This is a genomic window from Gordonia sp. Z-3 (assembly GCF_036233855.1).
GTDB lineage: Bacteria > Actinomycetota > Actinomycetes > Mycobacteriales > Mycobacteriaceae > Gordonia > Gordonia tangerina.
In genome coordinates this window covers 113481-171151 of sequence record NZ_JAZARS010000009.1, presented here as the reverse complement: position 1 = coordinate 171151, position 57671 = coordinate 113481, and the positions used below count along the sequence as shown (strand labels likewise).

Annotated in this window: 51 protein-coding genes (2 of these 51 cut by a window edge); 22 read left to right on the top strand and 29 right to left on the bottom strand. The window is 66.7% G+C overall.

The window, feature by feature from the left end:
* Together VX037_RS12725 and VX037_RS12720 are read right to left on the bottom strand one after the other, a co-directional pair.
* Positions 1 to 780, bottom strand: partial view of an NAD(P)/FAD-dependent oxidoreductase gene (locus VX037_RS12725; RefSeq protein ID WP_328714522.1) — the 5' portion only. It extends 750 nt beyond the left edge of the window; the window shows 780 of its 1530 coding nt (coding positions 1–780); its start codon is at positions 778 to 780; its stop codon lies beyond the left edge, outside the window.
* Positions 781 to 921: 141 nt separating this feature from the next.
* The gene (locus tag VX037_RS12720) at positions 922 to 1560 is read right to left on the bottom strand and encodes a GNAT family N-acetyltransferase (protein ID WP_287017097.1); all 639 of its coding nucleotides are present in this window, start codon (positions 1558 to 1560) and stop codon (positions 922 to 924) included.
* A gap of 150 nt (positions 1561 to 1710) precedes the next feature.
* Here VX037_RS12720 and VX037_RS12715 point away from each other — a divergent pair, with 150 nt between their 5' ends.
* The 4 genes from VX037_RS12715 (at position 1711) to recD (ending at position 10909) form a co-directional block, all read left to right on the top strand.
* Positions 1711 to 2139 (top strand): acyl-CoA thioesterase, encoded by a 429-nt coding sequence (locus VX037_RS12715; RefSeq protein WP_328714521.1) that lies wholly within the window; start codon positions 1711 to 1713, stop codon positions 2137 to 2139.
* Between the two features lie 85 nt (positions 2140 to 2224).
* A complete protein-coding gene (gene recC / locus VX037_RS12710; protein WP_328714520.1) occupies positions 2225 to 5623 on the top strand; it encodes an exodeoxyribonuclease V subunit gamma in 3399 nt (1132 codons plus the stop codon).
* Between the two features lies 1 nt (position 5624).
* Positions 5625 to 8993, top strand: a complete 3369-nt coding sequence (locus VX037_RS12705) for a UvrD-helicase domain-containing protein (protein WP_442903665.1) — start codon at positions 5625 to 5627, stop codon at positions 8991 to 8993.
* Positions 8990 to 10909, top strand: coding sequence for an exodeoxyribonuclease V subunit alpha (gene recD / locus VX037_RS12700; protein WP_287017094.1), 1920 nt, complete (start codon positions 8990 to 8992; stop codon positions 10907 to 10909). The genes VX037_RS12705 and recD overlap by 4 nt, the downstream gene beginning before the upstream one ends.
* Positions 10910 to 10950: 41 nt before the next feature.
* Here the strand turns inward: recD and VX037_RS12695 are convergent, their stop codons facing one another.
* Positions 10951 to 11706 carry a PIG-L family deacetylase gene (locus VX037_RS12695; protein ID WP_235724205.1) on the bottom strand — a complete coding sequence of 252 codons (756 nt, stop codon included), beginning with the start codon at positions 11704 to 11706 and terminating at the stop codon, positions 10951 to 10953.
* 150 nt (positions 11707 to 11856) lie between these two features.
* Here VX037_RS12695 and htpG point away from each other — a divergent pair, with 150 nt between their 5' ends.
* Positions 11857 to 13845 carry a molecular chaperone HtpG gene (htpG, locus tag VX037_RS12690; protein ID WP_328714518.1) on the top strand — a complete coding sequence of 663 codons (1989 nt, stop codon included), beginning with the start codon at positions 11857 to 11859 and terminating at the stop codon, positions 13843 to 13845.
* A 23-nt stretch (positions 13846 to 13868) separates the two neighbouring features.
* Here htpG and VX037_RS12685 read toward each other — a convergent pair whose 3' ends face one another.
* Positions 13869 to 14789 (bottom strand): N-acetylglucosamine kinase, encoded by a 921-nt coding sequence (locus VX037_RS12685; RefSeq protein WP_328714517.1) that lies wholly within the window; start codon positions 14787 to 14789, stop codon positions 13869 to 13871.
* Between the two features lie 75 nt (positions 14790 to 14864).
* Positions 14865 to 15305 carry a hypothetical protein gene (locus VX037_RS12680; RefSeq protein WP_235724202.1) on the bottom strand — a complete coding sequence of 147 codons (441 nt, stop codon included), beginning with the start codon at positions 15303 to 15305 and terminating at the stop codon, positions 14865 to 14867.
* Positions 15306 to 15437: 132 nt separating this feature from the next.
* Between VX037_RS12680 and VX037_RS12675 the strand changes: the two genes are divergently transcribed.
* A complete protein-coding gene (locus VX037_RS12675; protein ID WP_235724201.1) occupies positions 15438 to 15917 on the top strand; it encodes a nitroreductase family deazaflavin-dependent oxidoreductase in 480 nt (159 codons plus the stop codon).
* A gap of 22 nt (positions 15918 to 15939) precedes the next feature.
* Here the strand turns inward: VX037_RS12675 and VX037_RS12670 are convergent, their stop codons facing one another.
* Positions 15940 to 16770: a crotonase/enoyl-CoA hydratase family protein gene (locus VX037_RS12670; protein WP_328714515.1), complete on the bottom strand. Its 831-nt coding sequence runs from the start codon at positions 16768 to 16770 to the stop codon at positions 15940 to 15942.
* A 778-nt stretch (positions 16771 to 17548) separates the two neighbouring features.
* On the opposite strand from VX037_RS12670, the gene VX037_RS12665 reads away from it, so the two are divergent.
* The gene (locus VX037_RS12665; RefSeq protein ID WP_328714513.1) at positions 17549 to 19549 is read left to right on the top strand and encodes an HNH endonuclease signature motif containing protein; all 2001 of its coding nucleotides are present in this window, start codon (positions 17549 to 17551) and stop codon (positions 19547 to 19549) included.
* A gap of 25 nt (positions 19550 to 19574) precedes the next feature.
* Here the strand turns inward: VX037_RS12665 and VX037_RS12660 are convergent, their stop codons facing one another.
* Both VX037_RS12660 and VX037_RS12655 read right to left on the bottom strand, forming a co-directional pair.
* Positions 19575 to 20138 carry a dihydrofolate reductase family protein gene (locus tag VX037_RS12660; protein WP_328714511.1) on the bottom strand — a complete coding sequence of 188 codons (564 nt, stop codon included), beginning with the start codon at positions 20136 to 20138 and terminating at the stop codon, positions 19575 to 19577.
* Positions 20135 to 21076, bottom strand: a complete 942-nt coding sequence (locus tag VX037_RS12655; RefSeq protein ID WP_235724197.1) for a helix-turn-helix domain-containing protein — start codon at positions 21074 to 21076, stop codon at positions 20135 to 20137. The genes VX037_RS12660 and VX037_RS12655 overlap by 4 nt, the downstream gene beginning before the upstream one ends.
* Before the next feature lie 132 nt (positions 21077 to 21208).
* Between VX037_RS12655 and VX037_RS12650 the strand changes: the two genes are divergently transcribed.
* Together VX037_RS12650 and VX037_RS12645 are read left to right on the top strand one after the other, a co-directional pair.
* A complete protein-coding gene (locus tag VX037_RS12650; RefSeq protein ID WP_328714509.1) occupies positions 21209 to 23089 on the top strand; it encodes an N-acyl-D-amino-acid deacylase family protein in 1881 nt (626 codons plus the stop codon).
* Entirely contained in the window at positions 23086 to 23535 is a 450-nt protein-coding gene (locus VX037_RS12645) for a nuclear transport factor 2 family protein (RefSeq protein WP_328714508.1), read from the top strand. Before VX037_RS12650 ends, VX037_RS12645 begins: the two co-directional genes overlap by 4 nt.
* Before the next feature lie 3 nt (positions 23536 to 23538).
* On the opposite strand, the gene VX037_RS12640 is transcribed toward VX037_RS12645, so the two are convergent.
* The 6 genes from VX037_RS12640 to VX037_RS12615 form a co-directional block, all read right to left on the bottom strand.
* Positions 23539 to 25254, bottom strand: a complete 1716-nt coding sequence (locus tag VX037_RS12640; RefSeq protein WP_442903664.1) for an alpha/beta hydrolase — start codon at positions 25252 to 25254, stop codon at positions 23539 to 23541.
* A gap of 77 nt (positions 25255 to 25331) precedes the next feature.
* Entirely contained in the window at positions 25332 to 26435 is a 1104-nt protein-coding gene (locus VX037_RS12635) for an ABC transporter ATP-binding protein (protein WP_328714507.1), read from the bottom strand.
* A 44-nt stretch (positions 26436 to 26479) separates the two neighbouring features.
* Positions 26480 to 27355 carry a carbohydrate ABC transporter permease gene (locus VX037_RS12630; protein ID WP_328714506.1) on the bottom strand — a complete coding sequence of 292 codons (876 nt, stop codon included), beginning with the start codon at positions 27353 to 27355 and terminating at the stop codon, positions 26480 to 26482.
* Positions 27355 to 28311, bottom strand: coding sequence for a carbohydrate ABC transporter permease (locus VX037_RS12625; RefSeq protein WP_266061421.1), 957 nt, complete (start codon positions 28309 to 28311; stop codon positions 27355 to 27357). Before VX037_RS12625 ends, VX037_RS12630 begins: the two co-directional genes overlap by 1 nt.
* Positions 28312 to 28314: 3 nt before the next feature.
* Positions 28315 to 29652: an ABC transporter substrate-binding protein gene (locus VX037_RS12620; RefSeq protein WP_328714505.1), complete on the bottom strand. Its 1338-nt coding sequence runs from the start codon at positions 29650 to 29652 to the stop codon at positions 28315 to 28317.
* 50 nt (positions 29653 to 29702) lie between these two features.
* Complete coding sequence (locus tag VX037_RS12615; RefSeq protein ID WP_328714504.1) at positions 29703 to 30692, bottom strand: sugar-binding transcriptional regulator; 990 nt, start codon at positions 30690 to 30692, stop codon at positions 29703 to 29705.
* A 123-nt stretch (positions 30693 to 30815) separates the two neighbouring features.
* Between VX037_RS12615 and VX037_RS12610 the strand changes: the two genes are divergently transcribed.
* From VX037_RS12610 to VX037_RS12600, 3 genes are read left to right on the top strand one after another with little or no spacing between them, the layout of a single operon-like run.
* Positions 30816 to 31919, top strand: a complete 1104-nt coding sequence (locus tag VX037_RS12610; protein ID WP_328714609.1) for an NAD(P)-dependent alcohol dehydrogenase — start codon at positions 30816 to 30818, stop codon at positions 31917 to 31919.
* Positions 31916 to 33400 carry a mannitol dehydrogenase family protein gene (locus tag VX037_RS12605; RefSeq protein ID WP_442903663.1) on the top strand — a complete coding sequence of 495 codons (1485 nt, stop codon included), beginning with the start codon at positions 31916 to 31918 and terminating at the stop codon, positions 33398 to 33400. The genes VX037_RS12610 and VX037_RS12605 overlap by 4 nt, the downstream gene beginning before the upstream one ends.
* Positions 33397 to 34788 carry an FGGY family carbohydrate kinase gene (locus tag VX037_RS12600; RefSeq protein ID WP_328714503.1) on the top strand — a complete coding sequence of 464 codons (1392 nt, stop codon included), beginning with the start codon at positions 33397 to 33399 and terminating at the stop codon, positions 34786 to 34788. The genes VX037_RS12605 and VX037_RS12600 overlap by 4 nt, the downstream gene beginning before the upstream one ends.
* A 4-nt stretch (positions 34789 to 34792) precedes the next feature.
* On the opposite strand, the gene VX037_RS12595 is transcribed toward VX037_RS12600, so the two are convergent.
* Positions 34793 to 35887 (bottom strand): NAD(P)H-dependent amine dehydrogenase family protein, encoded by a 1095-nt coding sequence (locus tag VX037_RS12595; protein WP_328714502.1) that lies wholly within the window; start codon positions 35885 to 35887, stop codon positions 34793 to 34795.
* Between the two features lie 126 nt (positions 35888 to 36013).
* Here VX037_RS12595 and VX037_RS12590 point away from each other — a divergent pair, with 126 nt between their 5' ends.
* From VX037_RS12590 to VX037_RS12565, 6 genes are all read left to right on the top strand, one after another.
* On the top strand, positions 36014 to 36748 hold the full coding sequence (locus VX037_RS12590; protein WP_328714501.1) for a glucose 1-dehydrogenase: 735 nt from the start codon (positions 36014 to 36016) through the stop codon (positions 36746 to 36748).
* A 118-nt stretch (positions 36749 to 36866) separates the two neighbouring features.
* Positions 36867 to 37943, top strand: a complete 1077-nt coding sequence (locus VX037_RS12585) for an ABC transporter permease (RefSeq protein WP_328714500.1) — start codon at positions 36867 to 36869, stop codon at positions 37941 to 37943.
* Positions 37940 to 38764, top strand: coding sequence for an ABC transporter ATP-binding protein (locus VX037_RS12580; protein ID WP_328714498.1), 825 nt, complete (start codon positions 37940 to 37942; stop codon positions 38762 to 38764). The genes VX037_RS12585 and VX037_RS12580 overlap by 4 nt, the downstream gene beginning before the upstream one ends.
* Positions 38761 to 39624, top strand: coding sequence for an ABC transporter ATP-binding protein (locus tag VX037_RS12575; RefSeq protein ID WP_328714497.1), 864 nt, complete (start codon positions 38761 to 38763; stop codon positions 39622 to 39624). The genes VX037_RS12580 and VX037_RS12575 overlap by 4 nt, the downstream gene beginning before the upstream one ends.
* Complete coding sequence (locus VX037_RS12570) at positions 39621 to 40241, top strand: TetR/AcrR family transcriptional regulator (protein ID WP_266061407.1); 621 nt, start codon at positions 39621 to 39623, stop codon at positions 40239 to 40241. The genes VX037_RS12575 and VX037_RS12570 overlap by 4 nt, the downstream gene beginning before the upstream one ends.
* Before the next feature lie 77 nt (positions 40242 to 40318).
* Positions 40319 to 41029, top strand: a complete 711-nt coding sequence (locus tag VX037_RS12565; protein ID WP_328714495.1) for a CPBP family intramembrane glutamic endopeptidase — start codon at positions 40319 to 40321, stop codon at positions 41027 to 41029.
* Between the two features lie 31 nt (positions 41030 to 41060).
* Here the strand turns inward: VX037_RS12565 and upp are convergent, their stop codons facing one another.
* The 4 genes from upp to VX037_RS12545 form a co-directional block, all read right to left on the bottom strand.
* A complete protein-coding gene (gene upp, locus VX037_RS12560; protein ID WP_266061404.1) occupies positions 41061 to 41690 on the bottom strand; it encodes a uracil phosphoribosyltransferase in 630 nt (209 codons plus the stop codon).
* 15 nt (positions 41691 to 41705) lie between these two features.
* Positions 41706 to 42950 (bottom strand): URC4/urg3 family protein, encoded by a 1245-nt coding sequence (locus tag VX037_RS12555; protein WP_328714494.1) that lies wholly within the window; start codon positions 42948 to 42950, stop codon positions 41706 to 41708.
* Complete coding sequence (locus VX037_RS12550; protein ID WP_328714492.1) at positions 42947 to 44224, bottom strand: GTP cyclohydrolase II; 1278 nt, start codon at positions 44222 to 44224, stop codon at positions 42947 to 42949. Before VX037_RS12550 ends, VX037_RS12555 begins: the two co-directional genes overlap by 4 nt.
* Positions 44225 to 44388: 164 nt before the next feature.
* A complete protein-coding gene (locus tag VX037_RS12545; protein ID WP_266061398.1) occupies positions 44389 to 45000 on the bottom strand; it encodes a class I SAM-dependent DNA methyltransferase in 612 nt (203 codons plus the stop codon).
* Positions 45001 to 45093: 93 nt separating this feature from the next.
* Here VX037_RS12545 and bluB point away from each other — a divergent pair, with 93 nt between their 5' ends.
* Entirely contained in the window at positions 45094 to 45729 is a 636-nt protein-coding gene (gene bluB / locus VX037_RS12540) for a 5,6-dimethylbenzimidazole synthase (RefSeq protein ID WP_287014661.1), read from the top strand.
* A 99-nt stretch (positions 45730 to 45828) separates the two neighbouring features.
* Here bluB and katG read toward each other — a convergent pair whose 3' ends face one another.
* From katG to VX037_RS12510, 6 genes are all read right to left on the bottom strand, one after another.
* Complete coding sequence (gene katG / locus VX037_RS12535; RefSeq protein ID WP_266061397.1) at positions 45829 to 48057, bottom strand: catalase/peroxidase HPI; 2229 nt, start codon at positions 48055 to 48057, stop codon at positions 45829 to 45831.
* A 36-nt stretch (positions 48058 to 48093) separates the two neighbouring features.
* Entirely contained in the window at positions 48094 to 48546 is a 453-nt protein-coding gene (locus VX037_RS12530) for a Fur family transcriptional regulator (RefSeq protein ID WP_277615061.1), read from the bottom strand.
* A gap of 57 nt (positions 48547 to 48603) precedes the next feature.
* The gene (locus tag VX037_RS12525; protein WP_266061394.1) at positions 48604 to 48828 is read right to left on the bottom strand and encodes a dodecin; all 225 of its coding nucleotides are present in this window, start codon (positions 48826 to 48828) and stop codon (positions 48604 to 48606) included.
* An 88-nt stretch (positions 48829 to 48916) separates the two neighbouring features.
* Entirely contained in the window at positions 48917 to 49810 is an 894-nt protein-coding gene (locus VX037_RS12520; protein ID WP_287014642.1) for an MBL fold metallo-hydrolase, read from the bottom strand.
* A gap of 79 nt (positions 49811 to 49889) precedes the next feature.
* Complete coding sequence (locus tag VX037_RS12515; protein WP_442903669.1) at positions 49890 to 50993, bottom strand: beta-mannosidase; 1104 nt, start codon at positions 50991 to 50993, stop codon at positions 49890 to 49892.
* Positions 50994 to 51114: 121 nt separating this feature from the next.
* Entirely contained in the window at positions 51115 to 51975 is an 861-nt protein-coding gene (locus tag VX037_RS12510; protein ID WP_328714489.1) for an MFS transporter, read from the bottom strand.
* Positions 51976 to 51986: 11 nt separating this feature from the next.
* Here VX037_RS12510 and VX037_RS12505 point away from each other — a divergent pair, with 11 nt between their 5' ends.
* Both VX037_RS12505 and VX037_RS12500 read left to right on the top strand, forming a co-directional pair.
* Positions 51987 to 52778, top strand: coding sequence for a GNAT family N-acetyltransferase (locus VX037_RS12505; RefSeq protein ID WP_287014662.1), 792 nt, complete (start codon positions 51987 to 51989; stop codon positions 52776 to 52778).
* Positions 52775 to 53659 carry a hypothetical protein gene (locus VX037_RS12500; RefSeq protein WP_287014645.1) on the top strand — a complete coding sequence of 295 codons (885 nt, stop codon included), beginning with the start codon at positions 52775 to 52777 and terminating at the stop codon, positions 53657 to 53659. Before VX037_RS12505 ends, VX037_RS12500 begins: the two co-directional genes overlap by 4 nt.
* A 25-nt stretch (positions 53660 to 53684) precedes the next feature.
* On the opposite strand, the gene VX037_RS12495 is transcribed toward VX037_RS12500, so the two are convergent.
* A complete protein-coding gene (locus VX037_RS12495; RefSeq protein WP_266061386.1) occupies positions 53685 to 54275 on the bottom strand; it encodes an FKBP-type peptidyl-prolyl cis-trans isomerase in 591 nt (196 codons plus the stop codon).
* Positions 54276 to 54416: 141 nt separating this feature from the next.
* Between VX037_RS12495 and VX037_RS12490 the strand changes: the two genes are divergently transcribed.
* On the top strand, positions 54417 to 54854 hold the full coding sequence (locus VX037_RS12490; RefSeq protein WP_287014646.1) for a VOC family protein: 438 nt from the start codon (positions 54417 to 54419) through the stop codon (positions 54852 to 54854).
* A 26-nt stretch (positions 54855 to 54880) separates the two neighbouring features.
* On the opposite strand, the gene VX037_RS12485 is transcribed toward VX037_RS12490, so the two are convergent.
* The 3 genes from VX037_RS12485 to VX037_RS12475 all read right to left on the bottom strand — a co-directional run.
* Positions 54881 to 55435 (bottom strand): DUF4334 domain-containing protein, encoded by a 555-nt coding sequence (locus VX037_RS12485; protein WP_266061385.1) that lies wholly within the window; start codon positions 55433 to 55435, stop codon positions 54881 to 54883.
* Between the two features lie 67 nt (positions 55436 to 55502).
* Positions 55503 to 57218: a dihydroxy-acid dehydratase gene (ilvD, locus tag VX037_RS12480; protein ID WP_266061384.1), complete on the bottom strand. Its 1716-nt coding sequence runs from the start codon at positions 57216 to 57218 to the stop codon at positions 55503 to 55505.
* Between the two features lie 86 nt (positions 57219 to 57304).
* Positions 57305 to 57671, bottom strand: partial view of a carboxylate-amine ligase gene (locus tag VX037_RS12475; RefSeq protein WP_287014647.1) — the final stretch only. Its footprint extends 764 nt past the window's final position; 367 of the gene's 1131 nt are visible here — the last part of the coding sequence; its start codon lies beyond the right edge, outside the window — the gene reads right to left on this strand; its stop codon occupies positions 57305 to 57307.

The window sequence follows — 57671 nt, the reverse complement described above, 5'->3', positions numbered from 1 at the left end:
GCCGTCCTTCTCCTTGACGACCAGGCCGTCGTAGTCGACGTCGACGACCATCGCGTTGAGCTGTATCTCCACGCCCATCTTGGTGAGGCGTTCGGCCGCCTTGCGACCGAGCTTCTCACCGAACGGTGGGAGCACGGCGGGTGCGGCGTCGAGCAGGATCACGCGGGCTTCGGTCGGGTCGATGTTGCGGAAGGTGCCCTTGAGGGTCTTGTCGCTCATCTCGGCGATCTGACCTGCGAGCTCGACACCGGTCGGTCCGGCGCCCACCACCACGAAGGTGAGCAATTTGGCGCGCTCTTCGGGGTCGTCGGACAACTCGGCCTGCTCGAAGGCACCCAGGATGCGGCCACGCAGTTCGAGGGCGTGGTCGATGGTCTTCATACCCGGTGCGTACTCGGCGAAATGATCGTTACCGAAGTAGGACTGATCGGCGCCTGCCGCGATGATCAGGCTGTCATACGGAGTGACGGTGATGCGTTCGAGCAGCCTCGACGTCACCTTCTTTCCGTCGAGGTCGATGTCGAAGACATCACCGAGCAAGACGGTGACGTTTTTCTGTTTCCGCATGACGACGCGGGTGGCCGGGGCGATCTCGCCCTCGGCGATGATTCCGGTCGCCACCTGGTAGAGCATCGGTTGGAACAGATGGTGGGTGGTCTTGGCGATCAGGGTGACGTCGACGTCTGCCTTGCCCAGACGCTGGGCTGCGAAGAGACCACCGAATCCGGAACCGACGATGACGACATGCGGACGCGTGGTGGTCGGAGTGGGGCTGCTCATCTGAGGAACATCTCCTGTCGGTGGGCTGTTGGGCTGCTGCCGCGCACCACTAACGGTAGTCAATCATCGCCGAAAGATCCGGACGAGGACCCCCGCGATCCGTCCCGCTGCCGGAACTGTCCGATTGTCACCGGTCCGGCGTCAGGCGGTCAGGTCGCCGAACGCGTGGCGGCCCGGCTCTGTGACCAGGCGCTGCGATCGCCCGATCGGCGTCCGAGCGTGACACCAGCTCATCGTGGTGGTCTCCCAATGATTGTGCAGCAGTTCGTATTCCACCTCGCCGGAACCGGAACCGAACAGGATGTCCTCATCGCAGAGGTGGATAGCCGACAGTCGCATGCCGATCTTCTCCATGACGCGCCGGGACGCGATGTTGGCAGCCATTGTGCTGGCGAACACCCGTTCGGTGCCCAGTTCGCGGAACGCCATGTCCAGCAGTGCGTGGGCCGCCTCGGTGGCCAGCCCGCGACCCCACACCTCGCGGGCCAGGCGATAGCTGAGTTCCACCTCGGGGTGGTGACTGTGCCGAGGTGTCCGCAACGCGAACCAGCCGCGGAAGTGCCCGGCGTCGCGGTCCAGCGCGGTCCACATCCCGGTCCGGTGGGCTCGACGCTCGGCCTCGGCGCGGGGCAGCACCCAGCCTTCGATGACCTCCTGAGGGGTCGGCGCACCCCCGCTAACATAACGCATGACCTCGGGATCGCCGTCGAGACGTACCAGGGCATCGACGTCGGACCCGCTGACCGGCCGAAGCCGGAGTCGCGCGGTCTCCAGAATCACGATCTCCCCCTCGCCGAAGTGCTCTGCGGTGAGTGTACGGTTCTCTTTCCGCGAGATGCGGTCATCGCCACCCGTGTGTCGATCCGGAAACGGTGGTCGTCGTTTCGTCGGATCGCAGTCCGTCGGGGGCAGCGGCTAGGGTTCTCGAACGTGGCCGACGAACATCTCGACCTGTCGATCCAGCTGCGTTGGGGCGACATGGACATCAACAATCACATCAACAACGTGCAGTTCGCGCGGATCTTCGAGGAAGCGCGAGTGCGGTCGTTCGCCCGGTGGCTTCCGCACCGGCCCGCCGGCTTCTCCCTGTTGGTGGCACGCCAGGAGATCGTCTTCTCCGCCGTCCTCGACTACTCGGTGGAACCGGTCACGGTCCGCTCCTGCGTCAGTCGGGTCGGCACCACGTCCTTCAACCTCTCGCTGACATTGATCGATCGGGCCGGCATCACCTGTGCCGTCGCCGAGACGACCATGGTGTCGGTGGACCCGCGCACCGGGCGGCCGACACCGCCGCCGGATGAGGTGCGCGAGGTGCTCGAGGCCCATTACGTGGCCGACGCCGGCCTGCCGGTGCGGTGACGGGCCACGGCACGAGCAGCACATCGAACGACGCGGAGAACGAGTCGCGCGACGTCAGCCGACGACGCACAGGAGGCGCCAGCACATGTTCCATCTCCATCGGGCGGAACGGACCGATGCTCTGGCCGATGCACTGGCACACCTGCTGCTGACGCCGCTGCCCGATCCGATGACCACCGAAATCGTCTCGGTGCCCGCGCCGGGCGTGGAACGTTGGCTACAACAGCGGCTGGCTACCCGGCTGGGCACGACGCGTGGGCACGACGGCGTGGCCGCCAACCTGGACTTCACCTCGCCCGCACGCCTGACCGATCGCGTGTTGGAGTGCGCCGAGCGTCGTGCCGACGGTGCGGACGCCACCGGTGTATCGGCAGGCCGCCGCTGGTGGCCCGGTGCGATGACCTGGCCGGTGTTGCGGGTGTTGGACGAATTGATCGACGATCCACGCCTGGCCGTGCTGGCGCGTCATGTTGGCGCCGGCGCCGGGGCAGACGATCACCGGCGCGGTCGCCGCTATGCCACCGCCCGCCAGATCGCCGAGCTCTTCGACTCCTACGGCCGTCAGCGACCGGCGATGCTTGCCGCGTGGGCCGATGGCTCCGACACCGATGGCGCAGGCGCCCCCGTACCCGACGACCTGGCCTGGCAGCCGGACTTCTGGCGCGCGGTCCGACGTGAGATCGGTCATCCGCACCCGGCAGAAGAACTCGCCGAGCGTTGCGCGGTCGTGCGCGAGAACCCGCACGCGATCGACCTTCCCGAGCGGCTGTCGGTGTTCGGCCCGACCCGTGTCACCGAATCACTGCTCGACGTGCTGTCGGCGGTGTCGGCGCACCGTGAGGTGCACCTGTTCGTGCCGCATCCGAGTCCGGCGCTGTGGGAGACCCTGGCCGCGGCCGCGCCCACCGGTGCGCGGCGGCGGGCCGACAATCCACCGCCCCGACTCGCGCATCCGCTGCTCGCCGGACTCTCCCGCGACGTCCAGGAGTTGCAGCGCAGAGTGGCGCCGGTGGTCGACCGCGACCACCATCACCCCCCGACGGCTGCCGCGCCGCAGAATTCCGTGCTGGCCGCACTGCAGGCAGGTCTGCGCGCCGACGAACCGAGCGCGTCCGTGCGCGATGCCGACACTTCCGTAGAGGTACACGCGTGCCATGGCGCGGAACGACAGGTCGAGGTGTTGCGCGACCGGTTGCTGCACCTGTTCGCCGCCGACGCCGGCCTGCAGCCGCGCGACGTCTTGATCATGTGTCCCGACGTGGAGGCCTTCGCGCCGTTGGTGCGTGGTGCATTCGGTCAGCCGGGGCTCGGGCATCCGGCTTTCGACCTGCGGGTACGCCTGGCCGATCGGGGCCTGCGGCACACCAACAGCGTGCTCGACGTGGTCGCGGCAGTTGTCGAACTCGCGGCCGGGCGGGTCACCGCCGGTGCCGTACTGGACCTGCTCGGCCGAGAGCCCGTGCGCATGCGCTTCGACCTCACCGACGACGATCTCGAGGTGATCCGGGAATGGTTGGTGGGCAGCAATATCCGCTGGGCGATCGACGATTCGCAGCGGGGGCGGTTCGGGCTCAAGGGCTTCCGACAGGGCACCTTCGAGACCGGGATCGACCGGATTCTGCTCGGCGCGGTCGCGGAGGAGGCCGACAATGAATGGCTCGACACCGCGCTACCGCTCGGTGGCGTCGAGAGCACCGAGATCGACCTGGCCGGACGGTTCGCCGAATTCGTGGACAGATTGTCGACCACACTCGGCGCGCTGAGCGGTACCCAGCCGGCGAACGCATGGACACAGATCCTCGCCGACGCGATCGATGCACTCGTCCTCACCGATGTCGACTCCGAATGGCAACGGGCGCAGGCTCTCCGCTCGATCGCAGGAGTGTTCGAAGAGGGCGAGGTCGCCGCGGGCGGACCGGACGGGGGAGAGGTGGAGCTCCGGTTGGGGGACATCCGCGACCTGATCGCCGGGCTCGTGTCGGCCGCGCCCACCCGGGCCAACTTCCGCACCGGCGAGTTGACCGTGTGTTCCATGGTGCCGATGCGATCGGTACCGCACCGGGTGATCGTGCTCCTCGGGGTCGATGGGGACGCCTTCCCGCGCGCGCTGCGCCACGATGGTGATGACATTGCGGCACGGGCGCCACTGGTGGGCGAACGCAATCCACGCGACGAGGACCGTCAGTTGTTCCTCGATGCGATCTGCGCGGCCGAGGAGCATCTGCTGGTGCTCTACAGCGGCGCAGACCCCGTCTCGGGACAGCGAATTCCACCTGCCGTGGTCGTCAGCGAACTCGTCGACGCGGTGTCGGCGATCACCCGAACGCCTGACAGTTGCGTTCGTCGCCACACCCTGCACGCCTTCGACGCCGACAATTTCGTGCCCGGTGCGATCGCCGGGGTGGCCGAGCCGTTCTCCTATGACACCGCCCTGCTCGCCGGAGCGCGGGCGTCCGGGACCACGCCGGAGCGGCGTTCGATGATCGCCGACGGCCGCCTGGACCCGCCCGACCCCGACGACATCGAACTCGCGTCGCTGGTCAGCTTCCTGACCAATCCGATCGAGGGTTTCGTCCGGCAGCGACTGGGCGCCCGCATCCCGGATGAGGAACGCCCGCACGCCGATCAACTCGACGTCGCCCTCGCGCCGCTGGACCGCTGGGCAATCGGCGACAGATTCCTGGCGCGGATGCTCGCCGGTACCGATCTCGCCGCCTGCCAGGCCGCCGAACTCCGCCGCGGAACGCTGCCGCCGTATGCATTCGGTACCCGCGAGTTGCGCGACATCTCGACCGACGTGGCTGCGGTCTTCGCGGCGGCCGAGTCCGCTCGAGTCGGCACATCGTCGACGGTCGACCTGGTGGTTCCGTTGCCCGACGGCCGGCGCGTATACGGCACGGTCGGCGACATCCATGCGGGCACGGTGATCACGGCCACCTATTCGAAGCTCCGGGCCAAACAGCGGTTGACCGCGTGGATCCGGCTGCTCGCCGTCGCTGCCGCCCGGCAGGCGGTGGGGCGCGGAGACGACGTTCGCGCCGCAGCCGTCATCGCGCGGCGACCGACCCGTTCGGGTGGGGTTGCCCGGTCTCTGCTCACCGCCCCGGAGCACCCGCTCGACGTACTCTGTTCCCTGATCGGGTTGCGCGACCTCGGGCTGCGCCGCGCGCTGCCGCTCCCACTAGACCCGGCCGCGGAGTTTGCCGATCACCATCGCCGTTCGGGGGGCGCCGACCGTGCCCTGCCGGCGGCCCGCCGCGCGTACGACGGCGACTACGGTGCAGGGCGAGATCGCTACCTGCGGATGGTGTTCGGCGGCGACGTCACCCGGCCGGTGGACTTCGAAGACGTGCTCGCGGCGCCGGTACCATCCGAAGATTCCTGGGATGGACCGCAGTTGCCCGCAGACCCCGGCGACACCCTGTTCGGTGCACTGGCCCGCCTGGTGTGGGACCCGCTGCTCGAACACGAGACCCTGACCTGAGATGACCGGACCCGAGATGACCGACACCGACTACCGCCATGGTCCGGGCCGTGTGCCCGTGGCCTTCGACGTGACCGCGCCTCTGCCTGAGGGGACCACCGTCCTCGAGGCCAGCGCCGGCACCGGTAAGACCTACGCGATTGTGGGTCTCGGCGCCCGGTTGATAGCCGAGGGTGTGCCGATCGACAAGCTGTTGCTGGTCACCTTCAGCCGCGCGGCCACCGCCGAGCTGCGCGAGCGGATGCGAGAGCGCGTGGTGGAACTCATTGCTGCGCTGACAAGTCCGGAGGACGGCCCGGATCACGCGGACCCGCTGGTTGGCTACCTGGCCGACGGCGAGGTCGGCGAGGTGGCCCTTCGTCGGGAACGGCTGGTACGTGCGCTGTCGGATTTCGATGCGTCCACCATCGCGACCACACACACCTTCTGCAACCGCATGCTCGATGCCCTGGGCTTCCTTGGTGAACGAGAGATGATCTACGAGATCGTGGAAGACGTCGATGATCTCGTCGACGAAGCCGCGCTCGATCTCTATCTCCGCGGCTACGCCGGCGCCGACCGCCCCGATTTCTCACTCGGGGACGCGACCGAGATCGCCCGGGACGCGATCCGGCAACCGGCCACCGCGCTCGCACCGTCGGAGACCGACCTCGGCGATGCCGATACCCCCGATGCGATGGTCGCGCACCGCCGGGTGCGGTTTGCCGCACGTATCCGCGAGATCGTCGAAGATCGCAAGCGGACCTCGCGTCTGCGCACCTATGACGACTTGCAGATGATCCTGTTTCGGATCGTGACCGATCCCGTCGTGGGGGCGGCGGCATGCAAACGTATCCGCGCGATGTTCGACGCCGTGCTCGTCGACGAGTTCCAGGACACCGACCCCCAACAGTGGGAGATCGTCCACCGCTGTTTTCACGGCAGCCGGAGACTGGTGCTGGTCGGTGATCCCAAACAGTCCATCTACGGTTTTCGCGGTGCCGAGGTGCTCAGCTATCTGCAGGCGGTACGGTCTGCCGATTCCCTACGCGTCCTCGATGTCAACCGACGCTCCGATGGTGCTCTGGTGGACGCCCTTGCCCGCCTGCACGGTGGCGCCGAACTCGGGCACGGTGACATCGTGGTGCACGAGGTCACTGCGGCTCGATCCGGCAGCCGACTGCACGGGGTGCCACCGGTGCGGTTGCGCGCGCTGCCGCGGCGGGATTTCACCGTGCTCAACCGGAGCGGATTCCCCACCGTCGGCGCGGTCCGCGACAAGGTCATCGCCGACGTCGCGGCCGACATCGCCGGACTGCTGGCATCGAAGACGACGATCGAGGCCGACGGGGCGGTGCGGCCGGTGGAGCCCGGTGACATCGCCATCCTGGTGACGCTCAACAAGACCATCGCACCTCTGCAACAACACCTGCAGGCCCATGGCGTCGCGGCGGTGATCGGATCGGGCACCAGCGTGTTCCACACCGCCGCGGCGCGGCAGTGGCTGGCGGTGATCCGGGCGGTCGAACAGCCGGCGCGTACCGATTTGGTGCGCACGGCAGCGATCGGGACCTTGATCGGTTGGGACGTCGACGCCCTCGCCTGCGATGACGGCGCCGGCATCACCGACCTGGCGATGAGTCTGCAGAGCTTCGGGCACGTCTTCGCCGAGGGCGGATTCGCGGCGATGGCACAGCGCCTGATGAGCCGCATGCGGGTGGCCGAACGTGTGCTCGCCGGGCCCGACGGGGAACGCGAGCTGACGGATCTGATCCAGGTGGCCTCACTGTGCAACGTCGAGGTCATGCACAGTGCGTGCGGGCTCAGTGGGCTGGTCGAGTGGCTCGCCGACCGCATCGCCGACACCACCCGCTGGCAACGTCATCAGGATCAGACGCGGCGACTCGACCGCGACACCCAGGCGGTGCAGATCATGACCGTGCACCGCAGCAAGGGTTTGCAGTTCCCGATCGTCTACGTGCCGTTCGCATGGGATGGGGCGCGCAATGCGAATCGGGCCACCTTCACGTTCCACGATGCGCACGCCGAGCGGGCGCTCGATGTGGGCGGGACCGAGGCGCCGGGCCATCGGCAACGGTGGCAGCGACATGAGAGTGAGGCGGCGGGGGAGGAGCTGCGGCTGCTCTATGTTGCCCTGACCCGAGCGCAATCGCAGGTGGTCGCGTGGTGGGCTCCGGCGTATCACACGCGGAACTCCGCACTGCACCGCCTGTTGTTCGGGCGCACAGCGGGATCGTCGGTAGTGCCCGAGAGCTTCGACGTCCCCGACGACGACACCTGTGCGCGAGTGCTGATGGGTTATCGCCTCGACGGTGCCATCAGCGTGGAGGTGGCCGGCCGCGATGGTGACAGTCGCATCGACCCACCGGTGCCGGCGCCACCGCCAACGGGGCTGTCGGCAGCCCGATTCGACCGGACCATCGACCAGAGCTGGCGTCGCACATCGTATTCCGCCATCGTTGCCGGTGCAGGACATGGCCATCCCGCGGTGCTGGAATCGGGCAGCGAGTCCGATGCGGACCTGATCGCCGACGAACCCGCCGAGCCGGGAGAAGCCGTGCAGATAGCCGGTGGACAACCGACCGGCACCCCGTCGTTGATGAACGGCATGCCCTTCGGTGCGGCCTTCGGCACGCTGGTGCACGAGGTGCTCGAGTATGTCGACACCGACATGCCAGACATGGGCGCGCACGTCGCGGACCTGTGTGGACAGGCGATCGCTGCGCGGATGCTCGACGTCGACGTGGAACGTCTCACCGCAGCATTGGTCGGAGTGTTGACCACGCCACTCGGCTTCGGTGACCTGTGGTCGGTCGGACCACGGGATCGCCTCGCCGAGATGGAGTTCGAGTTCCCGCTGGCCGATGGTTCGGCGACCGGCGCGGCGGTGACGACCGCCGCGATCGCCGACCTGATGGACCGGCATCTCGTCGCCGACGATCCGCTGGCCGGATACAGTGCCCAGCTGCGCGCGCTGCCGCCGCAACGCCTGCGCGGGTTCCTGACCGGCAGCATCGACTCGGTGTTGCGCACTCCTGCCGGCCGCTTCGTGATCGTCGACTACAAGACCAACCGCTTGCGGCCCGGTGAACTCAGCGCCGAGGACTTCGATCGCACGTCGATGGCGGCCGAGATGTCGGCGGCCAACTATCCGCTGCAGGCGTTGCTGTATTCGGTTGCGTTGCACAGATACCTGCGATGGAGGTTGCCCGGATACCAGGCGGGCGAGCACCTCGCCCCGGTGCAATATCACTTCGTGCGGGGGATGGTGGGACCGCGCACGCCGCCCGGTTGCGGCGTGTTCGAGTGGGCGGTGCCTCCTTCCCTCGTCGAGGACCTGTCGGGTTTACTGGCGAAAGGCGACAGATGAGCGCAGCCGAGACCGCCGACCGCCCAGCCGACCCGCGGCCGGCTCGCACGGTGAACGATGCGCGATCGTTCGCCGGAGCCGAGGGCGCGTTGGCGACCCTGTGCCGTTCGGGTGTACTCGACGCGGCAGACCTGCACATCACGCAAAGGCTGGCCCGGTTGTGTGGCGAACCGGTGGGCGAGGTGGCCCAGGTTGGAGCGGCCCTGGCCGTTCGTGCGGTGCGATACGGGTCCACATGTCTGGCCGTGTCACGGGTGGCCGAGATCGTCGGTCCCTGGGCCGAAACGGTGTCGCCGGACCTGCCGGCGCCGGAGGAACTGATCCGCGCGCTGACCGACAGCGCGCTGGTGCGTGGCGCCGGGACCGGGCCACTTCGGCCGCTGGTTCTGGCCTCCTCTGCAGATGGCCCACTGCTTTACCTACGCAAGTACTTTCGCCAGGAGCAGCTGATCCGCGAGGCGCTGATGGCGCGAGAGCAGACACGTCCGGATGTCGATCCGGCTGCGGTCACCGAGGCTGTCGATGACGTGTTCGGGCCTGCCGAGGCCGGATCGGTGGACCTTCAGCGAGTGGCCGCGCAGATGGCTGCGGTGAGCTGGACGCTGGTGGTCGCCGGCGGACCGGGCACCGGCAAGACGTACACGGTCGCGCGGATTCTGTCGGTGCTCGATCGGCTGGGCGGCGGTTCGGTCCGGATCGGGCTGTGCGCGCCCACCGGTCGGGCGGCCGCGCAATTGCAGGCGGCGGTGTCGGCGGACGCCGCGGCCCCGGCGTCGGTGCACGCGGTGACCGTGCACTCACTGCTCGGCTGGCGGCCCGGTTCGACCCCCCGCTATGGACGCGGAAACAAGTTGCCCTACGACGTGGTGGTGGTCGACGAGACGTCGATGCTCTCGATGACGGCGATGAGTCGACTTCTGGATGCGGTACGTCCGGACACGCGGGTGATCCTCGTCGGCGATCCGCATCAGCTCGCCTCGGTCGAGGCCGGTGCGGTACTGGCCGACCTCGTCGACCGGGAAGCCGGTATCGCGCCGCTCCCGCTGCCAGAGGGGATCGGATCGGCGGTGCCGGCCGGCCTCGCCGATCGTGACCGGGTGGAACGCGGCGTGGTGACGCTGCAGCGCGGCCATCGGTTCGGCGGGGGGATCGCAGAGGTTGCCGGGGCCATCAACCGTGGAGATGCCGACGCCGTGGTCGCCCTGGTGACCGACCCGGATCTCACCGAGGTCAGCCTGGTGTCGCCGGACGAGTTGGACGGCGTGCGGGCCGACGTGGCGGCCTGGGGAGCAGCGATGTCGAGTGCAGGCGCGCTGGGCGATGCACCAGCCGCGCTGGACGCCCTCGACGCGCACCGGGTGCTGTGTGCTCACCGCGATGGCAGTTGGGGTGTGCAGGGCTGGTCGCGTCGGGTGGTGGACTGGTTGGCCGAGGGTGACACGGACAGCGGGCACGGCCGATCGCCGGCCATGGGGTCGAGCTCACCCGGCGGCGTCTGGGCGGCGTCGCCGACCGCGCACCCGGGCGAGCCGCTGTTGGTGACGGCCAACGATCGGCAGACCGCGACCTTCAACGGTGACAGCGGTGTGGTGATCCGCTCCGGGAACACCCTGGAGGTGGTCTTCCGGCGCGGCACCGAGATCCGGCGCCTGCATCCGACTCGTCTGGCCGATGTGGTGCCGTTGTATGCCATGACGATTCACCGCAGCCAGGGCAGCCAGTTCGACGGGGTCACCGTGGTGCTACCGCCGGAGGGGTCGGAGCTACTGACCCGAGAACTGCTCTACACCGCCGTGACCCGAGCTCGCAGACACGTCCGGATTGTCGGTTCCGCCGACGTGTTGGCCGCGGCCGTGCGCCGCCGGGTCCAGCGTGCAAGTGGGCTGCGTTCGCCGGTCGCGGTCACGACGCCGTAGGAATCCGGGGGAGTCGACAGCTGAACCTGCGCGGCTGGAGATCAGCAGATCTCGATCCCGCCCGGTACCAGATCGCGCCGGATGAAGTTCTCCGAGGCAAGCAGCCGGTCGCGTCGCTCCGGCGGGAGTGCCATCAGCCCCTGGATGGTACGGCTGCGTCGGACCTCGGTGCGGTGTGCCGCGATGGCCGCCGCCTTGCGCTCCCCGTACCGTCCGACATCCAGCGTGAGGTCGATGCCCTCTGGTGGGGTACCGGGCAGGTGGTCGCGACGCACGGAGGCGAACAGGTCGTCGCGCACGTCGTCGACCATCCAATCGGCGATTGTCACGAAGTACACCGATCGGGTCTGCCACGCGTCGCCGGCCGAGCGGTACAGGCGGGGGCTGGCGGCGGCGTCGGCGGCCACCGAGGCCAACCGGTGGGCGTGGATGTGATCGGGATGGCCGTAGATTCCGATGGCGTCGTAGGTGACGATGGCGTCGGGACGCAGCCGCCGGATGTGCTCGACCATCGTGCGCACCGCCGAATCGAAGGGCGCCGCGCAGAATCGCTGCGCTCCCGGAGCAGATTCGGGTACCCGGTCGTCGGCGTACCCCAGCATGATCGGTGGGCCGGGCAACCCGAGTTCGTGCATCGACTCGATCAGTTCGCGATGCCGGTGCGTGCCGTCGGCCCAGGTGCACATGATGAGGTCGGCGGCGCCACCGCGCGCCGTGTGGTGCGCGATCAGGCCACCCGTCCACAACGCTTCGTCGTCGGGGTGCGCGTGCACGAACAGCAGACGAGGAGCTGGCATTCACCGGTCTTTCGATGGTGCGGCGGGGCATCGGCCATCGATACCGCGGTGCGCGTTCGAGCACCGCACAGCGGTCGACCCACCCAGATTAGCCAATGGGGTGGTCGGTAAACTGCGGCTTCGTCAGTGACGGTTGAGCGGAGGTCGATCATGACTGGTCAGACAGAGGTTCGTGAGTTCCAGGCCGAGACGCGGCAGCTGCTGGATCTCATGGTCCACTCGGTGTACTCGAACAAGGACAGCTTTCTTCGGGAGCTGATCTCCAACTCGTCGGATGCGCTGGACAAGCTGCGGTTGGAGTCGCTGCAGGACAAGGAACTCGACGTCGACGCGGGGGACCTGCACATTCAACTCGAGGCAGACCCCGAGGGGCGGACATTGGTGGTCCGCGACAACGGCATCGGCATGTCCCGCGACGATGTCATCAACCTGATCGGTACCGTCGCGCGCTCGGGCACCGCGGAACTGCGGCGCAAATTGGCCGAGGTGAAGGACGCCGCGGCCAGTGAGGAGCTGATCGGTCAGTTCGGCATCGGTTTCTATTCGACCTTCATGGTCGCCGATCGGGTCACCCTGGTGACCCGCCGTGCCGGTGAGGCCACCGGGACCCGCTGGGAATCGACCGGCGACGGCACGTACACGATCGACGATGTCGCCGACGCGCCCCAGGGGACGTCGGTCACCCTGGCGCTCAAACCGGTCGACACCGAGGATCATCTGTACGACTACACCGACGCAGCAAAGCTGCGGGCCTTGGTGAAGCGCTATTCGGACTTCATCGCGTGGCCCATCCGGATGGACGTCGAGAAGCCGGTCGCATCCGACGATTCCGGCGAGTCCGACGAGTCGACGGGCGAACCGCGGACGGACGAACCGAAGACCGAGGTCGTCACCGAAACCATCAACTCGCAGAAGGCGCTGTGGGCCAAATCTGCCGACGAGGTCACCCAGGACGAGTATCACGAGTTCTACCGGCATGTCAGCCATGCCTGGGATGAGCCCCTCGAGGTCATCACGGTCAAGGCCGAGGGCACCTTCGAGTATCAGGCGCTGCTGTTCATCCCGACCCAGGCGCCCTTCGATCTGTTCATGCGGGAGCGATCTTCGGGAATCCACCTGTACGTCAAGCGTGTCTTCATCATGGATGACTGCGAAGAGTTGATGCCGGAGTATCTGCGATTCGTCAAGGGTGTCGTCGACGCCGCGGACCTGTCGCTCAACGTGTCGCGGGAGATCCTGCAGCAGGATCGCCAGATCCGGGCCATCCGCCGACGGCTCACCAAGCGGGTCATCTCCACCGTGGGTGATCTCCGTGACTCGCGTCCGGACGACTACCGGACGTTCTGGGAGAACTTCGGTCGGGTCTGGAAGGAAGGCCTGGTCAACGATTTCGACAATCGCGACGCCATCCTCAAGGCCTCCTCGTTTGCCTCCACCGATTCCGCGGACGGCCTCACCACGCTCGCCGACTACATCGGCCGGATGCCAAGCGGTCAGGACACCATCTACTACATGACCGGCGAGAGCCGACAGCAGATCGAGAACTCCCCACATATCGAGGCGTTTCGCGCCAAGGGCGTCGAGGTGCTGCTGCTGACAGATCCGGTCGACGAGATGTGGGTGACCAGCGGACTCGAGTTCGACGGGAAGTCGTTCACCTCGATCGCCAAGGGAGCGGTAGATCTCGACTCGCTCGATGACACGGAGTCCGACGAGGACAAAGCCGACAAGGAGAAGAAGTCCGAGGAGTTCGCCTCGCTGCTCGAGTGGCTGGCGGAGACATTGGCCGACGACGTGAACGAGGCGCGGTTGTCGTCTCGGCTCACCGATTCGGCCGCCTGCCTGGTGGGCGACACCTTCTCGATGTCACCACAGTTGGAGAAGCTGTACCGCGCATCGGGTCAGGAACTGCCCAAGAGCAAGCGAGCGCTGGAGGTCAACGCCGATCACCCGCTGATCGTCGGCCTCAACAACGCATTCGGCGTCGGCGAGGACCACAGTGCCCTGGTGCCGACGGCGAAGCTGCTCTACGGTATGGCCGTCATCGCCGAGGGTGGCGAGCTGGGCGACCCCGCCGAGTTCGCGAAGCTGTTGGCGGGCAATCTGACCGAGACTCTCCACACCGAGAGTCAGAAGTAGCGAGCCGTCCGCGGCACCTCTCGTCACGCACGGTGGATGTGCGTGACGAGAGGATGGTGTTCTGGCGGCTCCAGTAGCAGCGCGACACCGTCGAGCGTGTCGCCGTAGGGCGCTGCGATGGTGACGTCGGGTGTGGTGGTGCCGATCAGCTCGATGAATCGTGTACGGACCAGGTCGTTGTTGGTCAGGACATTGCCCATCCAGCTCACCCGGGATGACTGCCCGGTCCGGGGATCGCTGCGCCGCAGGGCGGCTCGGACGGAGTCGGCGAGTTCAGCCGCGGCGCGCTGGAGGATGTCGACGGCGACGGTGTCGTCGGTGCGTGCGGCGGCCGACACCTCTCGGGCGAATCCCGCGATGTGGGCGACCCGCTCGGGATCCGCCTGCAGCGCCATGTACAACTCGGGCAGTGGACCGAACGTGGCGTGCGCCGACTGTTCCAGTGGCGTCGGTGCGCCGCGCCCGTCGTAGGCGCGCAAGGCGGCGTCGAGCCCGGCGCGTCCGATCCAGTAGCCGCTGCCCGCGTCGCCGACCAGATGCCCCCAGCCGTCGACGCGTGCGACCCCACCGTCACCGACACCTAGCGTGACCACGCCGGTGCCCGCGGCGATCACCGCGCCCTTCTCGAAACGGTTGGCGGCCAGGTAGGCCGAGACCGAGTCATGCGCCAGCGCGACCGTGTCGGGGCCGACTCCGGCGAGGGCGGCCAGCAATTCGTCCGGACGGGTGGCCTGCGGGGTGAGTCCCGATACGCCCGCCGCCACCGCACCGACGTCGGCACCGGTCGCGGAGATGACATCCCGCGCCACCTCGGCGATCTGTGGAACCACAGGACGATCGGTGTAGATCGGACCGGCGTTGTGTTCGCTCGTGCCATCTCCGAACACTCGGATGCGGGTGCCCGTCTGGCCGCCGTCGATCGCCATCCGTTGCCGGCCGCTCATCGGTCCTCCCATCAGCGCCGAAACTGATCCTCGGGCCTCAACGTACTACGCGAAACGACTCATCGGCGCAGGTGCTCAGGCTGCGGCGTCCTCGGCGATGGTCAGCGCGACGAGATCCGCGTCGTTGGCGCGATGCACCGGCTGCACGGGCACGTCGTGCCGTCGGGCGGCGGCGATCAGCTGGCGCGCCCAGGCGAGATCGTCATCGGAGACACCGTCACGACCCGGGCGGGAGATCAGGAACGCGACCGACTCGGCCTCGAGCGCCTCGATTGCCTCGCCGAGGGTGAATAGGAGCGGATCCACCTCTACCGGTTCAGGTGTCGGTGGCAGGGGCAGCCAATTGAGAACCTTCAACAGACGTCGGTCGGGTCCGACGAAGGCGAACCATAGTCGCGCGCTTCCGAATCCGAGCGGCCCCATCAGAGCGCGCCAGCGTTGGCGCATGTCGTCGGCACCGACGATCGGGTCATGAGCGGTCTCGATGGCGGGGATCGTGCTGTCATCCGTTGTCATGATCAGATCATCGCTGTCTTCCGAACGCAGCCGTGGTTCGTTGTCCACAGGTTGCCGACGCTGTTCATGGCTCGGTTGACTCGTGCCCTCGGATGGCCGAGGATGGTCGGCTCGACCTGGCAGACTGGGCGTATGGGTGTGCTCACGCCGTTGGCGGTGAAAATCGGTTCGATCAGCTGGATGCCGCGCTATCTACCGCAGATCGTGGTGGTGGACAGCGCGCTGCAAAAGCTGACGGGGCAGCGGGTGACCCTGCTGGATGTGGCCGGACTGCCCAACATCACGCTGCGCGTAGCGGGCCGTAAAAGCGGGATTGTTCGGTCGACCCGACTGCTCGCGGTACCGGACGGAGCGGGTGCGTGGTTGATCGCCGGCTCGTACTTCGGCGGACCTGACATGCCCCAATGGGTATTCAATGTGCGTTCGGCCGACACCGTGGAGGTGGGGCATCACGGTACCGTCTCCGCGATGCGGCCACGTGAACTCGACGGTGACGAACGGGTGCGCGCCTGGCGGACATTGGTGAACGTGTGGCCCAACTTCGACCTCTACGTCCAGCGCACGCAACGTCGGATACCGGTGTTCCGGCTGGAGCCGGTCGCAGCCAACTGACCGGCTCCAGCACCGGCACAGTTCAGGCGCCGCGGAAGTCGGGGCGGCGCTTCTCGAAAACTGCGGTGACCGCCTCGGACAGATCCTCACTGGGGAGGAACGCGGAGTTCCATGCGGCGACGTAACGCAGACTGTCCTCGACGCCGGCGCGACGGCTGTGGTCCAGCACCGCCTTGATGCCGTTGACGACGAGCGGGGGATTGGCGGCGATCTCGGCAGCGGTCGCCCGGGCGGTGTCAAGGGCGGCGTCGCGGTCCGGGAGTACTTCGTTGACCAGGCCGATGCGTGCGGCGTGGGCCGCGTCGACATCCTTACCGGTCAGTGCGAGCTCACGAAGGTGGCCGTCACCGATGATCGCCGGCAGGCGGGCGAAGCTACCGACGTCAGCAACCATGGCCACCCGAACCTCGCGGACGCTGAACTTGGCGTCGGCGCTCGCGTACCGCATGTCGACAGCACTGATCAGATCGACTCCGCCGCCGATGCACCAGCCCGCGACTGCCGCGATGACCGGCTTGCGACAGTCGGCGACTGCGCTGATCGCCGCCTGCAGTCGTCGCAGGTTGTCGTGAAACTCGGTGCGCGGCCGCGCTTTCGCACCCTCGGCGAGTACGGGGCCGAGGTCACCACCCATGGCGGCGAGATCCAGCCCGTAGGAGAAATGCGCTCCGGAGCCGGCTAGGACGACCGCACGGACGTCGTCGTCACGGTCGAGCTGCGCAAAGATCTCCGGCAACTCACGCCAGAAATCCGGTCCCATCGCATTGCCCTTGCCTGGCCCGGTGAGTACGACCTCGGCGACGTGGTCGGAAACCGACACCTCGAACGCTTTCCACTGTTGTTGATCGCTCATTCTGAGAAGGCTACCGGGCCGCACCTGCGGCTATGCCGGGTGTCATGGGATCGCTGCGCGCAGTCGGCGAGCGCCTGCCGGCGGAATTCGGTCGTACGCCCGATCCTCGAGGACTTCTCGGTCGATCTCAGATGAGCAGCTGAGCGAAAGCGCGAAGCACACTGCTGCGGGGATGGGGTGGGGTGCGGAATATGCGAAACGCCCACGCCCTGAGAATCAGGTGATGGAGAGCCGCAATGGCATGACGCGCGAGGGCGACGGACCTCGGTGAGGCTGCAGCCCCTGTTCCCTGAGGAGCGTCCGAGATTACGAGGTCGCGTCACGAAGGGTGCTCCCACGCAACCACTCTCACGCAGGACAAGGTGTCACACCCCGCCGCTATCCTGTACCCAACACCTCACCGATCAAGTCCATCCACACCCCTCCCGCAGCACACCAAAGTTGTCAGACCTGACCGATAGTCTGATAGCAGTTCGATTCCCCACCAACGTTTCCCGCCGAAAAGGGAGGAGTCCGGAAATCACTTACCGATCCCTGAGGAGCGATCGAGCTTGCGAGGAATCGTCACGAAGGGTCCACCCACGCAACGACACTCACGCACGAAAAAGTTGTCGGACCCCACCGCTATCCTGAACTCAACACCTCACCGAAAGATCCATCCACACCCCACTTGCAGCGCACCAAAGTTGTCGGACCCGCCCGATAGTCTGATGGCAGTTCGATTTCCCACCAATCCATCCCGACCTCAGAGGCCGTCTTCGCTGGAAAGGAGTGTTTCGTGTTCACGTTCACCGACCGTGCTGCCGACGACGCTCTGCTGGCCTCGAGCAGTCTCGATGAGTTGGCGCAGCATGGTCGCGATTTGTTGCGGTTGAGTAATCAAGCTCAAGCAATCGCGATGCAGATTGCCCGTCAGATCGGGCAATCCACTTACAACGATCGTCTGGCCGGGTACAACGATTTCGTTCCGAACCGGGTCCGCAATGCCGCGGACAAGGCCGCGAAAGGCGAAATCTCGCTGCAGTTGGGTATTTCTAGACGCACAGCCGGTGAATGGGTCGGTCTCGATGAACTACTCGACGAGCACCCCAAGATTCGTGATGCCTTCCGTGCCGGTGATTTGAGGCCCCACCGGCTGGGTGTGGCCATCCGCGGCGCCGCCACGGGCCCCACCGGCGACCTGCGGGAGCGACTGGCAGACCTCGCCGACAACGCCCACACTGACGAACCCGATACCGACGCCGACAGCAAGGATGTCGAGGAGGAACTCGCCCTCGACCTCGACGACCCCGAGGCCGACCTCGATCCCGGCGCCGACGACGCCGGCTCCGACGACGCCGGCACAGACGGTGAGGGCACAGACGGTGAGGGCACCGACGACACTGATAACGCTGCGGCCGAGACCGACCCCGCCACCGACGATCCCGATGATGAGCCGTGGGATTTCGATGATGTGGTGCTCGATCTGGCCAGCCGACCCACCACCGACACTGTACTGCGCGATGATCTCGACGCGATCATCATCAGTCTTGATCCTGATCGGGCGGCCCAGACCCGCGATGACATCACCGATCTGTTCGGGGATGTGACGATCGGTAACGAAGCGTTCGGGCACATGACCGTCGATGCCTGCATCCCCGCTGAACACGGCGTGCACCTGCGTGACCGCATCAGCGCCCTCATCGGACGACGGGTCTGCCGCCGTGATGGGCGCAGCATCAAAGCCCAACGCGTGGCCGCGTTCGCCGAGATCATCAAAGCCCCCGGCGCGAAATTGCGCTGCCACTGTGGCGACGACACCTGCCCCGCCCGCCAGACTCGTACCAGCAACCGGGGGCAGGCCACGGATGCCACCCCGAGTTCGGTCACCGACAGTGAGCGCGACTCGTCGGTCGACACCAGCACGGCTCACGACGCCAGCGCATCGGGCCAAACCGCCGACGAACCCGCGACCGGTGGGCCTGACGCGGCAGAAGAACAGCCGATCACCCTCGCCGACATCGACGAAGACACTGCCGTCGACAGCGACAGCGACTCGAACATCGACAACAACGGCGAGAGTAGCCAATCCGGCACCGGAACCAATGCCGTTGACACCACTCAGGATGCCGCGCCCTCCCCGAAACCGCGACGAGAGTCCATCACCGCACCACCCGCCGAACACGACACCGACGCCGCCGACGCGGAACCGGCCGACGACTCCGCCGAAACCGACAGCGACTCCGACTCCGACTCCGACCTCATCGTCCCCGGCCTGACCCTGCTCCACGACCCCACCGGCCTCGACCCCACCCGCCTGATGGGCTACGGCGCCATCGACCCCGCCCACGCCGCACGAATCGCACCACACGCCACCACCATCACCGCCCGCCCCAGCGAAACCCGCACCGCCAGCGGACTGATCATCTTCGGCAACCGCACACCAGCCCCACCGATCGACCCCACCGGCCACGGCGGTTTCGCCACCCCACCACCGGGGGCGCTGACCTACAGGCCGTCAGCCGCGTTGCGGGCGGAGATCATTCAACTCGACCGGCGCTGCCGCTACCCCTACTGCGGCAGACCATCCGAGGAATGCGAACTCGACCACCTACACAAGTTCTGTCATACCGACCCGTTGGCCGGTGGCTGGACTGTGGGGTTCAACCTCGCACCCCTATGCCGACCCGACCACGACCGCAAACACGACGGGCCGTGGATACCGACCATGCACACCGACCGCACCATCACCTGGCGCAACGCCCGCACCGGCCAGATCATCGTCACCTACCCCAGGTGATCGGCGGCGGGCGCAGCCGTCGCCGTCAGGATGCCACCCGCGGCCGCGGACCCACCACCGCATAGCGTGCGCACACGAATGCCCGGTTTCGCGCCGTGTCAACAAGTTCCAGGTCATATCGTCGGGGGAATAGTGGGCGACCCTCGCCGAGCGTGACCGGCGCGAACGACACCACGATCTCGTCGAGCATTCTCGCGTCAGCGAACTGTGCTGCCAGATCGCCACCACCGACGATCCAGATGTCCTTGCCTCCGGCGGCCGCCACCAGAGCGTCTCGCTTGCTCCCGGGATCGCCGGTGACAACGGAGATGGTATCGGCGATCGGCGTGATCTCGCGGTGGGTGAACACGAAGCACGGAATGTCGTATGGCCACGGCTTTCCATCGCTGACCTCATTCTCGAGTAGCCAGCGATATGTGGTCCAACCCATGATCATGGCGCCGATGTCAGCGATGAACTCGGTGTAGTTCATCGCGCCGCCCTCGTCGATGGGTTGGGTGAGCAACCAGTCCAACGAATCGTCCGGGTCGGCCAGATATCCATCGAGCGTGCTCGCCGTGTAGTAGCGGAATATGGGATGTGAACTCATAGCGTGCCTCCAGATCGGTGTCGGTGCCACATGATGGGGTCGGGATCGGCGCCCGTCGTGTCGATGCCGGCGTCGGCAAGCATCCAACGGACCAGTTGTCGCCGATGAGCAGAAAAGGTCAGGACGTGCGCCCAGATCTGCGACAGCAGAAACGACTCCGGCGGATCGCAGATCGCGTCGACGATGCGATCCGACCACGCCGAGCGGCGATCGATGTCACGGGTCAGGGCCAGCCAACGTGGAGCTATCTCCTGGTGTAGTTCCGTCAACACCGTCACGTCCATCGCAATGTCGAGGTCGGGTGTGTCCTCACCGTCGATGCTGGCCAGCCATGGGGCCTTGCCCGCGACGAGCTGCGTCATGACCTGTGCGATCGATTCCTCTGGACCACTCCACTGCAGCACTTGGTGGCCGGGCAATCGAGGCGCACAGTAATCGGATTCGTCGATTCCTTTGACGATCTCGAGCAGCGCCTCGATGTCCTCGAGGTCGTGGCGTGTCATCATGGCGAGAACGTCACCTGCAGATTCTTCAGTCGCGTTGTCGCTGTCGATGTACAACACGGTCGGCGAATGGAAGTGGATGCCGTTCGGTGACGGCAACCAGTGGCCGCGTACGTCACGGGAACCGAGACGGCTCGGCGCATGGCCGAACGCCCGCGCGAACGCGCGGGCGAATCCGTCCACCGACTCGTAACCCGCAGCAAACGCCGCATCAGTCACCGACGAATCACGCTGGAGCTGCCATGCGGCTCGCTCGAGCATCACCCGACGCCGCATGGCCACCGGCGACTCGCCGACATGACGGGTCAACTGTCGACTGAAGTGAAACGCCGAGGAGTGTGCGCCGGCGGCCATGTCGTCGAGGCTGCGGTGGTCCTCACTCAGCACCGCATCGAGTAACTCGCGGATACGATCACGCCCCGTCTCCTCAACCATGCACTCAGTATCCGCCGGTCGCGTGCCCCGACGCCCGACCATTCTTGCTCTGTTGCGACTGTTGGTCTGTTGCGACCCGACCGCGGTCCTGCGGGGTGACGGCCGGTGGGTCAGGTGTACAGAAATCGAAAAATGTCTACCAACTCGTTGACACCCATCCGAAGGCATGTCTCTAATGATCGAGTGACCTACGACACAATCATTCGTGACGGGCTCTGGTTCGACGGCAGTGGCACTCCGCCGGCCGTCAGATCCATCGGCATCCGCAACGGCGTTGTCGCCGTGGTCTCGGCCGACCGCATCGACGAGACCGGGTGCACAGAAGTGATCGATGCGACGGGCAAGTGGGTACTGCCAGGGATGATCGACATCCACACCCACTACGACATCGAGGTGCTCGCGCAGCCGGAGCTCGCCGAGTCCCTGCGGCATGGGGTGACCACGGTGCTGGTGGGCTCGTGCTCGCTCTCGACCGTCCATGTCAACGGGACCGAGGCGGGAGACTTGTTCGGTCGGGTCGAGGCGATCCCACGCCACCACGTCATCGACACCATCGATACGCACAAGACGTGGTCCAATCCGTCGGACTACGTCGAGGCGCTCGAAAGTCGCCCCCTCGGCCCGAACGTCGCCGCGTTCATCGGGCACTCCGACATGCGGACCGCCGCCATGGGCCTCGACCGCGCCACTCGCAATACAGTGCGCCCCACCGACTCGGAGCAAGCACAGATGGAGCGCTGGCTGATCGACGCGTTGGACGCGGGGTTCGTGGGCATGTCCTCCCAGCAACTGCTCTTCGACAAACTCGACGGCGACACGTGCCGCTCGCGCACCCTCCCGTCGACGTATGCCAAGCCGCGCGAACTGCGACGACTCAAGGCATTACTCCGCAAGACCGGACGGATCCTGCAGGCCGGGCCGGACATCAGCAACCCGGCCGACGTGGGATCGCAGGCGTTCACGTCGCTGGGCATAGGGCGGCGCAAGCTCAAGACAAGTCTGCTCTCGGCCGCCGACATCAAGGCCAACCCCTATGCCATCAAGATCATGGGACCGCTTGCGGGACTGGTCAACCGACTCGGCGGTGACTTCCGCTGGCAGCACCTTCCGGTGCCCTTCGAGGTGTATGCGGACGGCATCGACCTCGTCATCTTCGAGGAATTCGGGTCTGGTGCGGCCGCGCTGCACCTCAAGGCGGAACTCGAACGCGACGAACTGCTGCGCGACGAGGATTATCGACGCCGATTCCGCAAGGACTACGAGTCCAGGTTCGGAACGCGCGTCTGGCATCGCGACTTCTTCGACGCCGAGATCGTCTCCTGCCCGGACGAATCGGTGATCGGGAAGTCATTCGGGCAGGTCGGCCTCGATCGCGGTGGTCTGCACCCGGTCGACGCCTTTCTCGACCTCGTCCTCGAACACGGCACCGACATCCGTTGGCGCACCACCATCTCCAACCACCGACCGGACGTGCTCCAGCAGATGGCCCGCGAACCCGGCATCCAGCTCGGGTTCTCCGACGCCGGAGCCCACCTCCGAAACATGGCCTTCTACAACTTCGGACTGCGACTGCTCAAACACGTTTACACCGCCGAACGACGCGGTGAACCCTTCATGGACGTCGCCACGGCCGTACACCGCATGACCGGTGAGCTCGCCGACTGGTACGGCATCGACGCCGGTCACCTCCGACCGGGTGACCGGGCCGACCTGATGATCGTGGATCCCGACCATCTCGACGATTCGCTCGAGAGCTACGCCGAAGCAGCCGTTCCCGCGTTCGGTGGCATGTCGCGGATGGTCAACCGCAACGACGACACGGTGGTCGCGGTGTTCGTGAGCGGACGCCGGGTGATGGAACGCGGCACACCGACCGAACTGGTGGGGCGGGCCCGAACCGGGCAGTTCCTGCGTGCCGGACGGCGCGGCGACCCGGTGCCGGCGGCACCCTCGGACCTCGATGTGCGGCCGTCCCGGCGACCGGCACTGGCCGAGACCGGGGCCGCCGAGTGAACCCGGCTCCGGCCGACACGGTCCTCGGCCTGTGGCGGGCGCTGTCAGAACGAGACTGGGGCGCGGTGCCCCCGTTCCTCGCCGACGACTGTATCTACCTCGATGTTCCGTTCGGTCCCGCCCTCGCCGCCCGCGGTCCCGTCGACATCATCAAACGCATCAAAGTGGGATTCGAACCGTTGTCGAGCTATCGCAACCACGACGGGTTGCTCGTCGCCAACGGCGACGACGTCATCTATGAGCACTCCGAGACGTGGACATGGCACACCGGCGAGGTCGCCGAACTGCCGTTCGTCACCGTGCACCGGGTGCGCGATGGCCAGATCACCCTGTGGAAGGACTACTGGGATTCGACGACTCTGATCAACAGCGCCCCGCCGACCTGGATGGATGATCTGATGGCTGCCGACACCAGCTGGGTCTACGACGCCACCGGACAGATGTGAGGATCAGTCGCGGTTGAGGCGCGGCAACAACGCCGCCGTCTTCGCGTCGGTCCAGCCCGGCGGTTGCAGAATGTCAGCCCACGCGTAGGGGAGCGCGGACATGTAGTCGTGACCATGACCGTCTGGCACATTCACGGCGACCGCCATGTCGGCGGACACCTGCAGGAAGGTCACGAACGGAATCCACCGAGTCGACGACAGCACATCGCGCCCGCGCGGCTCATCGAGCCAGTCCGGTTCATTCAGGATCAGATTGGGATTCCACCAGGTGATGGGGTCGCTGGCGTGCTGCACGTACACGATGTGCGATGTCGGAGAACCGGATTCGGGGAGGTCGGTCTCGTCGGCGATGAACCGCACCTGGGTGCCGTCGTCATAGACCGGCAGCACCTGCGGGGAACCCTCGTCCCGGTTGTTCGTGGTGTCACGCCACAGGGTGTTGTTGAAGGTCGGACCGCTGAACAACGCACCATCGGTTCGCGCAGCCAACGCCGGAATGGTGCCGAATGCGGACTCACCGGCGAACGAGCCGAGACTCTCGCCGAAGACCACCAGTTTCGGCTGATCCTGCTCAGGCAGAGCACGCACGCGTTCGGACACCGCCTCGAAAAGTGCGCGTCCCGCCTGGCGGGCCCGCTCCTTGTCCACCAGGAACGACAGCCAGCTCGGCAGGTAGGAGTACTGCATGCTGACCGTCGCGGTATCGCCGTTGTACATGTACTCCAGCGAATCAACCGTGGCCTTGTTGACCCAGCCGCTGCCGGTGCTGGATGCCACGGCGACGACGGCCCGGTCGAGGCCGCCGGTGCGCACGAGCTCGTCGGCCGCCAGCTCTGCCTCCTCGCGTAGACTGTCGGCCGACTCCAGCCCGGCGTACACCCGGATCGGTTCCTGTGCCGGCGCGCCGTTGAACACCGACAACGCTCCCACGTCAGGGCCCTTCGCGACGAACACGCGTCCCTCACGCCCCAGCGAGTCCCAGGTGACCAACGAGCCCGGCCCTCCGGATCGCAGTGGCGATGTGGGCGGCGACGTCTCGGCCTTCGTTTCCTCATTGGCCGCGGCAAAACTCGCATTCAGCCATTGCATCGAGTACTTCGCGACGACACCGTTGAGGATGAAGATCGCCAACAAGACCACCACCACGGCGCCCACTGCTGCTGACACCCGCGGTGGCGCAACACGGTTGAGGTGCCGCACACACCAACGCACGGCATACGCAAACAGTCGTCCCAGGCTGACCAGGATGAGGAAGACGACCACACCCATGATCGCGATGAGTGGATACGACCCCCAACTCAGCCGTTGCACACCCATCAGGTCGCGAATGTCGTCCTGCCACTGGGAGAACCACACCAGCATCAGCACCGTACCGACCACCGCGACGACACCGAGCACGATCCACGATCGCCGCGACGGCGGACGCCACGGTTCGTCGCGCGAGATCATGTAGCGCACGAACCAACTGGCGAACACTCCCAGGCAATAGCCGACGGCAGCGGATGCACCGCTCACCACGCCCTGGAAGAAGGCCCCTCGGGGCAGCAGTGAGGGCGTCATCGAGAACCAGACGAACACCAGGGCGACGGTGACCGGCACATACCGATAGCGCCCGAGGTGGCGCCGCCACCAGGGGGCGACCGGCGCCGGACTCGGCGCGTCGATGTCGTCACCGGCCGGCCGCTCGTGCTCGGTCGATGTGGGGTTCTCCGCAGTCACCGGTGCTCCTCCGCTGTTGTCGGCGCGATGACAGTATCAGCGGAGGCCTCGGCATGCCCGTATCTCAGCCCGGGCGGTCACCCCGCAATGCGGTCGCCGGTGTCGGGGTCGAAGAGATGCACCGCACGGTCGACCTGGTGTAACCGCACGGCGTCACCCGCCTTGGCCGGCGCGCGCTCCGACGACCGCGCGACCAACGTCACCGGCTCGCCGTCCAGATTGGCGATGGAGGGGTCGTCGACACGTGCGTAGATGTAACTTTCGCTGCCGAGTTCCTCGAGCAGGGCGACGTCGGCGTCGATGCCGGCGTCGCCGATCGCCAGGTGCTCGGGCCGGATGCCGACGATCACCTTGCCGAGCCCGGAGCCGCGCAGCAGCGCCTGCGATTCGTCGTCGAGATCGACCGTGGAGCCGGCGATGGTGACGGCGCCGTCGTTGACGGGCGCGGTGAACAGGTTCATGGCAGGCGAGCCGATGAATCCGGCGACGAAGGCATTGACCGGGCGGTCGTAGAGATCGGCGGGTGTGGAGAACTGTTGCAGCACGCCGTGGCGCAGGACGGCGACGCGATCGCCCATGGTCATGGCCTCGACCTGGTCGTGGGTGACATACACGGTGGTGGTGCCCAATCGGCGTTGCAGCGCAGCGATCTGGGTGCGGGTCTGCACCCGGAGTTTGGCGTCGAGATTGGACAGCGGCTCATCCATGCAGAACACCTGCGGTTCGCGGACGATGGCGCGGCCCATGGCGACGCGTTGGCGTTGGCCACCGGAGAGCTTGGCAGGCTTGCGGTCCAGGAAATCTGTCAGGTCGAGCAGCCGGGCCGCCTCGGCGACCTTGGCCTTACGCTCCTCGGCAGGAACCCCGCGCATCTTGAGTGCGAAGCCCATGTTCTCGCCGACGGTCTTGTTGGGGTACAGCGCGTAGTTCTGGAAGACCATGGCGATGTCGCGGTCCTTGGGCGCCACGCCGACCATGTTGTCGCCGCCGATACGGATAGCGCCCGAGTCGATCTCCTCGAGGCCGGCGAGCATCCGCAGAGCGGTGGACTTACCGGAGCCGGACGGTCCGACGAGGACGACGAACTCGCCGTCTTCGATGTCGAGGTCGAGGCGGTCGACGGCGAGTTTGTCGGCGCCCGGGTAGACGCAGCAGGCCTGGTCGTAGGTGATGGAAGCCATGTCGAAAATCTCCTGTTGAGAGTCGGTCGAGGGCAGGGAGGGGGCTACTTGATCGCGCCGAAGGAGAGCCCGCGGACGAGTTTGTTCTGGGCGATCCAGCCGCAGATCACCACCGGCAGCGCGGCCAGCACCGACGCGGCGGACAGTTGCGCCCAGTACAGGCCTTGCCCCGACATGAAGCCGGTGAGGAACACCGGCATCGTCTGGGCGTTGACGGCGGTCATGTTGACGGCGAAAAAGAATTCGTTCCAGGAGAAGATCACGCAGATCAGTGCGGTGGCCGCGATGCCGGGTGACACCAGCGGCAGGATCACTTCGCGCACCGAGGTCCAGAGACTGGCGCCGTCGATGCTGGCGGCCTCCAGCAGTTCTCCGGGTACTTCGAGGAAGAACGAGCGCATCATCCACACTGCGATGGGCAGGTTCATGGCGGTATAGAGGATCACCAGCGTCCAGATGTTGTCGAGCATGCCGATGCGTCCGACGATGACGTAGAGAGGGATGATCGCGGCCACGATCGGCAACATCTTGGTGCTGATGAAGAAGAACAACGCGTCCTGGGTCTTGCGGACCGGACGCAGCGACAGCGCGAAGGCGGCCGGCACGCCGAGCAGCAGTACCAGGATGGTCGAGACGATGGTGGCGAACAGCGAGTTCAGCAGCGGTGTGCCGATTCCCGCGTCGAACACCTCGCGGAATTGCTCCAGCGTCGGGGTGAAGATGAACGTCGGTGGGTCGGTCGCGGCTTCGCTCTCTTTCTTGAACGCGGTGAGCACCATCCACAGCACCGGGAAGAAGAAGCCGAGTGCCAGGATCCAGGTCACCACGGTCAGCAGTGCGCCGCGGGTGTCGCGTTTGCGGGTGATCTCGACACCATCGACGGTGGCCGAGGACCGGTGGGTGGGCATCGTGGTGGACATCAGGCCGCCTCCTCGTTTCCGGTGAACGTCTTGAAGATCAGACGCAGAGCCAGCGAGGCGACCACGATGGTGCCGATCACGGTGACCACGCCCATGGCGGCGGCCTGCCCGATGTCGAAGCCGAGGAAGGCTCGCTGATAGATGTAGAACGGCAGGTTCGCACTGGACACGCCCGGCCCGCCGGAGGTCATCATGTACACCGCGTCGAAGGTGTTGACCAGATAGATGGCCCCCAGCACCGCGCCGAGCTCGATGAACCGGCGCAGATGCGGCAGCGTGAGTTCACGGAACAACCGGAAGCTGGTGGCGCCGTCGACGCGGGCCGCCTCCTGGATGTCGTGGGGCATCGACTGCAAGCCGGCGAGGATCAGCAGCATCATGAACGGTGTCCACTGCCACACCAACTCGGCGATCACGCTCATCAGCGGATAGGTGCTGAGCCAGTCGGTCTGCACCCCGAACGGGCTCAGCAGCCAATTCACCAAACCGTTGGTGGGGGACAGCAGGCTGGTCTTCCACAGAAGTGCGGCGGCCACCGGGGTCACCAGGAACGGAGTGATCAGCAGGGTGCGAACGATGCCGCGGCCCAGGAACTTTCGATCGAGCAGCAAGGCGAAGATCAGCCCCAGGATCACCGAGGCGATCACGGTGCCGGCGATCAGCAGGATCGTGTTGAGCGTGACCCGCCAGAACTGGGTGTCGGTGAAGACCGCCAGGTAGTTGTCTATCCCGACAAAACTGCGCGAACCCGGCCGCACGAGATTCCAGGACTGGGTGGAATAGAACAGCGTGAACACGAAGGGCACCTGCGTCACGACGATCATGAAGATCAACGCGGGTAGCAGCGGTCCGCGCCTGCGCCAGCCCTCGGCGCGGGAGATGCGGTCGCGTTTCGAACTCGGTGCCGCGGGGCGCGGTTGTGGTTGCGCGCCCGGCGCGGCGAGTGTGGTGGCCACGGCTCACCTCTCCTTCTGGTAGGTCTTGCCCACCGTCTCGGCGTATTCCTGGCTCTGCTCGAGCGCCTGTTCGACACTGATCTGACCGGCGATCGCGGCCGAGATCTGCTGGCTGACACGGGTTCCGAGATCCTGGAACTCGGGGATCGCGAGGAACTGGATACCGGTGTAGGGCACCGGCTGCAGCGTCGGATCCTGTTGGTCGGCCGTCGTCATCGCCGACAAGGTCGCATCGGCGAAAGGAGCCGAGATCTCCTGGTAGGCGGGCAACTCGTAGGTCGACATGCGGCTGCCGGGTGGAATATGAGTGGCTCCCAACGTGTCCGACACATACTCGATGTAGTCGCGGTTGGTCATCCAGTCGATGAACTTCCAGGCCTCGTCTTGTTTCGTGCTGCTGGTTGGGATGCCCAGCGACCATGTGTAGAGCCATCCGTTGTCGGACTTGGCCATCCGCGGAGCGGGCAGATATCCCACGTCGCCGGCGATGGTCGAGGTGTCCGGGCTCTCGAGGACCGACACCGCCGAGGTCGCGTCGTACCACATCGCGACCTGACCTTGGGAGAGCAGATTGCCGCACTCCTGGAATCCGGAGGAGGCCGCTCCCGGCTCACCATGGTTGCGCACCGTGTCGACGTAGAATTTGACGGCCGCCTCTACCTCCGGGCTGGTGAGCTGGGCATTCCAGTTCTCGTCATACCAGCGACCGCCGAAGGCGTTGATCACGGTGTTCAACGGCGCCAGGAGCTCACCCCAGCCCGGTTTGCCACGCAAGCAGATGCCGGATACGTCACCGGTGTCGAGTCGCGCGGCGGCCTCGGCCACCTGCGGCCAGGTCGGGTTCGCCGGCAAGGTGACGCCGGCGTCGGCGAACATCCGCTTGTTGTACATCAGAAACGACGACTCGCCGTAGAACGGTGCCGAGTACATCGAACCCTCATAGGACAGTGCGGACTTCAGAGTGGGGATGAAGTCGTCGGCGTCGTAGTCCGGGTCGGCGTCCATATAGGGCGTCAAGTTCACCAGCCAGCCGTTCTCGGCCCACATGGGTGTTTCGTAGTTGCTGATCATCACCACGTCGAACTCCCCGCCACCGGTCGCCACCGACGCGGTGATCTTGGCGCGGGCCTCGTTCTCCGACAGCGTGACGAACTTCAGCTTGATGCCGGGGTTCTCTTTCTCGAACTGACCGGACAGCGCGACCGCGTCCTGCATCTGTGAGTTGGAGACCATGGCGACGGTGACCGCGTCACCGCCGCCGCCGGTGAGTGATCCCGCGCCGGAACAGCCGGCCAGCACGAGGGTGGCAGCTGTGGCGATCGAAGCGAAACCGATTCGCATTCGACGCGAACCGTGTGTGCGGCGGCGACCGGATCTCGGTCCTGGCAGCATCAGAGTTCACCTTCCTGTTGCGCGACGAGCCACTCGGCGGTGGGGAGATCGGTGACGAGAATCGTCGAGTACCCGCCGCGGAGGGCGCCGAGGATGGAGTTCCGGCGGTGCTCTCCACCGGAGACGAGAATGGTTGTGGGGCAGGCCCGGACGCTGTCAAGGGGAACCGAGACCGTTCGGTCGACCAGGGTGGACCGGACGGGTCGGCCGTGCTCGTCGTAGAACCGCCCACCGATCTCGCCGACGGCACCGAGTTCGTCGAGCTCGTCGAGCACGATCGCATCGATGAACGCGCCTTCGAACAAGGTGGTCGACGTCGACACCGACCCGACGCCGTAGAGCATGACGTTTGCCGATCGGGCCGCCGAGAGTGCCTGTGACAGAATCGAGTCCCGCTCCAGGGCGGTGACGGTCTCGGGATCGGCATACAGCGGTGCCACCAGGCGCATCGGCCGCGCGTGCAGTCGATCCGACAGACGGGCGAGAGCGTGGTCGACGCCGGTGTGGTAGTCGACCGAGGTCATCGAACCGTCCATCTGGACCACCTGCCGGCACGATGAGGTGGCCGCCATCGCGTCGGCCACGGCCACTTGTTCAGGGCCCCACGTGAAACCGAGCACATCCGTCGGTTGGATTCGCCGCATCAGCACCGAGGCACCCGCACGGCCGAGGGCGGCGTTGGCCGAGGCGCTGCCGTCGGCGGTGTCATCGATGATGAGCACCTCGTCGAGACCGAAAGTCTGCTCGACGCTGCGTTCCACATCGGTGTGGATGGACGAACTCAGATGACTCGGCGCGCTCACCGTCACCTGGACCAGGCCTTGGGCGCGCGCTCGAGCGACCAGCCGGCCGGCGGTAGGGCGCGACACGCCGAGACGCTTGGCGATCTCGGCCTGAGTGAGGCCTTCGAGGTGATACATGGTCGCCGCTCGCACAAGCAAGCGCAGGTCGTGTCCGGTGTCCGGGGTGGTCCGCGGGGGACTCGTCATCTGACGCCTCACATGTCGCGTGAGCATTTGCTCACTAGCCGGGGATATGCTCAATACGCTAACATTGCGAATGTGAGCTACGCAACAGTCGATGCCGACAGTGATCCACGGAGTACCGCGACGATGCGCGCGAGTCTGCTGCACCCCGGTGGCCGGATGACCGTCGAACACCGACCTGTGCCGAAACCCGGATCGGCCGAGGTCCTCGTCCGCATCGGTGCGGTCGGTGTGTGCGGATCGGATTCCCACTATCTGCGCCACGGGCGGATCGGCGACCACATCGTCACCGAGCCGATCATCCTGGGACACGAGGCGGGCGGTGTGATCGTCGACGTCGGCGATACCGTGTCCCGAACCAGGTTGGGGCAGCGGGTGTCGATCGAGCCGCAACGTCCTGACATGGCGAGTCGGGAATCGCGGCGCGGACGCTACAACCTGTGCCCGCACATGCGGTTCTTCGCCACGCCGCCCGTCGATGGGGCGTTGTGTGAGTATGTGACCATCGGCGAGACCTTCGCGCATGAGGTGCCCGCCGAGGTCAGCGACGAGGCGGCCGCGTTGTGCGAGCCGTTGTCGGTGGCGATCGCCGCCATCCGGAAAGCCGAGGTGGGCATGGGGGATTCGGTGCTCATCGCGGGTGCCGGGCCGATAGGTCTGCTCTGCGCGCAGGTCGCGCGGGCGTCCGGTGTCGGGCGGATTGTGATCAGTGAACCCGACTCGCTGCGACGCGACATGGCCGTGAATTTCGGGGCCACCGACGTTGTGGAACCGGGGGCCGGCGCACTGCCGGGCGGCGACGTCGACGCATTCGTCGATGCCAGCGGCGTCGCGGCCGCGGTTGTCGCCGGTGTCTGGTCGCTACGGCCTGCCGGACGCGCGGTGCTCGTCGGCATGGGCGCCGACGACATGACACTGCCGACCAGCGTCATCCAGAACCGCGAGATCGTCCTCACCGGGGTCTTCCGGTACGCCAACACCTGGCCGACGGCACTGTCGCTGATCGGTTCGGGTCGCGTCGACCTCGATGCGATGGTCACCGGTCGCTTCGACCTCGATGAGGTACGTGCCGCGCTGGACGCCGACCGGACCCCGGGCTCGATCAAGGCGATCGTCTACCCGGGCGGCGTCCCCGAGTCGGTGCGGTTCGGATCGACATCCCGGGACAGCTCCGCATGGCGACCGTTCGTGAACCCAGCCACCCACGTCGACAAGGAAGTGCAGCAGTGACCAAGACGCATCAGCTGAGCCAGGAAGTCCTCGCGACCATCGACACGGTGCCGACCCCTGATCACGACTGTCGGCCGAAACGATGCGGAATCGTGCATTTCGGCGTCGGCGGCTTTCACCGAGCACATCAGGCCATGTACCTCGACCGCCTGCTCGCGAAAGACCCCACGAACGCGGCCGATTGGGGAATCTGCGGCGTAGGGGTACGCCCGGCCGACGCCGCGATGCGCGATGCGCTGGTGCCGCAGGACGGTCTGTACACATTGACCCTCAAGCATCCTGACGGACAGGTGGAAACCTCCGTCCTCGGCGCCGTCGTCGACTACCTGTTCGCCCCCGACGATCGCGAGCGAGTCATCGAGCGGCTGGCCGCTGGCGAGACCCGAATCGTCTCGCTCACCGTCACCGAGGGCGGATACAACTTCTCGCCGTCCACCGGCGAATTCGACCTCACCAACCCCGACATCGTCGCCGACCTGTCCGACGATGCGGTGCCGCGCACCGTGTTCGGGCTCGTCACCGAGGCACTGCGACGTCGACGTGACCGAGGCCTCGAATCGTTCACGGTGATGTCGTGCGACAACATCGCGGGTAACGGACACGTGGCGCGGGCGACCTTCCTCGCCTACGCCCGGGCGAAGGATCCTCAGTTGGCCGACTGGATCACCGAGCACACCCGCTTTCCGAACTCCATGGTCGACCGGATCACTCCCGCGACACCGCCCGAATTGCGGGCTGAGGTGCTCGCACGTACCGGCATCGACGATCGCTGGCCGGTCGTCGCCGAGCCGTTCACCCAGTGGGTGCTCGAGGACGCGTTCTCGATGGGTCGCCCCGCGCTCGAGACGGTCGGGGTGCAGATCGTGGACGACGTCACCCCGTATGAACTGATGAAACTGCGGTTGCTCAACGCGGGACATCAGGCCCTGTGCTACTTCGGATATCTCATGGGGTACCGCTATGTGCACGAGGCGACCGCCGATCCGCTCATCACGGAACTGTTGCGGCGCTACATGTCTCAGGAGGGGCGGCCCACTCTGGCACCGGTTCCCGGCGTCGACCTCGACAGTTACACCGAGACTCTGATCGCCCGGTTCGGCAACCCGTCCATCGCCGACACCATCGCGCGGCTGTGTCAGGACTCGTCAGACCGCATTCCGAAATGGCTGGTGCCGGTGATCCGGGACCGGCTCGCCGCTGGCGGCGACGTACCGCTGGCGGCAGCCGTGGTCGCATCGTGGACGCGCTACGCCGAAGCTGTGGACGAGCACGGCGACGAGATCCGCGTCGTCGATCCGCTGGCGGCGCAGCTCATCCGGGCGGCCCGACGATCACGTACCGAACCGTTGGCATTCGTGTCCGACCGTTCGCTGTTCGGCGATCTCGCCGGGGAGGAACGGTTCACCAAACCGTATCTGGCTGCCCTGGAGTCGCTGCGCCGCGACGGCGCCCGCGACACCCTGGCGGGACTGCTCGCATGACGCTGGTGGCGGGCGTCGATTCCTCCACGCAGTCGTGCAAGGTCGTGATCTGCGACGCAGACAGTGGACGCGTGGTGCGGACGGGTGCGGCGGCGCACCCGTCGGGAACCGAGGTCGATCCCGAGTCCTGGTGGAAGGCCCTGCAGGATGCCATCGTCACAGCCGGCGGGATCGACGATGTATCGGCCCTGTCCGTCGCGGGGCAACAGCACGGGCTGATCTGCCTCGACCGTGACGGTGCAGTGCTGCGTGACGCACTGCTGTGGAACGACAACCGATCCGCGTCGAGCGCGAGAACGCTGATCGACGAGTTCGGCGGCGGCGTGCACTGGGCGGACCGCGTCGGGGTGGTGCCGGTGGCCTCGATCACCGCCAGCAAACTGCGCTGGGTCGCCGACAACGAACCGGACGTGGCCGACGCGACGGCTGCGGTCTGCCTGCCGCATGACTGGCTCACGTGGCGCCTGCTCGGCGGCACGGATCTCGCGGCGCTGCGCACCGACCGCAGCGATGCATCCGGAACCGGCTACTACTCGGCGGCCACGGGCGACTACTGCGACGAGGTGTTCGACGTCGCTTTCGGTGGTCGCCGGCCGATGCTACCCAGGGTGCTGGGGCCCGCAGAGACTGCCGGGGTCACCGCGCAGGGCTGCGTGATCGGCGCCGGTGCCGGCGACAATGCCGCTGCCGCACTGGGGTTGATGGCATCGGCGGGGGACTGCATCGTCTCTTTGGGTACGTCGGCCGTGGTGAGTGCGGTCACCGAGACGCCACCGCGCGATGCGTCCGGGCTCGTCGCCGGATTCGCCGATGCCAGCGGACGGCAGCTGCCGCTCGTGTGCACCCTCAACGGCGCACCGGTGCTGGGGGCCGCCGCTCGAATGCTGGGCGTGGGACTCGATGACTTCGGCGCGCTCGCGCTGTCGGCCGAACCCGGCGCCGGCGGCCTCACCATGGTCCCTTACCTCGCGGGCGAGCGGACCCCCAACCTGCCAGACGCGACGGGTTCGCTGGCGGGCATCACCGCCGACAACTGGACGCCGGCGAATGTGGCGCGCGCATCCGTCGAGGGACTGCTCTGCTCGCTGGTTTATTGCCTAGACCTCATCAGTCGACAGGGCGTCGACGTCGACCGGATCGTGATGGTCGGGGGTGGCGCCCGGTCGGCGGCAGTTCGCGAGATCGCGCCGGGATTGTTCGGCCGTGCTGTGCATCTGCCGGAACCGGGGGAGTATGTGGCACGAGGCGCCGCCCGCCAAGCCGCCTGGGCGCTGGCCGGAGTCCTGCCTCGCTGGCCGGTGCCCACCGAACGACGCGAAGTGCCGCACGCGGACCCGGCAACCTATCATCGCTACCGGGCGGCGACCGACCTGGTCGTGGGTGGCTGAGCTCTCATGCGTTCAGCGGATCCGCGCCGAGAAACGTACCCGCTCCGGTGATCAGCGGTAGATCGATTGTGGTCCGGATACCCGACGGACCGTCGACCACCGCAGGAATCGCGTTGACGATACGACCGGCCGCGGCGACGATGGCGGCGTGGTTGTGATCCCCGTGCGCGCTGGTGGGACAGATGTCGACTCGATAGGACGGTTCGCCGGCGATCTCGACGCGGTAGCACCCGCCGGGTTGCGCGGGTCGGGCCCACTGGGCGCCCAGGTCCTCGCGTAGCCGGGTCACATGCTCCACCACGATGGCAGGGCGTCCCTGCACCATGCCGACAATCTCGAACCGCACCGCAGCGCGCGTGCCCTGTTCGATGTGCCCGGACGCGATGTCGAACGCCTCGGGCGCGGCCTCGTCCTCATACTTCTCGACGATGTCGTCCACGGTGATGCCCAACCCGGCGGCCAGCTGCCGAATGGTGGTGCCCCAGGCCAGTGCGAGGATGCCAGGTAGGAAGAGCATGGGTGTCTCGGACATCGGTTTGCCGAAACCCATCACGTCGAACATCACGGTGGCGCCGTCATAGGTTGCGTAGTCGGCGATCTCCATACACCGGATCTGCTCGATCTGTTGACAGGTGCCGGCCAGTGCGAACGGGATCAGGTCGTTGGCGAAGCCTGGGTCGACACCGGTGACGAAGATGCTCGCCTCGTTTCGGTTGGCGGTTGTCTCGAGCTTCGCAATCGCCTTGTCGGGCATCACTGCCCACGGGAACTGGAGCGTGTTGGGGGCCGAACCGACCACATCGATGCCGGCCGCGAGGATTCGAAGGCAGTCGTCGAAGGCCTCGATCGGCCGGGTGTCACCCATGGCGCAATAGACCACGCAGTCGGGTTGGGCTTCGATCACCGCGTCGAGATCGTCGGTGGCGATCACTCCGGTCGGAGCGAGCTCCGACCCGGCCAGCTCGGCGGCATCCCGGCCCACCTTCTCCGCGGCCGACACACACAGGCCCACGAGCTCGAATCGCGCGTCATCGATCAGCTGTCGCAATGCGAGCCGGCCGACGTTCCCGGTTCCGACATGACCCACTCGAATCGTCATCGAACTCTCCTTGCCCTGGTCAGGTGAACAATTGTCCGGACTACTGTCCAACAGTAGAACACGAGGCGTGGGCAGTTGGGTAGAACCTGTTCTCATTTGCCTGTTGACCAGGTAGTCTCTCTCGCCATGGGACGTGTTGAAGACAAAGTTGCCTTGATTAGCGGTGGGTCGCGGGGCATGGGTGCGGCACACGCGCGCATGCTCGTCGACGAAGGTGCGAAGGTGGTGATCGGCGACATCCTCGACGACGAGGGGAAGGCGTTGGCCGACGAACTCGGGGATGCGGTTCGCTATGTGCATCTCGATGTCACTTCCCCCGACGATTGGTCGGCGGCCGTGGCGACGGCGACCGGCGACTTCGGCAAGCTCAACGTCCTGGTGAACAACGCGGGAATCGTGAACGGTGCCGCGTTGCAGAAGTTTCGCCTCGACAAATGGCAGCAGATCCTCGACGTCAACCTGACCGGAACCTTCCTTGGTATGCAGGCGGCGGTGGAACCGATGATCGCGGCCGGAGGTGGTTCGATCATCAACGTGTCGTCTGTCGAGGGTTTGCGCGGCAGTCCGTGGGCGCACGGCTATGTCGCCACCAAGTGGGGTGTGCGCGGACTCGCGAAATCGGCTGCGCTGGAACTGGCCCCACACAACATCAGGGTCAACTCGATCCATCCGGGCATGATCCGCACGCCGATGACGGAGGGGCTGCCCGAGGACATCGTGAAAACCCCGCTGGGGCGGCCTGCCGAGTCCAGCGAGGTGGCGACGTTCGTAGTGTTCCTCGCCAGCGACGAGTCCTCGTATGCAACCGGATCCGAGTTCGTGATGGACGGCGGGCTCACCGCCGACGTCCCGCACAACTGATCTGTCGCCGCCCCGCCTCGGCTCGGTCGCGCCCGGGCCGAGGCGGCTGCTCCCGCAGTTCGGGGCAGTTTATTCAACAAGCGTTGACCTCGCCTGTGGGAGGTCATACGCTCGCTGTATGCGCGCAATGATCCTCAAGGAATTTCGCGAACTGCGGCGCGACCGTCGCACGCTGGCGATGTTGATCGCACTGCCGCTGCTGTTGCTGGTGATCTTCGGCTACGCGGCCAACTTCTATGTGTCGTCGGTGCAGACCGCGGTGGTGGGTCCCTCGGCCGACCAGGTCACCACCGCCTTACCGCCCTACTTCGACGTCACCGAGACCGATACCGCTGACGGCGTGACACAGGCGCAGGACATGTTGCGCGAGAACAAGGTCGACGTGGCCGTGGTCACCGGGGGCCCGGGAGATCAACCCACCGCATATGTCGACGGCTCCAACTTGTTCGCCGCGCAGTCGACGGTGTCGATCCTGAACAAACTCGGCGGGCAGATGAACACCGAGGTGATGTTCAACCCGGATCTCAAGACGTCGTGGGTGATGGTCCCGGCCATCATCGGCCTCATTCTGACCTTCATCGGCACGATCATCACCAGTATCGGGTTGGTACGCGAACGGGAGGCGGGCACGCTCGAACAGTTGGCGGTGATGCCGATCGCGCCGAGTCAGGTGATCCTGGGCAAGATCGTGCCCTACTTCATCCTCGCCGCGATCGACATGATCGTGGTGACCGTGCTGGGCATGGCGCTGTTCGACGTGCCGTTCAACGGCAATGTGTTCGTCTTTGCTCTCGGGGCAGGCATATTCCTGTTCGTCGTGCTCGGTCTCGGGGTGTTGATCTCGACGATCTCGCAGACGACCGGCCAGGCCATCCAAACTGCGTTCTTCTTTCTGATGCCGCAGATACTGTTGTCCGGCATGATCTTTCCGCTCGACGCCATGGCGGCGGGCGTGCGCTGGATCGGTTATCTGCTGCCGTTGACCTACTTCACGATGATCTCGCAGGGGGTGATGCTGCGCGACGCGCCGATCGGGTCGCTCTGGGTTCCCCTGGTGGTGCTGACGGTGATGGCGATCGTCGTGTTCACCGCGGCGACCTTGCGTTTCCGTCGCGATCTGGCCCCCGACGTGTCAAGGTCTGTGCCGCCGAAAAACAAGCCCTCGGCCGATTCGACCGGTGCGGAGGTCGCATGAGCGCGGCAGCCCGGTCGGTGACCGTGACCTTCGGCGCGACCACCGCCCTCGCCGACGTCAGCGTGGAGGTGAAGCCCGGTCAGGTGGTCGCGCTCGTCGGCGGTGACGGAGCCGGCAAAACCACCCTGCTGCGCACCCTGATGGGTGAGACAGCACCGGACAGCGGGATCGTCGAGGCGCCGGCCAAGGAGCAGATCGGATATCTGTCCGCAGGTCCGGGCAGCTGGGCGGCACTGACTGTGCGGCAGAATCTCGACTTCGTCGGCGGCATCTACGGACTCACCGGCAACGCGCTCGCCGAGCGTCGCGAGGACCTCATCGACCGGGCCGGACTCCGGATCGCGGCCGATCGGCAGGCGTCGGCACTGTCCGGAGGGATGCGACGCAAACTCGGTGCCGCCATGGCGATGCAGCACCGCCCCGAATTGCTGGTCCTCGACGAACCGAGTACCGGGGTCGATCCGGTGAGTCGAATCGACCTGTGGCGAATGATTTCCGAGGCTGCTGCCGACGGTGCCGCCGTGCTGATGTCGACGACATACCTCGACGAGGCTGAGCGTGCGAGTGAACTGGTGGTCCTCGACCGGGGGCGGGCCCTGACGACTGGGTCGTACGACGACGTTCGTGCCGGCTTCACGGGCACGATCACCGCGACGACCACGCCGACGCGGCCGGATTGGTCGTGGCGTCGAGGGCGGCAGCGCCGTGAGTACTGGCCGGACGGGCCGCCGGACTCCGACGCCGAAGTCGTCACGCCGGATCTGGAAGACATCGTCATCGCGTTGTCGATGACGCGGCGGCATCAGGAGGCTCCGGTATGACGGGCGACGAGATACTCCGTGCGCAGTCGGCGACCCGTCGGTTCGGCGACTTCACCGCGGTCGACGCGGTGACGATGGCCGTGCGGCCGGGGGAGGTGGTGGGTCTACTCGGCGCCAACGGCGCCGGCAAGACCACCTTGATCCGGCTGCTGCTGGGGTTGTTGGCCCCCACCGAGGGCGCGGTGGAACTCCTCGGTGGTCCACCCGATCGTGCGCACCGCGCGCGGATGGGCTACGTCCCACAGAACCTGGGTCTGTATCGCGATCTCACGGTGGCGGAGAACCTGTCCTTCAGTGCCGGGGCATACGACACGGCGGTCCCCGAGATCCCGGTGGCGTTGCACGACTTCCGCGACACCCTGGTCGGCGACCTGGCGCTGGGAGCGCAACGGCAGGCGGCGTTTGTGGTTGCCTTGGCCCACGAGCCCGAGGTGCTCGTCCTCGACGAACCGACATCCGGCGTGGACGCACTGTCGCGGGCCGAACTGTGGGACACCATTCGTGGACAAGCCGACCGCGGGGTGGGGGTCCTGGTCACCACCCACTACATGGAGGAAGCACAGCAATGTGATCGCCTGCTGCTGATGGCCGGCGGCCGACTCGTCGCCTCGGGAAGCGAGAACGACATCATCGGTGACACACGTGCGGTCGCGGTACACACGGCCGACTGGGCTCACACCTTTGCCGTGCTCAATGCCGCCGACATCCCGGTGATACTGGACGGCACGGCGATTCGAGTACCCGACACCGAACCGGCGACCATCACTTCGGCCTTGTCCGATGCCGGCGTCGACGCCGAGATCACACCGGTCGCGGCCACGATCGAGGAACGGATGCTGGTCCTCGCCCGGTCCCGATGACGTCGGCACGTGGCCCCGGTCGACCGAAACTCGATCCGACCGTGGACAATCGTCAGCGCATTCTCACCACCGCTCGCGAACTTTTTTCCGAGAGCGGTTTCGAACGCACCACGATGAGGGCAATCGGACGGCGTGCCGGAGTGGATCCGGCTCTCATCCATCACTATTTCGGTACCAAGAGCGATCTGCTGGTGGCAGCCCTGCGCCCCGAGGTGAACGTGGCCGCGGTGTTCGACGGTATCGCCGACACCGACTCTTCGGTGGGACGCGAGTTCGTGCACCGCGTCATCGATTTCTGGGAACGTGACCCGCAGCAGCGCGCTCGTGCGGTGGCGTTGTTGCGCGTCGCGGTGACCCACGAGCAGATCGCCGACCGGCTCCGCGAGTTCATTCGGGGCGTGGCGACCGCCGCGCTCGGTGAGTTCGTGGCCACCGACGACAGCGATCGGCGGGTGGCGATGGTGATGTCGCAGATGTTGGGGTTGATCCTTGCCCGCTATGTGATGAAGGTGCCGGGTATCGCCGATGCATCTGCCACCGAACTGAGCCGATGGGTGGGCCCGACCATCGACAACTATCTCAGCGGCGACATCGGTGGCGTCTCGCCCGACCGGTGACGGCTCGGCCGCGTTCACACCGGCGACGACATGAGGGCACAGGGAATGGGGGCACAGGAATGGGAGAGAGTGCCGACGTGACTGCGCCGCGGACGCGATCCATCCTGCTGGTGGTCGGCGTCGTGGGGGCGTTGGTCGCGGTCAACCTGCTCGCCCACTTCGGTCCCGGTGCGGCATCGGCGCTGGCGGTACCGGTCGCCGCCATCCTGCTGGTGCTCGGTGGGCGGCTCGCGGGGCTGGGATGGCGCGAGATGGGGCTGAGTCGAACCGAACTGCGTGCCGGGATCCCCTACGCCGTCGCCGCAGTGGTGGTGGTCTTCGCAATCGTCTCGGTGGCCGTCGCGATCCCGGCCACCCGGCAGTTCTTCTTGTCGGACCGCTTCGACAGCGCTACCGCGGCAGCGTTTGCCGCGCTGGTGACGATCCCGTTGCAGACGGTTCTACCTGAGGAGCTGATGTTCCGCGGGGTGCTGCAGGGCAGCCTCGGCCGAGTGTTCGGTGTGCGGTGGACACTCACACTTGGTGCACTCGCGTTCGGGATGTGGCATGTCACGTCGTCGTTGGGGCTCACCGCGGGCAACGAGGGGCTCAGCGGAATGCTCGGGTCAGGTACGCCGGGACGAATCGCGGGTGTGCTGGGCGCCGTCGCGGCGACCAGCGCCGCCGGCCTGGTGTTCGGATGGCTGCGGCACCGTACGACGAGCCTGTTGGCGCCGGTCGCGCTGCACTGGGCGCTCAACGCCACCGGCGCGGTGGGCGCTGCGGTCGCCTGGCATCTGCCGACGTGACCAGCCCGCGTCGAACACCGATGCACTCACGTCATGTCGTGCCGAAGATGCGGTCTCCGGCGTCACCGATACCCGGCACGATGTATCCGTTGTCGTCGAGCTCCCGGTCGACGGCCGCGGTGAAGATGCGGACGTCGGGGTGCGCGGCCTGCAGGGTCTCGACACCCTGCGGGCACGTCAGCAGGCAGACGAACTTGATCGATCGCGGTGCATACTCCTTGATCCGATCCACGGCCGCGACGGCCGAGTGACCGGTTGCCAACATCGGATCGACTACCACGACATCGCGTTCGGCGAGGTCACCGGGCATCTTGAAGTAGTATTCGACCGCGATGTGGGTCTTCGGATCCCGGTAGAGGCCGATGTGTCCGACACGGGCGCCGGGCACCACGGTCAGCATGCCGTCGACGATGCCCGTACCGGCACGCAGGATCGACGCGAACACCACCTTTTTGCCGTCGATGACGTTGGCTGTCATCGTCTCAAGCGGTGTATCGATGGTGATCGGGTGCATGGGAATGTCGTGCAGCACCTCGTAGGCCATCAACGTGGAGATCTCGGTCAGCAACCGCCGGAAGTCATTGGTGGAGGTGTCTTTACGTCGCAGCAGGGTCAGTTTGTGCTGCACCAGTGGGTGATCGATCAGAACGACGTCGTCCATGTCAGGTCCTTCGGGTCAGAAAACAGTGCCGTCACTGGCGATGTCGAGCGGTGGGAGGCCTGATCGGAGCTCCCCGGCGAGATCGCGGCCCGTGGCCCACGTGCCGCCCTCGAGCACACACGCCAACGGCAGACGGGTGTCGTCCACATCGAGTTCGAGACGCACCAGCGACGCGAGCTCGTCGATCAAGGTGATGGTGAGCGCGCGCCATTCGACGACGAGTTCGTCACCGACCTGTCGACGCCGGTGTGCATCGGCCGGATCTCGCAGACTGATGACCCCGGTGTCGAGCAACAAGCCGCCATTGCGGTACTCGGGCAACGCCGTCAGCTCTGCCACGCCGCCGACGCGGTGGCCCGACCACTCGAAGGGTTCGAGCAGGGAGTACGTCAGCCACTGGCTCAGCTTATGAAACGGCATCCAGCCGTCCGACGATCCCTCGCCCCGCACCGCGTCGTGGCGCCAACAGTCACCGAGCGCAACGCCGTCGAGAACGTTGTCCGACAACCAGATACCGGATGTGGTGGTCAACAGCAGCGACAGGATCGCGTGCGCATCGACATCGGTCCGCGGTGAACTCACCAGCGCGTCGTAGAGGTGCCCCGGACGAGGGTGCTCGCCGAAGACGTCCGGGTGGGCGGTCAGGGCGGTCCCGAGGCGGCGTAACAACTCGACGCGACCGTCGACCCCGACCAGGGGATTGGTCTCATCGGCCTGAAACGCGGCCGCAAGACCTGCGACGGTCAACTCTGACAGCCGCGTCGCGTCGACCCGCAGGGGCCGATCCGGATCGGCCGAGAACACACCACCGACGAACGCATGCCACCCCGCCACCGCGAGGCCTTCCGAACGTGTGACCCGCATCCCCGTGTCTGATTCGAGAAAGGACCAGTCCGGACCCGCGCCGGCGTCGAGCAGAACGCTGACGACGGCGAGATCGATCAGGGCACGGGCCTGCTCGGCCTGATCGTCGTCCAACCGGGCCCGCAGCATCGCCGTTCGGTCGACTCCGCCGGCCTCGAAATGCCGCCACCGGCTGTGGAACGGGATGTCGAGGGCGGGGTAGCGGCGACGCGTGACACGGGCGACCAGTGCTGCCGCGGCCGCGAGCGCGGCGTCGTCGACGGTGAACCACGATGATTCGCCGCGACGCGCCCGTTCGGTCAACTGGGCGGCGCGGTCCCGGATGGCTCGCGTGGACCGCAGAGTGTCCGGCGCGGTCGGTCCCGCACCGGTCCGCCCCGACACGTCGACGCTCATCTGTCCAGTCCTCGTCCCTTGGCCTTGCCGAGTTCGGTCGAATCCGGCACCTGGCCGGGGGTGAAGTAGCCGGCCGCCATCTTGGCGTCGATCTCCACCTGGGCGTCGGCGGGGATGAGTTCATCGGGGATGTTGACGCGTTCGCCGACCTCGATTCCGGAGCCGGTGATCGCGTCGTACTTCATGTTGCTCATCGACACCAAGCGGTGGATCTTGCGGATGCCCAGCCAGTGCAGCACATCGGGCATCAGCTCCTGGAATCGCATGTCCTGCACTCCGGCAACACATTCGGTCCGGGCGAAGTACTGATCGGCGGTGTCCCCACCGGCCTGACGCTTGCGGGCGTTGTACACGAGGAACTTGGTGACCTCGCCGAGTGCGCGGCCTTCCTTGCGCGAGTAGGCGACCAGCCCCACCCCGCCTCGCTGCGCGCCGAGGATGCATTCCTCGATCGCGTGCGTCAGATACGGACGACAGGTACAGATGTCGGAGCCGAACACGTCCGAACCGTTGCACTCGTCGTGTACGCGGGCCGTGAGCTCGACGTCGGGGTCGGCGAGATCGGCTGCGCGACCGAAGATATAGAGCGTCTGCCCACCGATCGGCGGCAGGAAAACCTCCAGGTCGGAGCGGGTCACCAGCTCCGGGTACATGCCCCCGGTCTCCTCGAACAGGACACGCCGGAGATCTGCTTCGGTACAGCCGAATCGACGCGCGACCCCGGGCAGATACCAGACCGGTTCGACGGCGGCCTTGGTGACCAGTGCGGCGCCGGTGTCGAGCAGGTGGCGCCCGTCGGGATGCAGACGGCCCTTGGCGATCGCGTCGGCCACCTCGGGCAGGATGACGTGTGCCTTGGTGATCGCGATGGTGGGACGGATGTCGTGTCCGGCGGCCAGATGTTCGGCGAAGACGTCGGCGGTGAGTGCACCCCACGGGTCGAGGCTGACGATCTGCGCCGGATCCGACCATTGCGGATACGGGCCGACGACGTCGGTGGGTGCGGTGTCGGTCAGGTCGGCCCGATGCTCGCGCGACAACGCCCCGGCGGCGACGGCAAGTGCGCGATAGACGCTGTAGGAACCGCTGTGTGTGCCGATCACATTGCGGTGCGAACGCCGCGACGTCGTGCCAACGAGCGGTCCGCGGTCCGCGGCGGTGGCAGCGCCCCACCGGATCGGAAGCGCGTCAAGCCCGCCGCTGTGCGAGGTCAACCGGATGTGACCGCCCGCGGTGGACGGCCCGACGGCATCCGGACTCAGATCTGCGGTCATCGACGCTCCTGTCCGTCCGCGGCTGAATCGACGGTTGCCGAGTCACTTGCCGTTCCGTTCGGAACCAGATCTCGGCGCCGAGTGGAAAGCGCCAGCATAGCCATTGCCGGGAACAGATGCTGGGCGAGAAAGGTAACGGATTCCCCACGATCGGGGCGTGATCGTCAGCGTCGGCGGTGTACGGAGACGGCGTAGTCCACGTCCGCGTTCACCTCGTCGGAGTCTGCGCCGAACGGATCGCGCTCCCAGGTCGACCAGCGGGCGTGTAACTCGAAACCGTTGTGCGCCGCGAGCCGGTCGTAGTCGTACAGCGACAGTCGGTCGTCGCGCAGGCTGAATCCGGCGACGAGCAGAGCTCCGGGCGCGAGTCGCTCGGCGAGTTGCGCCAGGACGGTGCTCTCGGTCCCCGGATCGACGAAGATCATCACGTTGCCGGCGAGCAGTGCGACGTCGAACTCGCTGTCCACATGGGCGTCGAGATCGACGAGGTCTGCCAGCACCCAGGCGACGTCGGGCCCGTTGCGGCGTGCGGTGGCCAGCATGGTGTCATCGGCGTCCACGCCCACCACGGCGAAGCCACGCCGCCGTAACTCGATCGCCACCCGCCCGGTGCCACAGCCTGCGTCGAGCACGCGTTGGCCGCCGTGTTCGGCCAACAGCGCCTCGACGAGATCGGCCTCGCCGTGGACGTTCTGGCCCGAGGCCGACAAATGCTGCCACCGTTGGTCGTACTCGTCGCCCTTGGGCGCGTTCGTGTCATCCCATCGAGTGGCCACGAGCCCATGGTGGCACAGGCTCAGCGTGTCGCCGGGCAGGCACCCGACGATGCGTGGTTGGTTGGTTGCGGCCAGAGCAGCAGAGGGGAGCAGATGGACGTCTACGAGGCGATCGCGCGGCGGCGTGATGTGCGCAGTGAGTTCAACGGCAGCGTGGTCGGCGAGGCGCAGCTGTGGCGGGTGCTCGAAGCGGCGCACTGCGCGCCGAGCGTGGGCAACACCCAGCCGTGGGACTTCGTGGTGATCCAGGATCGAACAGTCCTGTCACTGTTCGCCGAACACGTATCGGGGTGTCGGGCGGACTTCGCGCGCTCGTTGCCGGCCGAGCGGGCGGCCACCTTCGGGCCGATCGTCGTCGAGGGCATCGAACAGGCTGGGACTGGGGTGGTGGTGACCTATCAGTCGAATCGGGGTGGCGCGCACGTGCTCGGGCGGCACACCATCGACGAGACCGGGCGTCTGTCGGTGGGGTTGGCGATCCAGAACCTGTGGCTGGCGGCGACGGCGGAGGGCCTCGGGGTCGGCTGGGTCTCGTTCTATCGCCCGGAGTTCCTGCGCGGCCTGATCGGCGTGCCGCCGATCGTGGACGTGGTGGCCTGGCTCTGTCTGGGTCCGGTCACGCAGTTGCAGACCGTTCCCGACCTCGAACGGTTCGGTTGGCGTACCCGGCGCCCACTCGCCGACGCGGTGCATCGGGAGGCCTACCGGGGTGACCCGGCGCCGTCGTGAGCTGGGAGCCGAGCAAAGGTCGGCTCCCAGCGACGGGTGAAACGCTGCTGCCCGCCGGCATCGCCGGAGGGCAGCAGCGTCGAATCAAAAGGGCGCGACTCAGGCGTCGAACCGGTCCAGGTTCATCACCTTGTCCCACGCGGCGACGAAGTCCTTGACGAATTTCTCCGACGCGTCGTCCTCGGCGTACACCTCGGCGATGGCCCGCAATTGCGAGTTCGCGCCGAAGACGAGGTCGGCACGGGTGCCGGTCCACTTGGTGGCGCCGCTGTCACGGTCCTTGCCCACGTAGGTTCCGTCGTCGGCAGGCGATGCCGACCAGTCGGTGCTCATGTCGAGCACGTTGACGAAGAAGTCGTTCGTCAGACGGCCCGGTGTCTCGGTGAGCACGCCGAGCGACGAACCCTTGTAGTTGGCGCCGAGCACGCGCAGACCGCCGACCAACACGGTCATCTCGGGAGCCGAGAGGGTCAGCAGGTTCGCGCGGTCCAGCAGCCGGTACTCGGCGGGGAGCTCGCTGGCCTTGCCCTCGTAGTTGCGGAATCCGTCGGCCTTGGGCTCCAGGTAGGCGAACGACTCCTCGTCGGTCATCTCCTGGGTCGCATCGGTGCGGCCCGGAGTGAAGGGGACGGTGATGTCCACGCCGGCGTCCTTCGCGGCCTTTTCCACGGCTGCCACGCCACCGAGCACCACCAGGTCGGCGAACGACACCTTGGCACCGGCCTCGGCGTTGAAGCTCTCCTGGACCCGCTCGAGAGTGCTGATCACCTGCGCGAGCTCCTCGGGTTCGTTGGCCTCCCAGCCGGCCTGCGGCTGCAGACGGATGCGTCCGCCGTTGGCGCCTCCCCGGAAGTCGCTGCCGCGGAACGACGATGCCGCCTTCCACGCCGTCGAGACGAGCTGTGCGATGCTCAGACCCGAGTCGAGCAACTGGGACTTGAGGGAGTCGACGTCGGCGTCCGAAAGCGTCGGACCCTCATGTGCGGGGACATTGTCCTGCCACAGGTAGGTCTCGGCCGGCACCAGCGGTCCGCGGTAGCGGATAGCCGGACCCATGTCACGATGCAGCAGCTTGAACCACGCCTTGGCGAATTCGTCGGCGAGTTCCTCGGGATGCTCGAGCCACCGCCGAGTGATCTTCTCGAAGCCCGGATCCATCCGCATGGACAGGTCGGTGGTCAGCATCGATGGATGGGTCTTGCCGTCGCCGAACGCATTCGGGACGGTCCCGTCGCCGGCTGCATCCTTCGGCTTCCACTGGTTGGCGCCGGCCGGACTCTTGGTGAGTTCCCACTCGTAGCCGTACAGGATCTCCAGGAAGCTGTTGTCCCACTGGGTCGGGGTGTTGGTCCAGGTGACCTCGAGTCCACTGGTGATGGCGTCGGCGCCGACACCGGTCCCCTGTGGATTCACCCAGCCCAGACCCATCTGCTCGATGGGCGCGGCCTCGGGTTCGGGGCCCACGAGTTCGGCGTCGCCGTTGCCGTGGGTCTTGCCGAAGGTGTGTCCACCGACGATGAGCGCAGCGGTCTCCACGTCGTTCATGGCCATCCGGCCGAACGTCTCGCGGATGTCGACCGCAGCCGCCAGCGGATCCGGATTACCGTTGGGGCCTTCCGGATTCACGTAGATGAGGCCCATCTGCACGGCGGCGAGGGGGTTCTCCAGATCCCGCTGACCGCTGTAGCGGCTGTCGCCGAGCCACTCGGCCTCCGGGCCCCAGTAGACCTCTTCGGGCTCCCACTCGTCCGGACGGCCGAAGGCGAACCCTGCGGTCTTGAACCCCATGGATTCCAGCGCGACATTGCCCGCGAGGACCAGCAGGTCGGCCCACGAGACGGCCTTGCCGTACTTCTTCTTCACCGGCCACAGCAGACGACGTGCCTTGTCGAGGCTGGCGTTGTCGGGCCAGCTGTTCAGCGGTGCGAACCGCTGCATGCCCGATCCGGCACCGCCGCGACCATCCTCGACGCGGTAGGTGCCCGCGGCGTGCCACGACATCCGGATGAACAGCGGGCCGTAGTGACCGAAGTCGGCGGGCCACCACGACTGCGAGGTCGTCATCACGTCGGCGAGGTCGGCCTTGAGTGCTTCGACGTCGAGGGTCTGCAGCGCGGCGTCGTAGTCGTAGCCCGCGTCGAGGGGGTTGACCACGTCCGGGTTGTGCGCGAGCAGCTTCAGGTTGAGCTGGTTCGGCCACCAGTCCCGGTTGCCGCCACCCTCGACCGGCGGCTTGATGCGCATCGGGCAGCCCTTGTCGGCGGCCTCGGTGTTGGCTTCGGCGATCGGTGGGTGTTCGGTGGCGTGGGCGGGGTTTTCCTCAGTCACGACAAACCTTTCAGGAGAGAGTGATTCGGGCTGTGATCACGGCTGTGACCCCGAAGCAGGAGCGGCTGCGCATTCGGCGCAGAGTCCCCAGTAGATGACCTCGGCCTCGTCGAGAATGAAGCCGTGGTGTTCCGACGGCGTGAGGCAGGGTGCCTCCCCGACGGCGCAATCGACGTCGCCGATGATCCCGCAGGATCGGCAGATGACGTGATGATGGTTGTCGCCGACCCGTGACTCGTAGCGAGCGACGTGGCCGGACGGTTGGATTCGCCGCACCAGGCCTGCGGTCGTCAACGCGCGAAGAACGTCGTAGACCGCCTGACGCGAGACGTCTGGCAATCCTCTGCGGACTGCACCGACGATCGTGTCGGTGTCGGCGTGGGGATGTGCGCACACCGCATCGAGAACGGCGAGACGCGGGCGGGTCACCCGCAAATCGACCTCACGCAAACGTCTTACGTGATCTTTCTGTGATGGCACGCGAACCATCATGCCCGTTTTCTGGAATGAGTCAAGTTTTCGGCGGAGATGTCTCGAATTGAGACGTCAGCCCAGGGCGTCTCCGGATTCGATCCGGAAGCCCACCTTCAGCGTCACCTGCGTGTGCGCGATGGCCCCATCCACGACGTGTCCGCGCGTGCTCACGACCTCGAACCATTCGACATTCCGGGTGGTCTGGGTGACCCGGGCGATCGCGTTGGCGATGGCTGCGTCCGTGCCGTCCGACGAGGACCCGACTACCTCGATGACTCGATATGTGTGATCGCTCATGGGCCGATACTCCCACGCCGACGCCTTGTGCGACCGCGAATTTCGCAGACCCGCGTGCGACCGTCTATCCGTGTCGAGGTGGTGCGCTTCAGCGCCCGACGAATACACCGTCGGATTCCTCGACGACGCCCTCGCCGATCAGTCGTTCGAGGTGCAGCTCGGCGGTGCGGCGCTCGACGGCATCGACGAAGGGCAGATCGACATGCGGGCGGTAGACGAGGCGGTGGCGCACGATGTCCTCGAGAGATCTCGGTTGGTCGAGGAACGCCAGCAACCGCTCGTCGCGGCGGTTGATGACCTGCGCATAGGCATCGAGGCGACGGCGGAACTCCGCGGCGCCGTCGATGACCCCCTTCTGGTGGAAGGTGCCGTACCACCGGGCATCGATGGATCGCACCACCGCTATCGACCGGAGGTAGTCCTCGACGCTGCTGCCGACATCGCCGTACATCGGGCCGAACGACGTCAGGTCGATGTCGGCCACATAGAGAAATCCCGTCGGCTCCACCAGCACGCCACAGTGACCGGAGGTATGCCCAGGCAGGTGAATCACCGTTGCGCTCACGCCACCGAGGTCGAACCGATGCCCGTCGTCGAGGCCGGCTGCCTCCGGGAACCCGGTCGGCAGCTGGAACTCGTCGCCGATCTGCGCGCCAACGGCTGCTCTTTCACGCGCGGTCAGGCCGTACCCGTCGAGCAGCACGTCCAGGGACCGGACCGCATCGACATCGGCGCGGTGGCAGTTAATCGGCGCGGTGAAGTGTCGCAGCCCGGCCAGGTGGTCTTCGTGGGCGTGACTGATCATCACCGCGTCCGCGCCGACCGGATCGTGATCGATCTCCAGCGATGGATCGATCATCAGCGTGGACTCCGCGCCCTCGACGACCACCGAGTTGCCGTAGGGATAGGCGCCGCCGTGCCCGGAGGTCAACACGGTGACCTCGTCGTACCGGGTTGCGCCGAAGGCCGGGTCATTCGCCATCTCCGCTTGGTACCGCCGGTCCGGCCGCGTTGTCAATGGGCGCCCGACCGCGGGCGAATATGAGCCGGGTGAGCGGGACTCACGGGCCGACTGTGGTCAGGTCTGCCACGAGGTCGAATGCCGGATCGTCGGGTCCGATGTCGTAGGTGCACTGGTCGGGTCGTGGGTCGGGCACGAACGCCCAGAACAATGCGGTCGCAGTGCCGGCGGCGCGTTGCCCGGTGACCTTGGTCCGGAAATCCGCCGCGCGCTGCGCGGCGCTGGCGCACGATCCCGCTGACTGGCCGATCTCGTTGACCGCCACCGGTTTACCGAGCACCGCCCCCTGACGTATACGCTCGGCCAATCCGTTCCACTGGTCGCCGGGTAGCGGCACACCGTCTGAGCCGTAATCGTGGTAGTCCAGAACACCGAGGTGGCGGGAACCGCCCACATACTCGTATTGCGGCCCGGCCGTCCCGCACTGTCCACCGCCGGCGAGCCCGGCCCAGATCAATCCGGACCTGTGGACGCGGTGCAGCACCGCACCGGCGTTGTCAAAGAAGGAACGCAACACCAGAGCCGCATCCGGCGGGCAGATGCGACTCTGCCACCCACAGGATGTGTCACCGCAGATACTGGTCTCCGGTTCGCCGACCATCTCCCAGCCGGCCAGTGCCGGACTGTTCTTCCATCGGCGCACCGCCGTGCGCATCCACTGCTCGAAGGTCAGCCCGCCCGCGCCGATCTCGGTGCGCCAACCCGTCGCGTACCAGCCGTGGTCCTTGAAGCGGCCGCTCTCGCAGGCACCCTCACCGGCGGCGAGCACCGGAATCACCATCTGGTCGTGGCGAGCCGCCGCGGCGAATACGGCGTCCATCGGGGCGAAGTCCAGCGCGCCGGTGTACTTGTTCACGGCGAGTTGCGCGAACAGGTCGAAGCGCGTCAGCGAATGGGGTGCAAGCGCGGCGAAGTAGGAATCCAGATCGACCATCGCCCCGCAACCGGTGTTGATCGACCAGTCGGTGGCGAGCTGGTAGGCGTCGAGACCCGATGGCCACCACGGGCGGCCATCGAGACGTAGGCCGTCTGCCGTCGCCGTGACCCGGTTCGCCGGGGAACCGATGACCGGCGCGGGCAGAACCACGCCCGCGATCAGCAGCGCCAACATGCCCACCAGACAGGACCGTCGGATGATTCGCATCACTGGCATGTGTCCGCCTCCTCGACGTCATCGTTGCTCCGGCTAACTATCGCCGAAAGTGAGGCCGGGCGTCGGAGAACGGCAAGGGCGGCGCGAAGAGCGGAAGGAGGCCGACGCCAGATCAGGTGGCGCGGGCGCGTAATCGTGCCGCGTACATCGAGATCCCGGTGGAGATGACCAGAACGAAGATCGTGGCCAGGCAGACCGCGGTGACCGCAGGCGTTTCTCCGCCCGCGGTGACCATGATGCCGATCAGTGCCCAGATCACCGTCAACGGCAAGCCGATCAACACGCCACCGAGGAAGAGGGTGATGATCGTCGCGACAACCGCTGCCACCAAGAGCACGGCGATCTGCCACCCCGCAGCATCGGCATCAGCGCCCGCATCAGCCGCATCCGACGCCCAATTCTGGAACATGGCGGAGATGGCCCAGCCCGCGTAGATACCGACCAGGACCCGGGTGAGAGCGGAACGCCACGACGGGGCGTCGGGATCCCGCGGACCCGCGACCACCCGTGCGGCGTCGATGAGGGCCACGGCCATGATCGTCAGCACGATCGAGGTGACCCACTTCCACTCGGCGGCGGAAAACAGGATCCAGACCGCGGCACCGAAGAATGCGACACTGACGTCGGCGGTGACCCGTGCGGGCTCCTCGGTGCCCGTCGACCTCGTCAGCACAACCATCCCGGCGAACGCCAGCGACAGCAGGTAGATGACGCTCCAGATCGAGAAGGTGTATCCGGCCGGGGTGATCAGCAGGTCAACCGTTGATTCGTTCGGCGATGCACCGACACCTGCAAACGGGAGCAGCGGCGCCAGGATCGCAGCGATCGCGCCAACGACCGCGGCCGTGGCCAGAGACGCGCTGACTCGTGTTTGGACACCCATGGTGCCCAGGGTAGGCAATGGCCCGGAGCGCGCGTCGCGGCGCCGGACGCGGCTGCCCCGTTTTCCGGCGGCCGCCGGTGCGGTACTCATGTGGTGTGAGTATGGAACCCGAAGCGATGAGGTGGACCCCCGACGCCATACTGGCGCAGTCCGCCGCTTGGCGATCGTCGTGGCATCCGAGTGGGTCCACGTACTTCACGGTGGACGGCTACGAATTCTATGAACAGGACGGCGAGGCCACGCTCCTCAACTACCGCGGACCACACCGGGACGCAGACGAGATCGTCGACGCCGCCACCGAGATCGCGACCACACGCGGCGCGCATGCTGTTCTGGTCACCGTCGGCCCCGGCCCGCTGGAGCGCATGAGTACCGAACTGCTCGACGCGCGCGACGCGCGGACGGTGGCCGTGGTCGATGTGGTCGCGATGGTCCTCGATGAACCTGCCGGCGGGGTCGAGGCGCCCGACGATGTGCGGTGTATCAAGGCGACCGATCTGCACACGCGGACCGTTTTCGGAGAAGTATCGTTGCGCGCGTGGGGATTTGCACCACCCATACTGACCGACCCGGAGTCCGGCCACGATGACGACCGGGCGCCGGGACTGTTCGTCGCGTCCTGCGCGGGAACCCCTGCCGGAGCGGGCGGGTACTCGTTGTCTGGTGAGGTGGCCCGGCTCTGGGGTGCTGCGGTCCTTTCCGACTTCCGCCGGCGAGGGGTGTACCGTGCGCTGATCGCCGAGCGTATCCGCGATGCTCGCGCCCGGGGTGCCACGTTGGCGCTCGTGCACGCCGAGCAGACGTCCGCACCGATTCTGCAGCGGTGGGGCTTTGTGAAATTCGGTGAGCGTTCGCGCGTCCGGATACCCACGGGGGCGAGGGTCGACCGATGACCATCGACGAGGTGACCGACGAACTGTACGGGCTGGCGCCCGGCGAGTTCGTCCGGCGGCGCACCGAACTCGCCCGCGAGGCGAGAGCGTCCGGCGATCGTGAGCTGGCGCGCCAGATCACGGCATTGCGGCGGCCCACCCAGGTCGCCTGGGCGATCAACCAGTGGGTGCGCACCGATCCCGACGGGGTGGCGGCGTTGCTCGACCTGGCCGCCGAACTACTTGCCGCACAACGCCGATCGTCGGCACATCGCCTGCGGGCGTTGGCCGACCGACGACAAGATCTGATCGCCGAATGTGTTGGGGCGATCCGGCGCGGTGCGCTGCAGCAGCAGGTCATGCTGTCCGACAATGCAATCAGGGAGGTGGGGCAGTCGCTGCGCGCGGCTGTCGCCGACGACGAGGTCGCCGAGATGCTGCGCCGTGGACATTTGGTGACCGCAACCGAATACAGCGGCTTCGGTCCGGCCGGGGTGTTCGTGGTGCCCGATACCGTGGAGGAACCGGACGTCGAGGAGCCGGCCGTCGACGAGCCCGGTGGTGACCCGCCCTCGCCGAGCGCTGCCGATACCGGCCGGCGCCTGCACCGAGCGCGCCGGGCGGTCGCGGAGGCAGAGGACGCCGAACGATCGGCCGCGTCAGCCCTCGCCGAGCGCGACGACGAGGTGGCCAGGGCACGTGCCCACGCCGATGAACTCTCCGAGAACCTCGACCGGCTGCGGGCCGAGCTGGAACGGCGCGACGCCGAGCTGCGGTTCGCTGTGCGCCAAGTCGACACAGCCGAGGAGCAACGTCGCATGGCATCCGACGTCCTCGACGGTGCGCGAGATCACCTCACCGAGGCGCGCGATGAACTGGCCCGCATCGAAGCCGACCGATAGCTGCGGACCGGTGCCCGATCGACGATCAGCTCTGTGCGCCGAGGATCTGGATCACGAACACCAAAGTGTCGCCCTGTTCGATACCCGCTTGCGGGTTGCCTGCCGGATAGCCGTCCGCCGATGTCATCGCGACCGCGACGGTGGCGCCGACGTTCTGCCCGGCGATTGCTTTCTGGAAGCCGGGCACCACTCCGTCCAGCGGGAACTCGGCAGGTTCGCCACGCTCGTAGCTGCTGTCGAACACCGATCCGTCACGTCCGTTGACCCCCAGGTAGCAAACCGTGACCGTTGCGGTGTCCGCCACGATCGCGCCGTCGGCCGGCTGCAAAGTCTGCACCGTGGTCTCGTCGACCGAGAACGGCGTGGTGACCTCGACGCCGGGTGCGGTGTTCTCCGTCGGTGCGGTCACGGCGATCGAGCCGGTCGCTCCGTCGAACTGCCAAGCCGGTGACGCCGATGCCTGCGGCGCACCCGAGGGGCAGTTCGTCGCCGCGACGGTGCTCGCCGCCGCCTGCGCCGACGACTCCGATGTGGAGTCGTCGGTGGAATTGCAGGCGCTCAGCGCCAAGGTCAGCAGCAGGGTGGAGGCCAGCGCCGCTCGGCGCACCGTGAACATGTCCGCAACGCTACCGATCGAGTCGGAAATAGCGGACACCGGCTGTCCGAGTCGCGGGGCAGGATGGGTGGCATCGCGCCGGCCGTCGCAAATCATGGCGTGGGCGGCCGGTGAACCGGCAATCATGGAAGAGAGACAGACATGTCCCGGGAAATCCAGGTGACGATCGACTGTGCCGACCCGGCCGCGCTGGCCGACTTCTGGAGCGCGGCACTGGGATATCGGCTTCAGACTCCGCCACCGGGCTTCGAGTCCTGGGACGCCGCCCTCGACGCCCTCGGCATCCCGGTTGATCGTCGCAACGATGCATCGGGGATCGTCGACCCCGACGGGCGCGGACCACGCGTGTTCTTCCAGCGCGTTCCGGAATCCAAACCCGGCAAGAACCGCCTGCACCTCGATCTGCGCGCCGCGCTGGGTCTGGCCGGGGAGGAGCGCATGGCCGCGCTGGAAGCCGAGTGCAGCCGGCTACAGACGTTGGGAGCCACGCGTCTCGCACGCCACGAGCCGGCGCCGCCGATGCAAGGCGGCCACATCGTGATGGCCGATCCCGAAGGCAACGAGTTCTGTCTCGACTGAACTCGCCGCTCGCGGGTCGAGCCGCGTCAGCGCACCGGCAGGGAGGCGTTGCGGCGCAGGACGAAAAAATACGGCCGATCCGCACCCTTCATGTCCATCGCGCCCAGCACCGAGTCGTTCGACAGTTGCCGGAATACGTCGTTGATCGGCAGCTGGTCGTACAGCATGGTGGCGCTGTCGACACCGCGGTAGCGGGTGGTCCGCAGCCGCGCCTTTCCCGATCGCGCCCGCCACAACAGCCGGGTGGCGGCGATCGGCTTGGCAACGGGCAGCGACGTGATCGACGGCACCCGTGCGGCCAGTGGCACCCCGCTGAACGCGCGGGCCGGATTCATCGGCCAGAGCGCTCGGCCGTCGGGGGTGGGAAACAGCAGCGGATGCACCGTTTCGGCGTCCACGAACTGTTTGCCCCACCACCCGCTGGCCGCCAACAAACCGTCCATCGGATGCTCTGTCGGCAGTTCGGCGCCATGCCAGGTGCCGATCATGAAGTCCGTCTCGGCTGCGGGCAACCCGTCGAAGAGATCGAGTGCTGCGGCGGTGGTGGACGGAATGTCGTCCATCAACTCGGTCAGTTGCATGTCACGATGGTACGGAGCAAGACACAGATTGACCATCATGTTTCATCGATTCGTGGTCAACCCGACCTCACCGGCAGACGGCGCCTTCCGACGCTGAGGTGACCAGCTTCGAATATTTCGCCAGCACACCACGGGTGTACCGCGGCGGCAACGGAGCGAAGTCCTCGGCTCGCCGCGTGAGTTCAGCGGGGTCGACGAGCAGATCCAGAGTGCCCTGACCCACATCGAGGCGGATGCGGTCGCCGTCGCGTACCAGCGCGATCGGCCCTCCGTCGACGGCCTCAGGGGCCACGTGACCCACACACAGACCGGTGGTGCCGCCGGAGAATCGACCGTCGGTCATCAACAGCACGTCTTTGCCCAGGCCTGCACCCTTGATCGCGCCGGTGATGGCGAGCATCTCCCGCATGCCTGGCCCACCTTTTGGGCCCTCGTAGCGAATCACCACGACATCGCCTGCGGTGATGGTGCCGTCTTCGAGCGCATCCATCGCCGCTCGTTCGCGATCGAAGACCCTGGCCACCCCCTCGAAGACGTCGGAGTCGAAACCCGCCGACTTCACCACGGCACCCTGCGGGGCGAGAGAACCCTTCAAGATGGTGATACCACCGGTCGGGTGGATCGGCTCGCTGGTCGCGCGCAACACCAAGCCGTCGGGATCGGGGGGTGCGATCCCGGCGAGGTTCTCCGCGACGGTCTTGCCGGTCACCGTCAGACAGTCGCCGTGCAAGAGGTCGGCATCGAGCAGCGCCTTCATGACGACGGGCACACCGCCGATCCGATCTACGTCGGTCATCACGTGCTTGCCGAACGGCTTGACGTCGGCGAGGTGCGGCACCTTGGCGCCGATCCGGGCGAAGTCGTCGAGCGACAGCGGCACCTCCGCCTCGTTGGCGATGGCCAGCAGGTGCAGTACCGCATTGGTTGAGCCGCCGAATGCCATCACCACGGCGATGGCATTCTCGAACGCCTCGCGGGTCATGATGTCACGCGCGGTGATCCCACGACGCAGCATCTGCACCACGGCTTCGCCGCTCTCGCGTGCGTAGCGATCGCGTCGGCGGTCCGGGGCCGGCGGCGCGGCGCTGCCCGGTAGCGACATCCCCAATGCCTCAGCGGCACTGGCCATCGTGTTCGCCGTGTACATCCCGCCGCATGCGCCTTCGCCGGGACAGATCGCGCGCTCGATCGTGTCGACGTCCTCGCGGCTCATGAGCCCGCGCGAGCACGCCCCGACAGCCTCGAACGCGTCGATGATCGTCACCTGCCGTTCGGCCCCGTCCGAGAGCGTGGCGTAGCCGGGCAAGGTGGAGCCGGCGTAGAGGAACACGTTCGCGAGGTCGAGCCGAGCCGCTGCCATCAACATGCCGGGTAGTGACTTGTCACATCCCGCAAGCAATACCGAACCATCGAGACGTTCGGCGTTCATCACCGTCTCGACGCTGTCGGCGATCACCTCGCGCGACACCAGGGAGAAGTGCATACCCTCGTGACCCATCGAGATACCATCGGACACCGAGATGGTGCCGAACTCGAGCGGATATCCGTCCGCGGCATGAACTCCCTCCTTGACAGCCTTCGCGAGGCGGTCGAGCGAGAGATTGCACGGCGTGATCTCGTTCCACGACGAGCCCACCCCGATCTGCGGTTTGACCCAGTCGTCATCACCCATTCCCACCGCGCGCAGCATGCCGCGGGCGGCGGTCTTCTCGAGCCCGTCGGTGACGTCGCGACTGCGGGGCTTGATGTCGATGTCGGTGTCGGGCTGAGTTGGATTGGTCATGAGGGCAACACTAGTGGTGTGTCTCGGTGACAGGTGGCCGGTATCGGTCGGACGCATCGTCGGGCGATGGCACCTGCCGCGGCGGGTCACTCGACGAACGCACGCATCGCTGCCTGCGCGATCGCTGATCCGCCGCCGTGCTCGGCGAAGAGTGCCCGCTGCCGGGATGCGCCGTTTCCGAACTCATCCAGACGCGACAGGTATGCGTCGATGTGGTCGCGCTCGCCGATCCGCCCCAGGCTTGAACCGATGTCGGCGACGAGGTCGGCGACCATGCCGCGAGCGGAGACCGACTGTTGGGTCACAACATCGATGCCGTCGCCGTCGATGCCATCGTGAGCCGCCTTCCACAGCGCTGCGGTCAACACCGTGGCATCGACCTCGTCGGCCGTACGACCGACGGCGAGGTCGGCGGTCGCGGTCATCACCAGGGCCCGCACGATGGTGGCGAGG

Bases quoted from the DNA above. Each gene is read 5' to 3' on its own strand.
- VX037_RS12510 (WP_328714489.1), bottom strand. From the start codon at position 51,975: ATGAGTACCGCACCGGCGGCCGCCGGAAAACGGGGCAGCCGCGTCCGG.
- recD (WP_287017094.1), top strand. From the start codon at position 8,990: ATGAGCGCAGCCGAGACCGCCGACCGCCCAGCCGACCCGCGGCCGGCT.
- VX037_RS12555 (WP_328714494.1), bottom strand. From the start codon at position 42,950: ATGAGCGTCGACGTGTCGGGGCGGACCGGTGCGGGACCGACCGCGCCG.
- VX037_RS12590 (WP_328714501.1), top strand. From the start codon at position 36,014: ATGGGACGTGTTGAAGACAAAGTTGCCTTGATTAGCGGTGGGTCGCGG.
- htpG (WP_328714518.1), top strand. From the start codon at position 11,857: ATGACTGGTCAGACAGAGGTTCGTGAGTTCCAGGCCGAGACGCGGCAG.
- VX037_RS12490 (WP_287014646.1), top strand. From the start codon at position 54,417: ATGTCCCGGGAAATCCAGGTGACGATCGACTGTGCCGACCCGGCCGCG.
- VX037_RS12680 (WP_235724202.1), bottom strand. From the start codon at position 15,305: ATGACAACGGATGACAGCACGATCCCCGCCATCGAGACCGCTCATGAC.
- VX037_RS12520 (WP_287014642.1), bottom strand. From the start codon at position 49,810: ATGGCGAATGACCCGGCCTTCGGCGCAACCCGGTACGACGAGGTCACC.
- VX037_RS12530 (WP_277615061.1), bottom strand. From the start codon at position 48,546: ATGGTTCGCGTGCCATCACAGAAAGATCACGTAAGACGTTTGCGTGAG.
- VX037_RS12620 (WP_328714505.1), bottom strand. From the start codon at position 29,652: ATGCGAATCGGTTTCGCTTCGATCGCCACAGCTGCCACCCTCGTGCTG.
- VX037_RS12650 (WP_328714509.1), top strand. From the start codon at position 21,209: ATGTCTACCAACTCGTTGACACCCATCCGAAGGCATGTCTCTAATGAT.
- VX037_RS12630 (WP_328714506.1), bottom strand. From the start codon at position 27,355: ATGTCCACCACGATGCCCACCCACCGGTCCTCGGCCACCGTCGATGGT.
- VX037_RS12660 (WP_328714511.1), bottom strand. From the start codon at position 20,138: ATGAGTTCACATCCCATATTCCGCTACTACACGGCGAGCACGCTCGAT.
- VX037_RS12695 (WP_235724205.1), bottom strand. From the start codon at position 11,706: ATGCCAGCTCCTCGTCTGCTGTTCGTGCACGCGCACCCCGACGACGAA.
- VX037_RS12495 (WP_266061386.1), bottom strand. From the start codon at position 54,275: ATGTTCACGGTGCGCCGAGCGGCGCTGGCCTCCACCCTGCTGCTGACC.
- upp (WP_266061404.1), bottom strand. From the start codon at position 41,690: ATGGACGACGTCGTTCTGATCGATCACCCACTGGTGCAGCACAAACTG.
- VX037_RS12655 (WP_235724197.1), bottom strand. From the start codon at position 21,076: ATGGTTGAGGAGACGGGGCGTGATCGTATCCGCGAGTTACTCGATGCG.
- VX037_RS12685 (WP_328714517.1), bottom strand. From the start codon at position 14,789: ATGAGCGGCCGGCAACGGATGGCGATCGACGGCGGCCAGACGGGCACC.
- VX037_RS12675 (WP_235724201.1), top strand. From the start codon at position 15,438: ATGGGTGTGCTCACGCCGTTGGCGGTGAAAATCGGTTCGATCAGCTGG.
- VX037_RS12585 (WP_328714500.1), top strand. From the start codon at position 36,867: ATGCGCGCAATGATCCTCAAGGAATTTCGCGAACTGCGGCGCGACCGT.
- VX037_RS12515 (WP_442903669.1), bottom strand. From the start codon at position 50,993: ATGCGAATCATCCGACGGTCCTGTCTGGTGGGCATGTTGGCGCTGCTG.
- VX037_RS12570 (WP_266061407.1), top strand. From the start codon at position 39,621: ATGACGTCGGCACGTGGCCCCGGTCGACCGAAACTCGATCCGACCGTG.
- bluB (WP_287014661.1), top strand. From the start codon at position 45,094: ATGGACGTCTACGAGGCGATCGCGCGGCGGCGTGATGTGCGCAGTGAG.
- VX037_RS12500 (WP_287014645.1), top strand. From the start codon at position 52,775: ATGACCATCGACGAGGTGACCGACGAACTGTACGGGCTGGCGCCCGGC.
- VX037_RS12635 (WP_328714507.1), bottom strand. From the start codon at position 26,435: ATGGCTTCCATCACCTACGACCAGGCCTGCTGCGTCTACCCGGGCGCC.
- VX037_RS12575 (WP_328714497.1), top strand. From the start codon at position 38,761: ATGACGGGCGACGAGATACTCCGTGCGCAGTCGGCGACCCGTCGGTTC.
- ilvD (WP_266061384.1), bottom strand. From the start codon at position 57,218: ATGACCAATCCAACTCAGCCCGACACCGACATCGACATCAAGCCCCGC.
- VX037_RS12600 (WP_328714503.1), top strand. From the start codon at position 33,397: ATGACGCTGGTGGCGGGCGTCGATTCCTCCACGCAGTCGTGCAAGGTC.
- VX037_RS12610 (WP_328714609.1), top strand. From the start codon at position 30,816: ATGCGCGCGAGTCTGCTGCACCCCGGTGGCCGGATGACCGTCGAACAC.
- recC (WP_328714520.1), top strand. From the start codon at position 2,225: ATGTTCCATCTCCATCGGGCGGAACGGACCGATGCTCTGGCCGATGCA.
- VX037_RS12705 (WP_442903665.1), top strand. From the start codon at position 5,625: ATGACCGGACCCGAGATGACCGACACCGACTACCGCCATGGTCCGGGC.
- VX037_RS12670 (WP_328714515.1), bottom strand. From the start codon at position 16,770: ATGAGCGATCAACAACAGTGGAAAGCGTTCGAGGTGTCGGTTTCCGAC.
- VX037_RS12615 (WP_328714504.1), bottom strand. From the start codon at position 30,692: ATGACGAGTCCCCCGCGGACCACCCCGGACACCGGACACGACCTGCGC.
- VX037_RS12525 (WP_266061394.1), bottom strand. From the start codon at position 48,828: ATGAGCGATCACACATATCGAGTCATCGAGGTAGTCGGGTCCTCGTCG.
- VX037_RS12505 (WP_287014662.1), top strand. From the start codon at position 51,987: ATGGAACCCGAAGCGATGAGGTGGACCCCCGACGCCATACTGGCGCAG.
- VX037_RS12580 (WP_328714498.1), top strand. From the start codon at position 37,940: ATGAGCGCGGCAGCCCGGTCGGTGACCGTGACCTTCGGCGCGACCACC.
- VX037_RS12550 (WP_328714492.1), bottom strand. From the start codon at position 44,224: ATGACCGCAGATCTGAGTCCGGATGCCGTCGGGCCGTCCACCGCGGGC.
- VX037_RS12485 (WP_266061385.1), bottom strand. From the start codon at position 55,435: ATGCAACTGACCGAGTTGATGGACGACATTCCGTCCACCACCGCCGCA.
- VX037_RS12595 (WP_328714502.1), bottom strand. From the start codon at position 35,887: ATGACGATTCGAGTGGGTCATGTCGGAACCGGGAACGTCGGCCGGCTC.